This is a genomic window from Cohnella massiliensis, from assembly GCF_900169535.1.
Lineage (GTDB): Bacteria > Bacillota > Bacilli > Paenibacillales > Paenibacillaceae > Cohnella > Cohnella algarum.
Map to the genome: position 1 here is coordinate 976,017 of NZ_LT821258.1, position 41,216 is coordinate 1,017,232.

Below are 41,216 nucleotides of genomic sequence, written 5' to 3' on the forward strand. Positions count from 1 at the left end.
TTACGACAATCCGAGTCCCGCTGAGAATTCCTCATTCGCTGCTCATTCGGACGTACGATACAAGTCTTAAAGACGACGACGATACCACTTCGGCCGAACAACTTACCCGCTCCGACTTCTTACCGGTCATTCCCGGCACCTCCTGGGCCGGCGCATTCCGATCCTACACCGAGGAACTGCGGAATCTGGAGCAGTTGAACGCTCTTGAGATCGACGATCTATTCGGACGGATCGCAAAGAACACCGGAGCAGAGGCGTTGGCGTCGCCGCTCGTATTTGAAGAGTCTGTCATCTATGGAGGCGAACTGGTCCGGCATGTAAGGGCGGCGATTGACCGGTTTCGGGGTGGAGCTGCAGACGGAGCTTTATTAACCGTTCGGCCTTTGTTGAACACATCCGGTTCAGCGCATACCGAGCTAACAATCCGTGTCGAGCACCGAAACGGTAATAACGACTACATAATCGGACTTGTTCTATTATGTATTGACGAACTGGCACGAGGGATGATTACGGTCGGTGGAGAAACGGCGATCGGCCGGGGAATTTTTACGGTAGATGGCGTTGATCCCGACGAGGAAGAACATCTCTCGGAGCAGGTAAATCATGCGGTCCGAATTGATGGAGGCCATCTGCCGGCAGATGCCTACCGGCAGGCGTTTATCGAGAAAATCCCGGTATGGAGGAGCGTGACGAAAGCTTGACCACGTTTAATATCCGAAAGCTTGAAGAAGCCGTTGATAACTTTCTCCAAAAAAAGACCAATCGCCGCCTATTTGCACTGGACTATCGGGACAACGGCGTCTTTTTCGGCAAGAACCGCGAATACCGTCTTCTCTTCCATGACGGCCAACCTTCCGACTGGAACGCAACCACAATGCTACGAATTTTTGACACGGAAAACGAGTTTTATGCGCTAAAAGTAGATTATGATTCGTTCATCGTTCGGGTGATAGAAGATGAAAACGAAACAAAACTACCACGGCTAAACGACATAGATGACAGTTTGTTGCATACGTTGCCGGATGGAATGGTTGTATTCGATGAATGCCATGAACTGTGGGGTACTTTTGCTGAAGATTCATCATTGGGCCAAGAGTGGCAACGATATACGGAAGCTCGAGGCAATTCCATTATGCTCCCGGTCAAACTGGACCGGAGCAGTCTCCCTGTTTATTCCAAAGTCCGGAATTATATCGAAGCTCGGAATGGCAGCATTAACGTGATCGATTCCCGTCTGTGCGGACTATATTACGTAGAAAACGGCGAAGAAAAGGCGGTGTAGTAACATGTCCCGATTCTCCAAAAAAGAAATTGCTAATTTCGCTCAAAATGATTCGCAATGGAAGATCGATCTCAACGAGTCGTTCGTCAATCCTTACACATTCATTCCGCTCGGGGACGAATGCACGCGGATGAATCCGGAACATGGTACTTTAAGCGGGTATATCGAATGCGAGTTGACACCTCATACCCCGTTGATCATCCCAAACACTTCCGGCCCTAAATCGGAAACTAATCCTTTTTATAATTTTTATGGATACCGAAACTTGGAGGCAGGACAAGACAAAGAAGAATACTACCCGCCTGTCGTCCCCGGCTCCGAAATTCGTGGCGCCATCCGCTCCGTTCACGAAGCCGCCACGAACTCCTGTATGAGTGTGGTCAATACTGACCCGGAAGATTATTTATTCCGCCGCTCAGGGATCCCTCGGAACAAGTTCGGGATATTGAAATTCATCGACGGGGATTGGGTATTGTTTAAAGCTGAAAAGAAGAAAGTTCGAAGTCACAAAAATCTATGGAATCGTTACTCGCAAGGTTCTCGAGTTGTCTTAAATAAAGAACAGGTAGAAGTAATCGGCTTGTTCGATAACTTGGGAACGAACCAACCGGAGTACTATTTGCATATTTCCAAATATATGCCCAAGAAAAAAAATGAATCCGTCTTTAAATTGACAAATCAAATTATTAGACGATTTTCGGACGATGACCTGTCCATTCGGAAACTTCATGAGCTGTTGAAGAACTATGAAGACAATGAGAAAAATGCGTCCGAACCAAGTTATCGTATTTACCTTGAGCGGCTAAAGGCTAAAGATGGGCAAGCTATTTGCGTTTACTATTATGATCCGAATGACTACAACGGTACGTATCTATTTGCCCCGTCATCGATTTCTAAAGATATGTTTTTGAACCAACCTTATCACATTCTGAAGGATAACGGCGGCTATCAACCTTGTGAGGACCCAGATTGCCTATGCCCATCCTGCTCTCTGTTCGGCATGGTCGGCAAAAAGGGATCAATGGGATCTCGCCTTCGGTTTACCGACGCCACAATTGTGAACCCGTTATTGAAACCCCAAGAATACTATAGGCCCGAACTTGAACTCACTTTAGCATCTCCCAAGCCCTCGGCAGCGGAGTTTTATCTGGAACGGCCGAATATGAAACACGACAAACGTCCAGCCGATCATTGGAATTACGATTACGCTGTGAGGTATGACCGCAAACTTAAAAATAAGGAAGTGATTCAATACGGAACAGCCATCCTAAGAGGGCGAAAATTTTACTGGCATGGTGTTCCAATAAAAAATGATAACAAGCAGGGCAAGAATTCGAAACTCACACATACGGTTCGCCCCGTAAAACCCGGAATCACATTTGCGTTTAAGGTATATTTTCACCACCTGACCGAACAGGAGTTGGCGAATTTGAAGTGGGTGTTGGAGTTGCGTAGCTCCGATAACGGAAATCATATGCATAAATTAGGCTACGCCAAACCGTTGGGCATGGGAAGCGTCAAAATTGCAGTCAAGCAAATCAAAACTCGCGATTCGCGAGAACTGCAGAGAAGAGGGAGCTTTGTATACCGGGCCTATGAACCGGGAAACCACTCTATCGAACCTAAAGTTCTCGAACGATTGCTCAAGGTGACCGATTTTAATTTTCCCGATAAACCTCTGGTCAGCTATCCAAAAGTACATGGGAGAAGAAATGAGGAAATTTACCAATGGTTTGCGGCTAATCAATCCTTGCGGATTCAAAACGGAAAAATCAAACATTCCTCGTTTCCTCCTGTCATTTTGGAGCAACTGCCGCATATCGATTCCGCTGATCAGAAATTGCACAAGTATATTCAAATCAATCCAAAGTAATATTTGGGAGTGCGAACCCCAAGCGCACATGATTTTCCCGGGAGATTCGCACCCCTTGATATGAATGGGATTTCGGCATTTTAGTATGAAAATCCACCTGTTTTCAGGTATAATAAAATGAGATTCGCACTGAAGCGCTTGCAAACCCTTGCCGCTCAAGGGCTCCGTATCGTCGCTGTCGCATCCCATACGGATGCGTGGATTGAAACAAGCCTGGGCCGAAGCTCGTGCCCCGAAGGCTCCGCGTCGCATCCCATACGGATGCGTGGATTGAAACGATATACCATACCACTCATCGCGAGCGGTCACATGTCGCATCCCATACGGATGCGTGGATTGAAACCCATCTTGTCTTTATTATATACGTGCGCACGTATAGTCGCATCCCATACGGATGCGTGGATTGAAACCAAACTAGCCATGATTTCGCCGAACATGTCCAGCGTCGCATCCCATACGGATGCGTGGATTGAAACCCCCTAAAACAAAAACAGCCGCATAAGCGACTGGTCGCATCCCATACGGATGCGTGGATTGAAACGAACGTCCGGAGGCTGTCACTAAACCAATCTCGACGTCGCATCCCATACGGATGCGTGGATTGAAACCTTTGGTTCTCTTTCCATTGGATCAAATCGTCGCGTCGCATCCCATACGGATGCGTGGATTGAAACGGAACGCTTGATACTATCCCTCAAGAGTACAAGGACAGTCGCATCCCATACGGATGCGTGGATTGAAACCAGTTCCTTACGGTAATCGTCCCGTTCTGCCTTAGTCGCATCCCATACGGATGCGTGGATTGAAACTCCAATTACCCTGGTAGCTATGTCTACGACTCCTGGTCGCATCCCATACGGATGCGTGGATTGAAACTCTTGCTTGCCGGAATTCTTCCAGCGTCATTGCGTTGTCGCATCCCATACGGATGCGTGGATTGAAACAGGTTGTGACCGATCTTGGCGAGACGATCGACATTTCGCATCCCATACGGATGCGTGGATTGAAACGTCATCCGGCTCTTTCTCTTTTGCTGACGCCGGCTGCGGTCGCATTCCATACGGGGTGCGTGGATTGAAATCGGAAGCGTTTCCGGTTTGGCGTTGATGTCGTCGGCGTCGCATCCATGCGAATGCGTGAATTGAAACAACAAGCATCAGTAAGATGTAGTTCCGTCGTTAAATCGAATGAATCCTATATGATTTAAATTAATCTACATCTACGCCCCAAAATAAAAAATGGAACGAAGCAGAATCACCCTCTGCCCATCCCATTGTTTTTTCCTCCCTATACCTTATGCCCCGTCCGGCTCCGAACTTTTTGCCATGTATACCCGGATCCTGTCCGCAAACGCCGGAAAGTCGTTCAAATGCTTCTCAATGATCGCCTGAACAATTCTGACCTCAATGTTGCGAAAACCGACCATCGCTTTCAGGTTGTTGCACAGTTCTTCCGAGATCACTTGCTCCCGCAGCAAAAAATCAAATGCCTCCTTGCTCGTTTGAGGCAATCCGAGCTTTTTTTCCGCCACCGTGTGCATGGCCAGATCGATACATGCCTCGCAGGCTCGTTGCAAATTCAGAATGATCGAGTCCTGCTTGGTCATATTCCCGAGGTTGGCCGGGTCTCCTGCATATTCTTCTTGAATTCGGGCGATGCACCGGTTAATGGTAGTCCACATCCCGCCCCATGCGCTGTCCCCCGTTCCGTTTTCAATTTGAGCCAAAATTTCAGAACGTTCTTCATTCAACAAAGCGTACGATTTTAACGCCACCATAAAAGCTTCCTGCCGGACAAAAGGCTCCCCATCGTACAGCATTTTCCCGGTCGTCACCACTTGTGCCTGAAAAACCGTGCTTGCCCTATAAAAATCAATCAGATCCACATCGCGTTTCAGCACATCTGCAAGCCGTTGGGCCATCATAAAACGTTCGTAGTCCGAACTTCTCCGGTGCGACAAATACGCGATGTCCACGTCACTATCGACGCGCATCCGCTCCTTTGCCGCCGATCCGAATAAAATGACCGCAAACGCTTCGCAATTTTCAACGAGAAACTGAACGATCTCCTGCGTTTGTTTCTTCGTCAGTTCCGTTTTCATCTTGCCTCCTATTGAACTTTGAACTTTTTTGGGGAAAATAGGATTGTCACCGCAAAAGCGAGTAATCGTCAGAACCTATAGAGCTTTTTTTCTATCATAACCTCTTTTTTGGCGGAAATATACGGCATCACAAGTGCGAACCCCAAGCGCACATGATTTTCCCGGGAGATTCGCACCCCTTGATATGACTGGGATTTCGGCATTTTATTATGAAAAACTACCCGTTTTCAAGTATAATAAAATGAGATTCGCACTGAAGCGCTTGCAAACCCTTGCCACTCAAGGGCTCCGCAGCCGCGCTGTCGCATCCCGTACGGGGTGCGTGGATTGAAACGGGGATTGCTCAGTTCGAGAACGTCGCAGACATCCGTCGCATCCCGTACGGGGTGCGTGGATTGAAACAATTATCATGCGGACGTTACAGGTCTATCCCAAGGTCGCATCCCGTACGGGGTGCGTGGATTGAAACTTTAATCGTGTCTTCTCCCGGCAATTCGCCGTGCAGTCGCATCCCGTACGGGGTGCGTGGATTGAAACGGGACCGGATCGCATTAGGTACGGACTGTGCCGGTGTCGCATCCCGTACGGGGTGCGTGGATTGAAACCGTCCCCGATGTAGCGACTAATCAGCTCATCCCGGTCGCATCCCGTACGGGGTGCGTGGATTGAAACGCATTTACGGTATACCGGATGATTACGGCATGGACGTCGCATCCCGTACGGGGTGCGTGGATTGAAACTTTGAGTACGCCGACATCAACGATAAAACGGGGCAAGTCGCATCCCGTACGGGGTGCGTGGATTGAAACGGAAATACCGGGTACTGATGAAAGGGGTGAATCGGGGTCGCATCCCGTACGGGGTGCGTGGATTGAAACGAAAGCTCGAGAAGCTCGGAGGCGATCGGTCGGCTCGTCGCATCCCGTACGGGGTGCGTGGATTGAAACCGAAGATTACGGACACCCTGACCAATCAGACCGAGTCGCATCCCGTACGGGGTGCGTGGATTGAAACTCGATTCCCAAGATCATCACGGTTTTCTTTGGCGTCGCATCCCGTACGGGGTGCGTGGATTGAAACCCTCCGGTCGTCTCGTTAGCCCGCTGTGTGCGCTCGTCGCATCCCGTACGGGGTGCGTGGATTGAAACTGTGACGTCCCTAAACGGCCCTACAGGCTTCGATCGTCGCATCCCGTACGGGGTGCGTGGATTGAAACATAGCCAATAAATTGGGAATGTCGTTGCAAGGTTGTCGCATCCCGTACGGGGTGCGTGGATTGAAACGGCTGGGCACGGGCCTGTTCGGCCGAGTACCGGGTCGCATCCCGTACGGGGTGCGTGGATTGAAACATCGCCTCTTTGATGATGTTGTACTGCTTCGGCGTGTCGCATCCCGTACGGGGTGCGTGGATTGAAACGTGCCCGCCGTCAGCGTCGGAGCCGTTACGCGGTAGTCGCATCCCGTACGGGGTGCGTGGATTGAAACGTGTCCATTGCGGCCAGCGCGTTCTCGCCGCCCGTCGCATCCCGTACGGGGTGCGTGGATTGAAACGTTATGGCGTATCACGAGGACGACGAGAATCGAGTCGCATCCCGTACGGGGTGCGTGGATTGAAACACATAGGGAGAGGCCAAGGACATGAGGCATACCGCGTCGCATCCCGTACGGGGTGCGTGGATTGAAACTGCTCTGCAGAATGCTTCCAGAGAGCTGCCGCAGTCGAATCCCGTACGGGGTGCGTGGATTGAAACATAATCCGTGGACCGGGGCACAGGGTGACGCTAAGGTCGCATCCCGTACGGGGTGCGTGGATTGAAACTGGTATGCCTCGTAACTTGCGGCCCCTTCGACCGGTCGCATCCCGTATGGGGGGCGTGGATTAAAACACGTTGAAGGTTAGGGATCTGTCTCATAAAGCTGTCGCATCCCGTATGGGATGCGTGGATTGAAACGTACCCGTGTCGTCCTCCACTTGCTTTTGCCATGTAGCATCCCGCATGGGATGTGTGGATTGAAACGTAACGAATACGCAGGTCAGAAGGTAACGGGGATGCCCCGGAGCGATGCCAGCGCACGCTGTACCGTCAAATCTGGGAAGACCTGTCTGAACGAGAAGTACAGGTCGATCCAGCGGATGAGGCGATTGTCCTGGCGGGTGGCGCTATCCACCCGAATTCCAGATTGTGCATCGCCGTCTTCAATCGTTCGAATACCGCCTCTTGCGGTGCATAATCCAGAGTAATAGCCGCGGCTAACGATATCAGCAATGGTCAGTGCATCTTTCGGATCGTTCTTGGATGGACTGTTGTTACGATTTTCCTTAGAAAAAGGCTATTTCTCAGTCCCCTGCAGGAATGTTTAACCTTCGGAGAGCGATTCTTATTTCCGAAAAGCTTGAGCCGAGTTCTTAAGTTTTCTCTTTACTCATGATCGCGAAGAACCGCAAGGATGCAGGCAGTTTGATGCAGAAGCAACAAGTCTTCGAATACAGATTACTTGTTGCTTTTTACATCTGTTACGCGCTAGTTACGCGTTTAATCGGAAGTTCAGGCAGAAGCCGTATGGGGCAGAAAATACTGCGCGGAAATCGAGCAATGTGAACTCGGCTTGATAAACGGCGACCGTTATGCAACCAAGCCGACTATACTTTAAAAACCGCCAGCCTGTCCCGCATCCTCTCCGCTAGTTCGGCAAAAGATTTGGCCGAGCTTGCGACATCTGCCATGACGGCCAGTTGCTGTTCGCTTGCCGCAGACGTCTCCTGACTGGAAGCCGCTCCCTTCCGGGCGACTTCGGTTACGGCGTCCATCGCTTCGGCGATTTTCCGACCTCCGGCGGCAATTCCGGATATCGCCTCCGCCACTTCCCGGACTCGATCCCTCATCTCCGCGACGGAACCGTCGATCCAGGCGAACTCCCTGTTTACGCGCTCGGCCAAAACGACGCCCTTTTGCACGCTTTCGTTACCTGCGGCCATCGACTCCGACGCTTCCGAGACCCGGTTCCGGATTTTCCCGATCAGCTTGCCGATTTGCGAGGCGGAGGAAGCCGAATCTACGGCAAGCTTGCGAATTTCCGCAGCCACCACCGAGAAGCTCTTGCCGCTCTCCCCCGCGCGCGCCGCTTCGATTGCCGCATTGAGCGCCAGCAAATTCGTTTGTACCGCAAATTCATTGACCATGCCGATGATTTTGCCGATTTTCTGCGAGTCGGCCTCCAATTCGGCAAGCGTTCGGCCCGTCCGCTCGACAAAGACGGCAATTTCCCGCATCTGGCCGGCTGCCTGCCGCACCGATTCCGAACCGCTACGGGAGGAATCGGCCGCATTTCCGGCGCTTCGGATCATTTCCATCGCCTGGTTGTCGATTTCCCGAATATGTTCGTTGATGCGAACGATCTCCTCGTTTGCCCGCGTTACGCTGCGCACCTGCTCCTCCGATCCTTCGCTTAATTCGAGGGTCGCGGCGGCAATGACCTCGGACGCTCGGGAGGTCTGTTCGGCCCCGTCCTTCAACCGTTCGGCGTTCACGGAAAGCGTAATCGCATGGGCGTTGACTTCGGCCGCCAGCCTGCGAATGGAATTCGTCATGGCATTGAACCCGGATGTCATCCGGCCAAGCTCGTCCCGGGATTGGTAAGTTCCAATGACGGTCAAGTCGCCTCTCGAAGCTTGCATCATCCGTTGTCCGATTTCGGCAAGCGGACGAGTGATCATAGCGCTAATGATCCAGCTAAGCAACCCGAACAGCAGAATTGACAAAGCGACGGAGCCAAGGATGATCGATTGCGCCCGATCATTGCTTCGTTCGTTTTCCCGGATTAGCTGCTCGGCCATTTGCTCGTTCGCTTCGGCTATTTCCGCCAAAATCCGGTTGATATCGTTTTGTAGCGGCTGGACCGATGCGATATAGAACTGATAGGCTTCCTGATTCCGGTTCTGCGAGGAAAGAAACCGCACGTCGCCCTGTTTGGTCATATATGCGAGCCGGACTTTGTTGAAGCTTTCCAGCCGTTCGACGAGATCCGCCGACCGTCCCTGTTCCCGCAAGCGATTGTACAATTCCGTCACCTGTGCCGTTCGGTCCCGAATTATGCTCTCCAGTTCCGTTCTGCGGTCTGCCTCGGTTGAGAGGATGATATCAAACGTATAAGCCTGAATTTCAAAGGTCAGCTTTTGAATTTTCTCCACCCATCCTGCGGGCTGCATGACATCCGAGTACATGTGATCGGCGTTGCGGTGAACCGAATTCATGTACGTAAACCCGACGGATCCGACGACGATCAGGAAGAACAGGGACTGACCGAACAGAACCGTCATTTTTTTTCGAACCGACAAGTTGCGCAGAAGCCGCATGCTCTATCCTCTCTTTTCCGTCACATACTTTGGTCGTCGAACCGGGACCGCCCCGAATCTTCCCTATCAGCCGTTCAAAAAGTTTAAGGCAGCGGCGGCGTAAATTTTGGCCGTCTCCACCAGCTCGTCGATCTCGACGTATTCGTCCACATGATGGGGAATTTCGCGATCGCCCGCTCCCGTCGTCACAATCGGAATGCCCTCCAAATGGAGGAATGTTCCGTCGGTTGCGCCCGGTACGCCGTTGTATTCCGGCTCTTTGCCAGTGATCGTGCGGTACGCATCCGCAATCGCCACGACGACGGGGTCGTTCCGGTCGGTTAGCGTCCAGGGACGTTCTTCGATCACTTCCAGCGTTGCCTTGAAATCCTTGTCCTCGGCTTCGAGCCTTTGCAGGATCACTTCCATTTGCTTCTTCAGTTCCGCATGCTCCTGCCCCGGAACGGTCCGGATGTCGAGCGCGGTCATGCAGGTCTCGGGAACGACGTTGATTTGCGGCTCTCCCTTGACCGGGCCCATCAGAATGGTCGGCGTAATGCTGGGCCAACCGAGCATCGGATGCTTGCCCAGCCGCCGCTTCTCCGCTTCCTCCAGCTTCTCCAGTTCGACGATGATGCGAGCCATTCTCGTATTGGGGTTGATGCCCGTCAACGGCATCGCTCCGTGCGCCATTTTGCCGAATGTCTTGATAATGACCCTTATTGCGCCTTTCTGGGTAATGCACAGCTGGTTTTCCTCCGGCTCGCAAATAATGGCGCCGTCTACGCCCTTTGCCCAACCGCGCTTGATGAAATCCTTAATTCCGATCATCAACCCTTCTTCATCGCAGGGAATGCAGAGCAGAAGCTTTCCCTTGAATGGCAAGCCCGACCTCTTGACGGCAAGTACAGCCGCAATTGCGGCGGCCAGGTTTCCTTTCGTATCGCAGGAGCCTCGGCCGTACAGCTTGCCATCCTCGATTTGGGCTCCGAACGGTTCATAGGTCCAAGCATCCAGATCTCCTTCGGTGACGACGTCGGTATGCCCTTCGAACAACAGCGTTTTGCCGGGAACGCCCGAATCCAGAAAGGCGATGACATTCGGACGGCCGGGAACGACTTCTTCGTAATGCACGGTGAGCCCATTTTGGGTTAAATACTTCCGGACGAACGCCGCCACCTTCTCCTCGTTGCCGTCTGCCGTACCGGGCCGGTATACGCTGTCGATTCGTACTAAAGATTGCGTCAACGCCACCAATTCCCCGGCATCCACAAATTCCGCGACCCGTACGGCCGGCGATTTCGTCTCTTTCACAGTTACGTCACCCTTTATAAATGGATTTAATATAAGTGGCAGGCTACCAGATGATTCGGTGCTTTCTCCTCAAGCGCGGGACGTTCGGCTTTGCATCGCTCCGTCGCGAAAGGACAGCGGGTGTGGAACACGCAGCCGGACGGAGGGTGCAAAGGCGAAGGAATGCTTCCTTTCAGTACGATTCTTTCCTTTTTGGCAGCGGGATTCGGGATCGGGACGGCCGACAGCAACGCCCTCGTATAGGGGTGCTGCGGCCGGGCAAACAGCTCGTTCGTCGGCGCCTTCTCCATCATTTGCCCCAAATACATCACCCCGACGCGATCCGAGATGTGCCGGACGACGCTCAAATCGTGAGCGATGAAAATATAAGATAGTTCGTAGGCTTCCTGCAGTTCCTGGAGCAAATTGATGACTTGGGATTGAATGGACACGTCGAGCGCCGAGACGGGTTCGTCGCAGATGACGATTTTCGGCTGTACCGCAAGCGCGCGGGCGATGCCGATCCGTTGCCGCTGGCCTCCGGAAAATTCGTGAGGATACCGGAAATACTGATCCTCGCGCAAGCCCACCCGATGCAGCAGTTCCATCGCCATCTCCATCCGCTCTCGCTTCGTTCCGATGGCGTGAATGCTCATCGTCTCCTCCACCGCGCGTCCTACGATTTGCTTCGGGTCGAGCGAGGAGTGCGGGTCCTGGAACACCATCTGGATGTCCTTGCGCGCAGACTGAAGCTCCCTTCCCTTTAGTCGAAACAGATCCTTTCCCTTGTACAGCGCCTGTCCGCCCGTCGGTTCGGTTAGCCGAACGATCGTCCGGCCGGTTGTGCTTTTGCCGCAACCCGATTCTCCTACCAGGCCGAGCGTCTCACGCTCGTTGAGCGTAAACCCGACATCGTCGACGGCCTTGACGAAGCCTTTGGCACGCCTGAAAGTTCCGCCGATCGGATAATATTTTTTGACGTTCTTGACCTCGAGCAGAGGGGGAGCGCCCACCGTTTCAAGTTGCGGCATGCCGTCCGACCTCCTCCGGTACAATGGATTCGTAGTTCCAGCAGCGCACCTTATGCGCCGACCCGGTCAGTTCGGGAGCCGATTCCCGGCAACGATCGGTGGCATATTCGCACCTAGGCGCAAACCGGCAGCCGGACGGAACCTGGGTTAGCGGGGGGACCGTCCCCCGGATCACATACAACTTCTGGGAACGGTCGCCCTCAAGGCTCGGTACGGACTTCAGCAAGCCTTTCGTATAGGGATGAAGCGGATTCGCGAACAGATCGGCTACCGTTGCCTCCTCCACGATTTCCCCCAAATACATGACGATCACTCGCGTACATACTTCGGCCACAACGCCAAGATCGTGCGTGATGAGGATGACGCTCATGTTGATCTCCCGCTTCAATTCCTGGATCAGCTCAAGAATTTGCGACTGGATCGTGACGTCCAGCGCCGTCGTTGGCTCATCCGCGATCAGCAGGCTTGGCTTGCAGGCGAGCGCGATTGCAATCATCGCCCGTTGCCGCATTCCTCCGGACAATTCGTGGGGATATTCGCGTATCCGTTTTTCCGGCGATGGAATTCCCGTCAGGCGCAGCATCTCGACCGCCTTTTCCATCGCTTCTCTTTTACCGAGCTTCTGGTGAATGACGATCGACTCGGCGATCTGATCGCCGATCGTATACACCGGATTGAGCGAAGTCATCGGGTCCTGAAAAATCATCGAAATTTCGTTTCCCCGAATGTCCCTCATTTCCTCGTCGGAGAGCGCCAGAAGGTTTCGTTTTTTATACCGGATTTCGCCCCCGTAGCGAGTAGTCTTCTCATCCAGCAGCCGCATGATGGACTCGGATGTGACGCTTTTGCCGCACCCGGATTCTCCGACCACGCCGAGTGTTTCCCCGGGCATCACCTTGAAGGAAACGCCGCTTACGACCGTGACAGGCCCGCTCTCCGTCGAGAACGTCGTTTTCAGATCCTTAAGTTCCAACAGCGGTTCAGTCAAGTTTGGATTCCCTCCAATCGCTAAGAGCTTGCCAACGCACGCTACTTTCGCGTCTTGTTCGAATAGGGGTCAAGCAGATCCCGAAGCCCGTCCCCAAAAAGGTTCAGCCCTAAAACGGACAACAAAATTAACAATCCCGGAAATACCGTCATCCACCAGGCGGTGTAAATGACAACCTTGCCGTCGTATAAAATGTTGCCAAGGCTTGGGCTCGGCGGAGCGATTCCCGCCCCGAGAAAGCTGAGCACTGCTTCGATCAGCACCGAGACGGCAAACGTATACGTAATCTGGATAATGAGAGGCGATACCGTATTGGGCGCCATATGAAGCCATAGGATCCGCCAGGAGCCGGCTCCCTGCGCTTTGAGGGCTTCAATATAAACCTGTTCCTTTACCACCAGGGCGGCGGATCGGACCACCCGGGCGACGGTCGGTATGCTGATAATCGACAGGGCGATGACAACATTGACAAGGCTTGAGCCCAAGGCGGCCGTTAGCGCAATCGCCAGCAAAATGCCGGGAAATGCCATCAATCCGTCGCAAATCCGCATTAGAATATGATCCAGCATTTTATAGTAAGCCGAGTATAGCCCGATCACGGTGCCAACGATCGTCGTGACGAGCGCAACGGAAAAGCCGACGACGATTGAAACCCGGGTGCCGAAGACGACCCTGCTGAACACGTCTCTGCCGAAATTGTCCGTGCCGAAAATGTGCTTCGCGCTTGGCGGCTGCAAACGCTGCGCAGCGTCCATTTCATAGGGGCTGAACGGCGCCAGCGCCGGAGCAAACAATGCGACGAGCAGCAACGAAGATATAACCAATCCTCCGATGACAAGAAGCCGGTTCGACCAAAATCGCCCGAAAATCAATGACCGCCTTTCCCGATGGAGCCGCTTCCTCGCATCGGCAAACGACTTCCGATCCAAAGCTGTTTCCGTCTGCAGCGTTTCTGCATTCATATAAGTCACCTCTCTTCCGCAGGGAATTCAAGCCTTTCGGTTTACCCGCACTCTCGGGTCGATGACTCCGTAGAGCAAATCGACCGTAAGGTTAATCAGCACATAGGAGGCGGCGATCATGAGCACGACCCCTTGCAGAACGGAATAATCCCGCTGGTTGATCGAATTGACGAGCAGCGATCCGAGACCGGGAATGTTGAACACCGTTTCGGTGACGACCGCGCCGGCAACCAGCGTGCCGAAAGATTGTCCGATGACGGTCAAGATTGGAATAAAAGCGTTGCGCAGCGCATGCTTATAAACGATCAGAATGTCCTTGACACCCTTTGCCCGCGCCGTCTTGATGTAATTCATGCTAAGCACGTCCAACATGGACGAGCGGGTCATCCGGGCAATCAGGGCCGCCTGAATGAAGCCCAGCGACAGCGCCGGGAGAATGAGGTAACGCAGATGCAGCCACAAGCCATCACCCGGTTGCCGATATCCGGCAACGGGAAGCCAGCCGAGCTGGACTCCGAAAAACAGGGAAAGCAGCAGGGCGAGAAGGAAGCCCGGAAGGGAAATCCCAAGCAAGGATACCGCCATCACCGTCTGGTCGACGACGGTCCCCCGCCTTCTGGCCGCTACAATGCCTGCCGGAACGGCGATCAGCACAGATATGCCTTGGGCCAGAATCGACAGGGAAAGCGTCGGGCCGAGATGATCGAGGAACAGTGTGAGGACCGGTCGCTTGTAAAAAACAGAAGTGCCCAAATCGCCTTGAAACACGCCGGCAATCCAATCGGCAAATTGCAGGGTCAGCGGCTGATCCAGCCCCAGCTCGTGCTCAAGCCGGGCGACATCTTCGGGGCTTGCTTGCGGCCCCAGCATGACGGCAGCGGGATTGCCCGGGGTCAGATGAATGATAAAAAAGACAACAACTGCAACAACCAGCATAACCGGAATCATGGAAAAGAGGCGTTTTGCCAGGTAAAGGACCAATCGAATCCTCCTTTCGCTTGTCCGATTGATACCGAAGGGCCGGCATCAATCGAACGCTTGTCGTTACTTCACGAGATAGGTGTTCCAGAAAAGCGGGCCATTAAAGTCCTTAAAGCCCTGCACCTGCGACGATGTAGCCGTTACCTGCAGATAGTGGCCGAGAACCAGCACCGGATTTTCCTTCCAAAATTGGGCTTGCAATTCGGCGAATGCGGATTTAGCCTCGTCCTGGTTCGCTGCCGCCTTGATTTCCCCGATCAACATGTCCAGCTCCGAACTGTTCGTCCAGCCCGGCCAATTCGTTTTCGAGTCGAGGAAAGGGAAATTAAGCGGCGTTCCACTTGCCGGAAATCCGGTAAAGAACATATCCCACTGATCCGGTTTTGTCCGGCGATCGAGCAGCGTCGACCAATCCATGACGTCAAGGACGGCGTTCATGCCGATTTCCTGCAATTGCTGCTGTGCCGCGACGGCCGAATTGTACAACGTGGAGTAATCCCTGGTCGTAATGATGCGGACCTCTTTCCCGTCGTATCCGGCTTCTTCAAGCAACTGACGGGCAAGAGCCGTGTCGTGCTTCCCGTAATCCTCCTTGCCAGCGTCCGTGTACCAGGCGGTTTGCTCCTCCAGCATCAGTCCGGGATCGAGACGGTAATAATCGGGTCCGGTGAAAGAGGAAGTCATAATCGCATTTTTGTCCAATGCCGCGTTTACCGCTTGCCTCGCTTTTTCGTTCGAAAAAAGTCCTTCCTTCTTGTTGAACACAAGCGTCTGCAAGCCAAAGGGATACAAAATTTGCGTTACGTCGGGGTTGCCGTTGATCTGAGGCAGCGCGTCAAGCGATACCTGCGGAACGAAATCGTATTCTCCGCTAAGCAGTCCGTTGATTTGCGTGGATGGATCCGGGACGTAATAAAAATACAAGTCGTCGAGAAGCGCCTCTTTCTTGCCCGTCAATCCGTCCGGGGGCGTCTGGAGCGGCTCGTAATCTTCGAATCTCGTGAGGCGAAGGTATTGATTCGGCACCAATTCAGCGAATTTATAGGGCCCCGTTCCGACGAATTCGGTAACCCCCGAAGCGTCGGCCGCCTCCACGATTTCTTTCGGCATAATTGCGGGGAACTGCTGCATTTCCGCAAGAGCGTACATCAGGACATACGAAGGAGTTTCGACATTCAGAATCACAGTATAGTCGTCAGAGGCAACCCACGTCGAATCGCCGAGATTCGCTTTGGCAGTGGAACCTTGCTGCCACTTCTCCATAGAAGCAATTACGTCCTCCGCCTTCATCTCCTTGCCGTTGTGGAACTTCACTCCCTGTCTCAACTTGAAGGTAACCGTTTTGCGGTCGTCGCTGATTACGTACGACTCCGCGAGAACAGGGACGACTTCGTATTGCGAATTGAGCGCCACGAGCGGCTCGTATATTTGCCGTGCCGGATGCGTCGTGGCGTTGGCCGTCGTCGTGTGCGGGTCTAGCGTTTGCGGCAAGGAGCCGTAGGCAATCCGAAGCATACCTCCGGATTGGGGGGAGGATGATGCCGGGGACGTCTCACCCGAGGATGCTGCGCCGCCATCGGCGTTCGGGGAATCCGAGGAACTGCATCCGGCCAACGCGAGGGAGATCAGCAAAACAAGCGCAATCCAAAACGACCATTTCTTTTTCATAGTCCCACTCCTTGTTTTGTCTTTTTTGCCTGAGCCGACGAACGGTTGCGCATAGCGAAGGGCAAAGTTTCAGCTTTCTCGCGTCAAATGAACCTCACATTTCCATTCGGCCTTCGACCCCTTTTATGTTATAAAATATGACTTAAAATAATCGGAACGGAAGGAATCCAAAATCCATTCCAATCATATGTAAAGTATATTAACAACAAAAAAGGTCGTGAAGTTACTAAGTATACGATGTTGTGCCGGATTTTTGTTACATTATGTCGACTGCGATCCCGGCTTCAAAAACATCAAAAAACTCCGTACCGGAAAAGCGGTCTTTTCCGGTACGGAGTTGCAACGTTGGTTAAGTTCCCGGCGACGAATGCTGCGTCCGAATCCCGTGCGGCGCCATCGTCGTCAACCCGACTCCGGCTAGCGCCAGAGCAACGCCAAAGAATTGGCTGTAATGAATGGTTTCTCCCGCCAGCGCCGAAAATGCCATCGTCGAAATCGGGACTAAATTGAAGAAAACGGAGGTACGATTGGCCCCTAAACGCTCTATCCCCTTGTTCCACCATAAATAAGCCAGAAATGTGCCGAATACCGCCATGACTCCGACCGCCCCCCATACCTGAGCCAATTCGCCTGGCGCCTTCACCGACGACGGGGGAGACGCGAACGGAAGAAAGCACAGCGCTCCGAACAGCATCGTCATAGCTGAGGTGGCGATAGGCGAACTGCCGTGCAAATATTTTCGCCCCAGCACCCCGTACAATGCCCAGCAGGCATTCCCCGCGAGCACAAGAAGGTCTCCCGCCGAGACGGAGCCAAGCTCGCGAAACGATCCGCCCGTGATCACGAAGCTTACGCCGGCAAACGCCGTTCCGATGCCGAGCGCCTGCCTTGGCCGGATCCGCTCCCGCAGCAGCAGGGCCGACAATAGCACCGTAACGGCGGGATTGGTTGCCGTAATGAGGGAAGCGTTGATTTCGGAGGTCTGTCGAAGACCCGAGAACACGAGAAAGTTTGTGCAAAATATGCCGGTAAGACCGATGACGGCATACCTGGGCCAGTAGGCCCGAACCTGCGATAAAGCATTTTTCTCCAATGTGAAGAAATAGACGACGATGCAAGCCGACGCCAGCAAAAAGCGCCAGGACGCTAACTGAACCGGTTCCATCAATCCGATATTCCATTTGGCCAAATTGAAGTTCAGTCCCCAGAATACGGCAGAACCGGCAAGCAACGCATAAATATAACCGTTTCTTTTCATGCGGAAGCCCGCTTATCCGGGGACCGAATCGCCGGCTGCCCGTTCGTACGCTTCGTTCAAGGAGACATAATGAAGTCCGTGGGCTTTGGCCACATTTTCATTGGTTACGAATCCGGCAGCCGTATTGAAGCCCCTAGCGAGCGCGGAATTGCGGGACGCCGCCGCCCGGCAGCCCGCTTCGGCGATTTGCAAGGCGTACGGAAGGGTAACGTTTGTCAGAGCGAGCGTCGACGTTCTTGCGACCGATCCGGGGATGTTGGCGACCGCGTAATGGATGACGCCGTGCTTGACGTAGGTCGGATTGGCGTGGGTCGTAATCCGGTCGATCGTTTCCACGGACCCCCCTTGATCGATGGCCACATCGATGATTACCGAGCCCGGTTTCATCAGTCGCACCATCTCCTCCGTCACTAACCGCGGCGCGCGCGCGCCGGGAATGAGGACCGCTCCGATGAGCAGATCCGCCTTGGCCGAGGCTTCGGCAAGATTGTAAGGATTGGAAATCAACGTTTTCAATCTGCCATCGAACCGTTCGTCCAACTGGCGGAGGCGTTCCGGATTAATATCGAGCACGGTCGTGTCGGCTCCCATGCCGACGGCCATTCTGGCCGCGTTCAGACCGACGATACCTCCCCCTACAATGACCACTTCAGCCGGCTGTACGCCCGGAACGCCGCCGAGAAGAATACCCTTTCCTCCATGCGAATTTTCAAGATATTGCGCTCCAAGCTGGATGGACATTCTACCGGCCACCTCGCTCATAGGTGCAAGCAACGGAAGCGAACCGTTGTCCAGTTGGATCGTTTCATAGGCGATGGCGGTTGTCCCGCTATCGACCAACGCCCGAGTCAGTTCCGGCTCCGGAGCAAGATGCAAATACGCAAACAAAATCAGATCCTTGCGGAAATAGTCGTACTCCTCGCGCAGCGGCTCCTTCACCTTCATGACCATCTCGGCCCCCCACGCCTCTTTCGAGCTCACCATCTCCGCGCCAGCCTTCAGGTAATCCTCGTCGGCAAAGCCGCTTCCCGCCCCGGCATTCTTCTCGACGAGCACCCGGTGTCCTCCGGCCCTTAACATTTCCGTTCCGGCCGGTGTCAAGGCTACACGATTCTCATTGTTCTTGATTTCCTTCGGAATTCCGATAATCATCGTCCGCCCGTCCTTTCGTCTCCCTTATGTCTGTTACCATCGGGCCGTCAGCATTTTCTTTCTCGTATAAAATTCGACGCCGTCGGAACCGTTGGCGTGAAGATCGCCGTAAAACGATTTTTTCCACCCCGAGAACGGGAAAAACGCCATCGGAGCCGGCACTCCCAGATTAACGCCAAGCATGCCGGCATCGATCGTTTCCCGAAAGACTCGAACATGGCTTCCGTTCTGAGTGAACAGGCAAGCGCCATTGGCATACTCCGACCGGTTCGCGATCGCAATCGCCTCCTCCAGACTTTCGGCACGCATGAAGGACAGGACAGGAGCGAAAATTTCTTCCTTCCAGATCGACATGTCCGTCGTCACCCCGTCGAACAGGGTCGGACCGACGAAATAACCCTCGCCTTTAAAAGCGGCATCCTGCCGTCCGTCCCGAACGAGGGTCGCTCCTTCGAGCTCTCCCTTTCCGATATAGCCGACCGTCCGCTCCTTGTGCGCTTCCCGAATGACCGGTCCGAGAAAAACATTCCGGTCCATCCCGTTTCCGATCTCGATCCGGTCGGCCGCCTCCTTTAGCCTGGCCAGCAGCTCGCCCGCCACATTTCCAACCGCAACGACGACCGATGCGGCCATGCAACGTTCTCCGGCCGAACCGTAGGCGGCATTGATAATTTGCTGCACCGCCAGATTCAGATCCGCATCCGGCATAACGATCGTGTGGTTTTTGGCCCCGGCCAGAGCTTGCACCCGTTTTCCGTTCGCCGAGCCCGCCGTATAGACGTACTTGGCTACCGGTTCGGATCCGACGAAGGTGATCGCTTTAACGTCCGGATGGGCAAGCATCGCGTTCACTGTCTCGTGCCCCCCATGCACGACATTAAGCACGCCGTCCGGCAGCCCGGCCTCCGACAGCAGCTCCGCCAGCCGGTTAGCCAGCAGCGGCGTTCGTTCGGAAGGTTTCAGTACGAACGTATTTCCGCAGGCGATTGCCAACGGGAACATCCAACAAGGCACCATCATGGGAAAATTAAACGGCGTTATGCCCCCGACGACGCCGATCGGATAGCGATACATTCCCGATTCAATGCCTCCTGCGATGTCCGGAAGCTGCTTACCCATCATCAGCGTCGGAGCCCCTGCGGCGAATTCCACGCATTCGATTCCCCGTTGCACCTCTCCATATGCTTCCTGATAGCTCTTGCCGTTTTCCAGCGTAATGATTCTTGCAAGCTCTTCCCAATTGTCGACTAGCAGCTGTTGATACTTGAAGAGAAGGCGCGCCCTGCGCGGTACCGGCGTTCCGGACCAGTCCGCGAAAGCCGATTTGGCCGTTTCTACAGCCCGGTCCAGTTCCCCTGCATCCGAAAGTGGTACGTAGGCGATCGTTTCCCCTGTGGCTGGATTAAACACCGGCTCATGCCGACCCGTACTGGCTTCCGCCCAATGACCGCCGATCAGGTTTTTAAGCACTTGCACTTCCGTCCTCGACATCCTTATCCTCTCCATTCCTTCCGATTGTCAATTCTAAGCAAGCAGCGCCAACGATTGCCCAAGCGCCTCGACGACATGCTCAAGTTCCTCATCCGTCGTCACAAACGGGGGACACAGCGTTAGCACATTGTTAAAGCCCGGAACGGTATCGCTGTTTTTTCCGATCAACACCCCTCTTTCCTTGCAGCCGGCGATGACCTTCGCCAGTTTCTCGGGGGCAGCAGGTTCCTTGCTCTCCTTGTCCTCCACCAACTCGATGCCCGCTATAAAGCCGAATACCCGAATGTCTCCTACATTCGGATGGAGTCGGAGGCCCTCCAGCAAAACCGCAAGCTTTCGGCCCATCTCCGCAGCACGCTCAACCAGCCGTTCGTTCTCGATAATCTCCAGATTTTTAAGTGCCACGGCGCATGATACGGGATTTCCACCAAACGTATTGACGTGGCGAAAATGCCCGTTATGGCCGCTCGCTTTAAACGCTTCATATATTTCGTCCCTGACCGCAGTTGCCGACAAAGGCGAATAGGCGCTGGTTATCCCTTTCGCCATCGTGACGATGTCCGGACGAACGTCAAAATTCTGGTGGCCGAAACGTTCTCCGGAGCGACCGAAGCCGCATATAACTTCGTCCACAATCAGCAGCACACCGTATTTGTCGCAAATTTCGCGGACCTTCCGCAAATAATCGGAATGAGGGACGAGAACGCCTCCGCCCGTAATGACCGGTTCCATAATGACACCCGCCACCGTTTCGACGCCTTCCCAGACAATCGCTTCCTCGATTGCCTTGGCGCATTGTAACTCGCACTGTCCGAGCTGTTGGCCAAAAGGGCAGCGATAGCAATACGGGGGCTGAACATGCTTGAATCCTTCTCCAAGCGGTTCATACTTTGTCTTGCGATGAGCTTGTCCGGTGGCTCCCAGGGCCCCCATCGAATTGCCATGATACGCCCGGTGTCGCGATATAAACTTGTAGCGCGTGCCCTGACCGTTCTGCTGGTGGTATTGACGAGCGATTTTAAACGCAACTTCATTAGCGTCGGATCCGGAATTGGAAAAGAAAATCCGGAAGCCCCCGCCTAGCCAGCGACTCACCTTCTCCGCAAGCCGAATCGCCGGAATGTGGCTATGACTTAACGGGACGTAGGCCAGCCGGGTCATTTGCTCGGCGGCTGCCCGGGCAATGTCCTCCCGCCCGTGGCCGACATTCACACACCATAAACCTGACATCCCATCAAAATAGCGGTTGCCGTCGATATCTTCGATCCATGAATCTTTGCCGGTGACGGCGATCATCGGATTCGCCTGATGAGGGGACAGGTGGTGCCATAAATAATGGGAGTCCATTTCCAGCAGCCGCTCTTTCCCCCATTCGTCCGAAATAGCTGCGTCCGGCCGGACCGTACGTTCTCTCATGCGTTCTCTAACCTCTTTTCATTTTCGTCTGACTTCTCGCGGAATGTTAATTGACGCGAGCGACACCTAACAACTTGGATCGTAAAGATATTCAAATCTTAACTCCACAACTCCGGAAGGGCATCATACATAATGGTTGATCTTCACGAGAAATGTCGTTACAATGTGTATGCTAAATGTCATATATTCTGTCATTAACATCTATGCTCTCAGATTTTAGAGGAGGGAGACTTCATGGAGACAGGAAAAACGCTTACCGTCGCGCAATTGCTGAAACGCCCCTTGTTCCAGCATGCTCGGCTTGTCGCCGGGTGCAAGGGGGTCGATCGGAAGGTCGGATGGATTCATATTCTGGAAATTTCAACCCCGAATCCTTCGACGAACCAGGACGACTTTATTCTGACGACGGGTCTCGGTTTCAATCATTTTGCCGATAATCGGCTCACGTATATGCAACAGCTGATCGATCAAAACGCTTCTGGATTATGCATCGAGATGGGGCCCTATTTCCCCGAAGTCCCTTCGGATATGCTGGAACTCGCCAACAGCTGCCAATTCCCGATCGTGATTTTTGAAACCCCCGTCCGGTTCGTCGATATTACCCAGGACGTGCATAGCCTATTGATTAATAAGCAGTACCAAATATTGAAGGAGCTGGAGCTCTATTCGACCAAACTTCAGCATCTGTCGTTGGAATCGACCAATATTCAATCCATTCTGCGTCTTTGCCATGAATACACCTCTTCACGGGTCGTCTATTATTCGCTCATCGAAAACCATCTATTCTTTCCGCCCGTACGCTCGGGAGAGGCGGAACGCCTAATCGGCCGCTATCGCGGCGAACTTGAAAAAAAAACGACCTATTCCCTAAGCAGTTCGCTTATTCCAGTGAACGACACCACCCGGGTCCTCTCTCAGCCTGTCGTCTGTCTGGGCCAGATCTTATCGTATATTGGCATCGTCATCGACGACGAGCCCCCGAACGATTTTACCGTACTGCTGCTTGACCATACCTGCAAAGCGATCGCTCATTTACTGCTGCGAAAGCTCTTTATCGAACAGAAAATGGCCGAAAGCCAGTCCCGGCTCATCAAGGACATTCTGGAGAACAGGGGCGGCAACGAAGAACATTTGCTCGCAAGAATCGGTTTGCAATCATACAAAAACGGAGGTTATCTCGTACTCGGGGGAATTATCGAAATAGAGCCCGATCCGACAAGCCTTGAGACGGGAGAAACGGAAGGAATCAATCAGGATATTCTGGTTATTCTTCGTTCGCTGTTATCAAAAAACGGGATTTATCATCTGTTGTTTGAGCAAAACAATCAAATCTTCATTCTTTGCATTAAAGATGCGTTTAAGAACGCAGCCTCCGTGCGTACTTTTTACCATACGATCCGGCAGACACTGGACCAGTTCAAGCACTCTATCCGATCCGGCAAGCCTGGTCAGATGAGAATTTACTGCGGATTCGGGAGTGCGGTACGCCGAGTGATCGACTCTCCCCAGAGCTTTCAGGAAGCGTTCAATGTCCTGTCGGTTGCCCGTGCGATTCCGAACAACGACATCAACCCCTTCTACGACGATTTGGGCATTTACCGTTTGATTAAAGGAATCTCCGACGAGAAGACGCTGTCCGCCTTTATTGACTATTACCTGGGGGCAATCATTACCCACGATCAAGCCAACAATACGGACCTTCTGCACACGCTGGAGCAATATTTGATGTGCATGGGGTCCAAACAGGAGACGGCGGAACGTCTGTTCATCCACAGGCAAACGCTGTACAACCGTTTAGATAAACTCAAAGAGCTGCTCGGGGACGATTTTCTTCAACCGGAAAAGCGAATCTGCTACGAAGTCGCGCTTCGGGCTTATGCTTTGGCTTAAATTATCTCGCCAAAAATAAAGAAATGGCGGCACTCGAAAGCTTTACCTTGTGTCGCCATTTCTTTCTTCGAAAGGCGTACGGTTTTAAAAAAATCAACCAGATCCACGTCGCGTTTTAGCATATCTGCAAGCCGTTGGGCCATCATAAAGCATTCATAGTCCGAAATTCTCCGGTTCGACAGATACGCTTTTCTTGGAAAAATAGGATTGTCATTGCAAAAGCGTGTAATCGTCTGAACCGAAGAGCCTCCTCTCTACCATAATCTCATTTTTGGCGGAATACGGCATCGCAAGTGCGAACCACCCTAAGCGCACATGATTTTCCCGGGAGATTCGCACCCCTTGATATGACTGGGATTTCGGCATTTTAGTATGAAAATCCACCTGTTTTTAAGGTATAATAAAGTGAGCTTCGCACTGAAGCGCTTGCAAACTCTTGCCGCTCAGGGGCTCCGCGGCCGCGCTGTCGCATCCCGTACGGGGTGCGTGGATTGAAACACTTGTTTATGCTGGCGATGATTATATGTGGTGGTCGCATCCCGTACGGGGTGCGTGGATTGAAACGCAAGATCAAGACGATCGTCGACGCGCTGAAGCAAGAGTCGCATCCCGTACGGGGTGCGTGGATTGAAACCTTCGACGCCGGCGTACGGCGCAGGGGCCGCTCCGTCGCATCCCGTACGGGGTGCGTGGATTGAAACATGAACGCTTCCGCCAAGGAGAAGGCTGGCATCCTGCGTCGCATCCCGTACGGGGTGCGTGGATTGAAACGATCTTGGCAGCGTGTTTGGTTGGGTGCATAAAGACGTCGCATCCCGTACGGGGTGCGTGGATTGAAACGTCCCGGGGATCAATTTCCTCCCAGTCAAGCGTCGTCGCATCCCGTACGGGGTGCGTGGATTGAAACGTGCAATGATTGGGGCCCATTTTGGGCCAAGAAGGCCGCATCCCGTACGAGAGACGCAAATTGAAACCCTGTCGCCCATCCGGTATTATCGGGAGTAGAATTAATTTTCTCCCCAAAGTGTAGGGAAGAGGAGGAAAATGATGTTTAAACATGAAATCGGAAAGTAACCTCGTCAAAAAGTGAAAGATCCAGGCCGTGACAGGTTTTTTCCGTCATAAGAAGTTGCTAATTTTTTCGCAAAATAAACAGGACACTGCATGCCTCTTGTCAAAGGTTAAACCACCACAGAATAACCGACGAGAGGGAGTGTCCTTAGCAACATGGTACCACAAGCAACGAACCATGCGCCAGAACAAAAAACACGCCGCGAACGCCGAATGGAAATTCTTGCGGAGCGTCGCCGAATCAAACAGATCGTGAAGAAGTTGAGACCGGTCACGTTCGACAACAACACCGTCACGGAAGCCGGTAACTTCCAGTTCCTCGCTCGATTCAAGGAACTCATCGGTCTGGATGCCCTGATTGAAGATCACTTCCATCTGGAGCAGAAAGCCAACTGTGTCTACCCGGCCTCTAAGCTTGTCGATCATTTGCTGGACTGCGCGCTGCTCGGCCTCACTCGGTGTGCGCATGTGAACGCGCTGCAGTCGGACCCAGGTTACCAGATCGTTACCGGTATCGAGCGCTTTCCTGACGGTAGGACCTGCCGGGGCTTCTGGAGCAAGCTCGCCTGGGGCCACTTGAGGCAGCTTGTCGGCGTAAACCGGGATGTGCTGGCTCGCCATGCTCGGATGGGTGAAAAGCGTCTGGTCTGGATCGACATCGACGATACAGTCATCACGCTATTCGGTGAACAAGAAGGCGCAACAAACGGCTACAATCCGCGTTACCACGGACGCCCCTCGTACAAAATCCGGGTTGCCTTCATCGCCGGAAGCGGCGAGCTCATCCACTTGCAAGTGAATCCCGGCAACACGAACGGCATGAAGGATCTGCTCTCGTTCGTTAAAGAAATCGAGGCGATGCTGCCGCCGGAATGGATCATCGAAGGCATCCGGGCCGACTGCGGCTTTGCCGATGACACTGTCATGGCGTACGCTGAAGAACGTGGGTGGCAGTACATCTTCAAACTGCCGAAGAAGGCCACTGTGAAGAAGGCCATTTCTTACCTTCAGCAGCATCCTGCGTTCTGGGAAACGCTGGCGGAAAAACAAGAGGACATCACGTTTGCGACCGAAGACGATCGTTGGGCTGCTGCCGACATCCCGATTCTCCTCACCAACTGGGAGAAAGCACGGCGCTGCGTCATCTACCGGGAAGCCCACGAAACCGAGCGTACGACCGATGACCAATTGACGATGGCGCTTACGACCTATTCCTTCCAAGCCATCGTCACGAATGCCGAACTCAAGCCTTTGCCGCTGCTTCGCTCGTACAACAAGCGGGCCAACATCGAGAATCGCATCGATGAATTGAAAGAAGGTTATGCGGTGGAGCAGAACAGCCAGCATTCCCTGCTCCGGAACTTGCTGTTCAGCTGGATCAAAGCCATCGCCTACAACGTGATGGTCTGGTTCAAACAGACGCTGATGCCGGAATCGCTCAACCGGTGCGAAGTCCAAACGATTCGCCGGACGGTGATCCGGGTGCCCGCCAATGTGGTCGGTTCCGGCCGATACCAGCATATCCGGCTTGCGCCGAATCCGACGCTCGCTGGCATCGTCGACACCATGCAACACAAGCTTAGAGCGTTGGCTGAACGGTTCATACTCGTTCAGCCAGTGGCATGACGGATCGATTCATCGCCTCAACATGACGAAATTGGAACCTGTAAAATCAGGGTCTTCTTTGGGTTTGCCCAAAAGCGATTAGCACTCCCGTCTGAAAGCAAGAAGATTCGAAATCCAGTCCCAAAACCCGCATCGAAACGGGGATTCCGCGGACAATGACGGGTTATCCACAGGCTTGAGTTATCCACATTCCGATTTCATGTTAAAACAATCGACCAAAAAAAACAAAAACTCGATTCCAAACGCCCCCTTCCCGTGCATACGCTTAACAGTATCCGAGAGCATTTAATTGTAAATTGGACCTATAATTCAAATGCAATCGAAGGCAACACTTTGACTTTATCCGAAACCAAGGTCGCTCTTGAGGGTATAACGGTCGGCGGAAAAACGATCAAAGAGCACCTCGAGGCCATCAACCACAAAGAAGCGATTGTCTATGTTGAAGAACTGGTCAAAAGCAACGAACCTTTCTCGGAATGGCAAATCAAAAGCATTCACGGCTTAATTCTAAAAGGCATCATGGATGATCAGGCCGGCACTTATCGGAAACAAAATGTACTGATCAGTGGCGCAAAGCACATTCCGCCGGACTTTAGTCATGTCCCTTTTTTGATGGAGCAGTTGGTTCATTGGATGGTTTCGCAAAGCAAGTCCTTGCACGCTATTGAAAGAGCGGCCAGACTTCATAGTGAGTTTGTAAAAATTCATCCTATTGTTGACGGGAACGGGAGAACGGCACGGCTGCTTTTAAATTTTGAACTGATGAAAAACGGATATCCCCCAATTGTCATTGAAAAGGAAAATCGTTTGGAGTACTATTCCGCTCTCGATGAAGCCCATACATCCGGAAATCCGGAAAATTTTGTCGCATTCATTTCGCAAAAAGTCGATCAAACCTTTGATTGGTACCTAAATCTACTCTGACTCCCCCAAAATGAAGTTAGGTATACCTTAGCATTGGTGCGAACCCCAAGCGCACATGTTTTTCCCGGGAGATTCGCACCCCTTGATATGCCTGGGTTTTCGGCTTTTTATCATGAAATTCCTCCTGTTTTGAAGTATAATAAAATGAGATTCGCACTAAAGCGCTTGCAAACCCTTGCTGCATAAGGGCTCTATTGCCGTGCTGTCGCATCCCATGTGGATGCGTGGATTGAAACCAAGCTCCAAACGGTCATGTTCGGAGATGTTAAGTCGCATCCCATGTGGATGCGTGGATTGAAACCTCGAATAGGACGACCGCGTCCGCGCTGCGCGCCTGTCGCATCCCATGTGGATGCGTGGATTGAAACGATGACCATCGGGAAGCTGAGACGCTTGATCACCCCGGTCGCATCCCATGTGGATGCGTGGATTGAAACATTGGACGGCGGACGCCGAACTATAAGGGAGGGGTGTCGCATCCCATGTGGATGCGTGGATTGAAACTACCCCGCTAGTAATAATAAACGGCGCCAAACTCCCGGTCGCATCCCATGTGGATGCGTGGATTGAAACAGGAGAATTGACGAAAAACTTCACTTTCCTATGGGTCGCATCCCATGTGGATGCGTGGATTGAAACCGCGACCGCCTTTTTGGCGCTCATCCAGGTTTCGTCGCATCCCATGTGGATGCGTGGATTGAAACATATTTGGGCATCCTCCGCCCCTCCTCTCCTAAAGTCGCATCCCATGTGGATGCGTGGATTGAAACGCTGCCGGGAAAGCATCTGAAACCGTAACGCCGGGGGTCGCATCCCATGTGGATGCGTGGATTGAAACTCAATTTGCAAAACGCTACCCAGCGCGTCGAGAGTCGCATCCCATGTGGATGCGTGGATTGAAACTCTTCCGCGACTGTTTATTATGGTTGGAATACGGGTCGCATCCCATGTGGATGCGTGGATTGAAACGAAAATGTGCGTGTAGGAAAGACGTACTTTACCCGTCGCATCCATGTGGATGCGTGGATTGAAACGACTCTAAGGGATCGGCCGATCGAAAACCAAGGGATAGTCGCATCCCATGTGGATGCGTGGATTGAAACCATTGCATCCTTGCCCTGGATGGAGCTGTTTGCCAGTCGCATCCCATACGGATGCGTGGATTGGGCGGAAGAGTCCTTTGTTGGCCTGGTCTCCGAAAATTCACCCGGACGGAACGGACAACGCGCAGCGGAACTCGCTGGGTGAGACGCCGACTGTTTTTTTGAATACCCGGCTGAAATAATTCGGGTCCCGGTAGCCGACCCGGAGGCTGATGTCCTTCAAAATCTGCTTCGGATCGGCCAGCAGTTCCTTCGCCTTCTCGATGCGCAGCCCGGTCAAATAGTCGATAAACGTCACGCCACAGCTTTCATGGAACAGTTTGCTGAAATAATGCGGATTCAGGCCAACGAATTCCGCCGTCTCTTCGAGCGACAGCTCCCGGTCGAAGCGTTCGGCCAGATACGCTTTAGCTCTTTCGATGCTGCCCCTGTGCTCGTCCGCGTACCATTCGCGCAGCCGCTCGGTCAGCATCCGCAGTTGACTGGCGGCATGACGGCGCAGCTCGTGCTCGTCTCGCAAGGCCGGCAACGCGTTCGGCCAGCGCGCCTCCAGGCCGTGCTCCCTCAGCAGCCGCACCGGCTCGGCAAACAGCTTTTGCAGATCGTATTTGACCCGCTCCAGATCGTACCGCGTCATCGACAGAAGTTCGTCCATATACCGCTCGAACGCCGCCGCCGCTTCCTCCGCGTCGCCTCGGCGCACGGCGCGCAGCAGCTGCTCCTCGCTCTCCCGCGGATAAGGGTAGACGTCGTCGGGCAAGACCGGCATATCCTCGAAAAAACCGTACCCCGAAGCATGCGGCACCTGCGACGCCGCGAGCGCCTCGTAATAGGATTGGACGAGTTCCCGGTCGGCCGCCCCTGCCCGCCCGATGCCGACGGCCAGCTTCCGGTCCGGGAGTTCGCGTTCGCCAAGCAGCAAAAAGGCCCGAACCGAACGGACCAGGCGAGACCGCATCGAAAGCCCGCCGCCGGCTCCGTCCGGAACGGTCTCGTCCGGAAACGCCAGCACCGGTACGTGCAGCCCGGTCATCGGTCCGACCAGGCTGCGAATTTGCCGCTTGATCCGGCTGCGGATCCACTCGTACGCGCGGCGCCGGTCCGCCTCCGTCCAGCCGGCGCCGTTTCCGGCGACCGATACGACGATCGCCGCGCCCTCCCGCGCGTCCGTAATCCCGGCCAGGCGCCGCCAGTGTCCGGGCTCTCCGACCGGCATCCGGTCCGCAAGCAGGGCGGCGACGTGCTCCGCCTCCAGCACCGCGTCCGCCTGTTCCGCCTGACGCCTGAGTTCGCCGATCCGGTTTCGTTCCCGCTGCTCCGAATCGATATCGGACACGACGCTGCGAACGGCGTTCACAATGTGCTCTTTTTTGCAAGGCTTGACGAGATATTCCCGAACCCCGTATTTCATGACGCGGCGGGCATACTCGAACTCGTCGAAGGCGGACACCATAATGAACTTCACCGCGGGCAACCGCTCATGCAACAGGCTTACCGCCTCGATTCCGTCGCACCCCGGCATTTTGATATCCATCGTCATCAAATCCGGCTGCAGCTCCATCGCCAATTCGACGGCCAGCCGGCCGTTTTCCGCCTCGCCTACGACGCTCACTTCCGGCACGTAGCGCTCGATCATCATCCGCAGCGCCCGGCGTTCGATTTCCTCATCGTCCACGATCATCATTTTAAGCATAAGCCGCAAGCCCCCTTTCTCCCGCGACCGGCAGCTTCAGCCGGACTGTCGTCCCCTTGCCGCGTTCCGTTTCAATCTCCATGACGTCTTCGCATTGATAATACAGCTCCAGCCGGCGCAGCACATTGCGGAGTCCGATGCCGCCGGCCTCCCCGGCGGACGGCTCGAATTCGGCCGGATCGCCGCGCCGGTCCAGCAGCGCGCGGACCTCCTCCTCGTCCATGCCGACGCCGTTGTCGCGGATCTCCACGATAATTTTTCCGTCCCGCCCGTACACGGCCAGCGTCAGTTCGGCTCCCCGCTCGTACGACTCGATGCCGTGCGCGAACGCGTTTTCCACCAGCGGCTGAATCGTCAGCGACGGGACGATCGTCTCCAGGCACGACTCGTCGATTCGCTCCGAGAACGCGATTCGGCTGCCGAATCTCATTTTCTGAATAAAAAAATACTCCCGTACGATCGCGATTTCCTCGCGCAACACGACGTCGCGGTGAAGCTTTTTCAGGTTGTACCGGAGCAGCGCGGAGATAGAGCCGACGAGATCGCTCGTCTTTTCCGCCCCTTCCACATACGCCATCTTGGACACCATATTCAGCGTGTTGAACAAAAAATGGGGATTGATCTGGTTTTGCAGGCTTTTCAGCTCCATTTTTTTGACGAGGGCGTCCAGCTCCGATTTTTGCTTGATTTCGCGTACGAGCCGCCGGATGTTGGCGCACATGCCGTTGAACGTTTCCGCAAGAAAACGCAGCTCGTCCCGGCTTCTCACCGTCACGTCGCCCACGTCGAAGTTGCCTCTGGAAATTTGCCTGGCCGCCGCCGTCAACTGCCGGATCGGGTCGGTAATCCCTTCGGAAAACCAGAACGCGAAAAGGCTGCACAAAATCGCCGCGGCCGCGAAAGCGTACAGCGCCATTTGGCGGTAGTTTTCGTTTTTCAGGTTCATGCTGGCGTAAAAGCTTTGGTAATTGGACAACTCCTCGTTGATCAGCTTCAGCGTGGATTCCTGGATAAACGCGGCAATGCGCGAGGTTTGCGTCAAATGCTCGTAATATCCCTCCAGATCGGACGAGGAGATGCTCGCGATCGTCAAATCCCCTTGCTCCAGAAAACTCTCGATCATATTGCGGTAATTGCTCACCAGCATGTAGTTGTTCCCGTTCTCGATTTCGGTTCCCAGCAGCCCGTTCAACCGCTTCAGTTCCCGAACCTGTTTGTCGTAATCGGCCAGCAGCGCGGCGACCTCGTCCGAATCGAGCACGAACGTCTGGATCAGGCCGTTCACTTCGCTTGTTTTCCGATTGATTTCGTTCAGCAGAAAAAAACGGTTCAAAATCCGGTCGTACTGCTCGATGGATCGGCTATTGTTCTGAAAAAGCAGGAAGGCGAGCGCGCTGATCAGCAGAATGAGAAAGGTGAAAAAGACGATCAGCTTCGTTTTCAGATGGATCATCTTAGCCTAACCTCCTCCGTCCTCCGGCAAATCGGATTTGCGCAGCACCCGGGCATCCGTGTTGTATACGGTAACGATTCGGTTTCCTTTCAAATAGTCGAGCATCAGCTCGACCCCGACCGTCCCCATCTGGTACGGCTGCTGAACGACGGTTGCGTCGATAACGCCCTTGTCGACGAGCTCGATCGTTTCCGGCAAATCGTCGAAGCCGATAATACGCGGCTTGCGGAGCGGTTCGGCGTCGTTTTTTTTGGCGTCCTCCAGCATTTGCGCGATGCCGAGCGCATCGAGCGCGCTCGTGCCGAAAAACGTATCCAGCTTGGGGTGCTCGTTCATCATCGCATAGGCCACGGCGGCCGATTGGATGCGGCTGATGTTGGAGTCCTGCATGTCGAGAATCCGGATATTCGACTCGCGCTTCACCGCGTCCATAAACCCGCGGACTCTTTCCTTCAGGTTCGCCGCCTTCAGGCTGCCGGTGACGATGCCGACGTTCGCCTCGCCGCGAGACAACTCGATCAGCGCCTTGCCGGCCTGAAAGCCCGCCGCGTAATTGTCCGTGCCGACATACGCGATGCGGTTGCTGCCCGGAGAATCCGAGTCGATCGTAATGACGGGGATGCCCATCTCGATCGCCTTGTCGATCGCCGGAGCGAATTCCTCGTCGTTCAGTCCCTGCGTCAAAATGCCGTCGATCTTGGAGGCGACCGCCATCTCGATCAGCTTGATCTGCTCGGTCATGTTCGCCTGCACGGGTCCGACATACTCCAGCGTCGTGCCGTGCTTCTCGGCGGCGCTCCGGGCGCCCCGCTCGACTTGCCGCCAGTACGGGTTGTCGAGCTCCTGGGAGATCAGGATCAAATGCGGGTTCTCGTCGCGCTCGCCTAGGGGAGCGGCCATGGCGGACTCATTTTGAAGCGCTTTCATGAAATGAAAAAGCGAGATCGTCACCGTCGCAGCCAGAAGCGCCAGCATGATCAGGTAAAAAGGGCGGAACAGAATCTTGAACAACCGACTCCCTCCCTTGCGCCTAAAATGATCGCTTTCCGTGTTCCCATTATAGCTCAGTGCCTTGAAGGAAAACAGCCTCCGGGCGGCGTTCCGTTTGCCGCCGCGGCCTTTTTTTGACTCCTTATCCCTTCACCGATCCGGCCAGCAATCCACGAATAAAATAACGCCCGAGCAAAACGTAGACGAGAAGCGTCGGCAGCGCCGCCAACACCGCCCCGGCCATCTGGATGTTCCAGTGCACGACCTGGCTTCCGGACAAATTTTGCAGCGCGACCATGATCGGCTGCTGGCTCTGCGTCGTCAGCGTTACCGCGAACAAAAACTCGTTCCAGATGTTCGTGAACTGCCAGATCCCCACCACAACGAAGCCGGTAATCGAGAGCGGCAGCACGATGTAGCGGTAAATGCCGAAAAATCCGGTGCCGTCGATTTTGGCGGATTCGAGAATTTCATTCGGAATGCCGACATAAAAGTTGCGGAAAATGAGCGTCGTAATCGGCAGGCCGTACACGACATGAACGAGCACAAGCCCGGGAATCGAATTGTACAGCCGGATTTCCTGCATGAACCGGATAAGCGGGATGAGAACGCTCTGATACGGGATGAACATGCCGAACAGGATCAGCGTAAACAGCGTTTCCGAGCCTTTGAACCGCCATTTGGCGAACACGTAGCCGTTCAGCGAGCCGAACAGCGCCGACAGCAGCGTGGCCGGAACGACCAGCAGCAGGCTGTTCCACAGGTTCGGGGCAAGCCGGGAATAAGCTTCTCTGAAGCCGGAAAAATCGAGCCGTTCGGGCAGCTTCCACATCTGGTCCAGCGTGATCGCGCCGAGCGATTTGAAGCTGGTTGCAAGCACGACGTATACGGGCACGAGGAACAGCGCCGCCAGCACGGCCAACAGCATGTAGACGGAAAAACGCGAAAGCTTCGATCGGGCCATCGGCTAGTTCCCCCTTCGACTGGAAATCAGATACGGAACGATCAGCAGCGAGACGAACAGCAGGAGCAGCACCGCAATCGCCGAGCCGTATCCGTAGTGGTTGCCGCGAAATGTCGTTTCAAACATGTACACCCCGGGCATATCCGTCACGAACATCGCGCCCGGGCCGGTCATCGCGTAGATCAGGTCGAAAATTTTCAGCGAAATGTGCCCCAAAATGATGATCGCGCTCAGCAGCACCGGACGGATCAGCGGCAGCGTAATGACAGCAAAAATCCGGCTCTCCGAAGCTCCGTCCACGCGCGCCGCCTCGTAAATCTCCTCGTCGATCGCCCGCAGCCCGGCCAGAATCATCGCCATCGTGTAGCCGGACATTTGCCAGACGGCGGCGACGGCAACCGCGATCAGCGCGACGGGCAGGCCGAATTCGATCTGGCCGAGCTTGATCGAGGGCACGATCTGCGTGCTGACGTACCATTTCGGCACCTGCTCGATGCCGAGATTTTTCAGCAGCAGGTTGACGCCGGACGTCGGATTCAGCAGCCATTGCCAGATGACGCCGGTGACGACGAACGAAACCGCCATCGGAAAAATGAAAATATTGCGGAACAGTCCCTCCGCCCGAATTCGCTGGTTAACCAGCAGCGCGAGCAGCAGGCCGATTGCCAGACACGCGATGATAAACAGCACCGTGAACATCACCGTATTGCGCAAATCGGACTGGAACCGGAAGTCCCGGAACAAAAAACGGAAATTGTCCAAGCCCGCAAAGGACAGATCGGTCACGAGACTGTTCCAGTTGCTCATCGAAACATATCCCGTCCATCCGATGAAACCGTATACAAAAATCGCAATCGCCGCCAGCGACGGCAACAGCATCAGAAAGGCCCGCAGCGAATCCGAATTTCTTTTGCGGGGAAGCGCGCTCGCTCGGTTTGACATGGCTCTTTCTCTCCTTCTGGGCGTATGTGTATGTGACGGTTGGTCTGCCGCCTCCTCGCCTTCATTATAAAATCGCGCGCCGCGGCGAAGGACTGGATTATGTTGCGGTGATCTGGATATTTCTCTGTAAAAAAGCCTCCCGCGTTCGCGGGAGGCATGGCCGTGCCGGGATAGCGTCACTCCATCTCCGATTCGATATGGTCGAGGACGCGCTTCAGGATGACCGCCGCCTCCGCCCGGCTCGTCATCGCCTTCGGATCGAACCGGCCGTCGGAGCGCCCTTGGACAATGTCTGCCGCCTCAAGCGCATGAACCGCTTCTATCGCGTAGGCGGCGATTCGGCCGTCATCCGAGAATCCGCCTGCTCCGGCTTCCGGCAGCGCGACGTTTACGGCCTTAAGCGCGCGATAAATCATAACGCCAAGGTCCTGCCTGGCAATCGCGAGTTCCGGGCCAAATCGGTTGCCGCCTATTCCTTGAACGACCCCGTTGGAGGCCGCGATATCGACAACCGACTTGAACCAGGCGTTCGGCTTGACGTCGTCGAAGGCAAGCGGGTCGCCGCGTAAGCCGAGGCCGAGTCCGCGCACGAGCACAGCCGCGAACTCCGCGCGCGTAACCGCTCCGGCCGGATCGATCCGCCCGTCCCCTTTGCCTTGCAGGATCCCCCTGTCCGCCAGCATGGCCATCGCTTTGAGCGCCCAGGCGGGGACGTCATCCGCGTCGGAGAACCGGGCGCTCAGCCATTCCCTGGCCTGCTGTTCGGTCCAGCCGCTTTCGCCTTGTTCCGGCGGTTCCGGAGACGGTTCCGGGCTTGGCGCCGGACTCGGGACCGGAGTCCCGGGGACCGGAATGCCCGGGGTCGCCTCGCTGATCCACTTCGCCGCAAGCACGAGATGGTCCGTCACCGGGGCGGAAAAATCGAACCCTTGACCCCCGTTCATCCATCCGCCGAACGAGTACCCTTCCCGTTCCGGCGCCTCGAGAGGGGTAACCGTCGAGCCTTTGTTTACAATCTTGGTGACTTTGGCGTTCTCCTTGTCGCCTTCCGATTTCTTGTACCCAAAGTCGAATTTGACCTTCATCCGGTTCTCGATCCGATACGGGCTTGCCAAGTTCGTTCCCTTGTTGTTCGGGAGCGTCATCGGTTCGGCGTTTTCGGCCACGTAAGGAACAAAGCCCGGATTCACCGTTTCGTCGACTTTGCCGACGCTTCCGTTTTTCCACGTGAGGCCGAATCCGAAGTCGTACGCATTTCCCTCGCTGTCCGTATAGCTGGCCATATCGCGGGGCACGTCTTCGTACTGGCGTTCTACTTCGTCCATATTTTTCGGCAGCTGCATCGGGAGCATGGCCGTAGGATAAACGGCTGCCTGCGGGCCTCCTTGCTTGCCGTAGCGAGTCGAGCCCGTCAGCATGTCGAGGACGGCCGACTTCTGCGCGCCGAAGTTGACGAGGATCGCATCCGCATTCGGTTCGATTTCCTCCATCACTATCGGATTCGACATATTGACGGACACGACGACGGGCTTGCCGCTCGCCTTCGCGCTGGCGATTTGCTCGTTGATCGCCGCGGCCGCCGGCGCGATGTCGGTCGTCTTTCCCTTGTAGGAGCGGTTTTCCATGCCGACTACCGGCGAGCCGGCGTTGCCGGGCTGTTCTCTGAGCGGATTGCCCGCGATGCTGGTCGCGCGCGCGTTCGCCGCCGTATACGCCTTGAAGTCGAGATTGATCGGCGTGTAGGCGTTGACGCGTTCATCCGCGTTTCGGGCCCCCCCGCCCGCCGTAACCGAGTTCATGAAGACGATCGCAACATCCGCACTGCCGGCGGAGGCGGTATCCGTGATGACGTTCGACTCGCCGAAGTAAGCTTTCAGCAGCGTTACCGTATTGGCGTCCGCGCCGGGCGCGTACACTTTGCGGTCCTTCGAAAGAGGCAGCAACCCATTTTTATCCTTTAGCAGCACCATGGACTCCAATTGCGCCTTATAGCCCGCTTCCATGAACTCGTCTTTGCCGACCGTTTTCTTGCTTTCTTCCGGGTCGAGATAAGGATCTTCGAACAATCCCGTTCGGAAAATGTTCATGAGCAGACGATAAGCGGAAACTTCAAGCTGTTTGAGCAGCTTCGCCTGATCCTCGCCCGACGCGTTGTTATATGCCGTTACGATCGGAGCGATGGTGTTGAGGCCGCCGAACTGATCCACGCCGGCATCCAGCAGAAGACGCGCTCTTTGGGCCATCTCGTCCATGGAAAAGCCCGAAAGGCCGTAGTGGTCGTCCACTCCCCATACCATCCCCGGGAGGTCGCGGTCGAAACCGCCGCCGGGCGCCGTTTTCGGTCCGACAACGTTCCAGTCCGTCGTGATGACGCCTTCGAATCGATACGCGTCACGCAGCACGCCGTTCAGCATATAATCGCTGTATGCATTGCCCACGTTCAGCTTCGCGCCCGGAAGGTTGGCACCGTTCGGTTCGCTGCCGGGCGTCTGCATGTAAGAAATCGTATAGTAGGGCATCACGGCCGTCGCCATGCCGGTGCCGTCCTCCAGACTTAACGAACCGTCGACAAAAGGAATCAGATGCGCTTCGAAGTTGTCGCCCGGATACACGGCATATTTTCCGTATTCATAGTGCGCGTCCCGGCCGCCCTCGCCGGAGCCGCCGCCCGGCCAATGCTTGATCATCGCGTTGACGCTGTGCTTGCCCCAGCCGCCCTCCGCCGGCGTGTCGGACGTCCCGTCCTTGTACGTCGTTTGGAATCCGTCCACATACGCTTTGGCCATCGCCGAGGCGAGCTTCGGATCTTCGCCGAACGTTCCGTTGAACCGGCTCCATCTGGGGTCCGTCGCGATATCGATTTGCGGCGAAAGCGCCGTGGAAATGCCGAGCGCCCGATATTCGATCGAAGCGATTTTGCCGAATTGCTTCATCGTGTTCGGGTTAAATGTCGCCGCGAGGCCGAGCGAAGTCGGCCAAGCGGATACACCCGCGTTTTCCACGTAAAATTCGACGCCGGACGTCGTGTTGGCCGCATGCCGCGGATCCGAGGAGTTGTTGGCCGGTATGCCGAACGACGTTCCTTCCGCGAACGCCTGGACGTTGTTGTTCCATTTGGCGTTGATTTCCGGCGATGCGCTTCTTGTCACAAGAATGTGCCGCACATGGTCCTCTTTCAAATACTTCGCCTGCGCTTCCGCCGGAATCGGAGAATTTACCGCATAGTGCGCGCTGTACAGCATCAGGCCGGCGATTTGCGGCACGCCGTCATATACGGCGGCCATGATCGACGAGAGGTTCGAAGCGCGTTCTTCCGCCGGTCTGCGCCAATCCTCGTACGGATCGAGCGCGCCGTTTTTATTCAAGTCCTTGAATACGGGAAACGACTTGTCGTAAGCGGCAATCTCCTCCGGGGAAAGCGCCCGGCCCGATTCGTCGATCAGCCTGACTCCCGACGAAGGGGCATAGCCGAGAACGACCTCCTTCTCGCCGTCCGCGGTCGAGATTTTGGCATATTCGGCTTGCCAGATCGCATACAAGGTCGTATTTTCGCCGAACCGGCTTTCCGCCGTCGCCGCCGTATCCGCAAGCTCCGGATTTTTGACCTTGTACCAGCCCTCAAGCGAATAGCCCTCTCTTTCCGCCTCCGGAATGTAAGGAAGAATGCCTTCCGTCGACGCAACCTTTGCGGGCTCCGGCGCTCCTTCGTAATTGTAGTCGAACGTGACGACGATGTCCGAAGCGTTCGTTCCGGCCGGCGCCCCCTCTTCCGCGCTGGCGCGAATGCCGCCGCTCCCTACCCCCAGCGTCATGCACAAAGCGAGGGTTAAGCCGACGGTCTTGCGGAGTTGCGTTCCCAGTCGCATTCGATACCCTCCATTTTCTTTTCGTTTTCGGGAAACTCGTTTGAATCCGCTTTCATTTGATTTCGTAAGGCTGGATGAGCCGGGGGGACTCATCCATCGGAGCTATTAGTTCAATTCGGCGCTTGCCGCTTGCTTAAAGCCTTGAACCGCCTGATTGACGTCTCCGTTCGTGACGAAAATGTTGATGACCTGGTTCGCCTGTGTCAGGAAGCCTTCCGATGCCGCGGAACCGTGCGCCAGGCTCGGCGTCAGCGCGGCGGACTTGAAGTCCTCCATCGTCTCCTTGCCGTAGACGTCATACTTGGAAACGTCGGCGTCCGTGCGCGCCGGAATCGAGCCTTTGAGCGGATTAAACGCGTCCTGGCCTTCGACCGAGCCGAGCACCTTCAGGAAAGCCTTGACCGAATCCGGGTCCGAAATGCCCTTCGGCAGTCCGAACGTGTCCGTGATGACCATGAACATGCCTTCCGTTCCCGGCGTCGGGGCGTAACCGAAATCGACGTTCGCCTCCAGCTGCAAATCGCCGGAAAAATACCCCTTCGCCCAGTCCCCCATTACGTTCATCGCCGCTTCGCCGTTGGCGACGAGCTGCGAGGCGTCCTGCCAGTTGCGGGCCGCATGATCCTCGTTGACGTAGCCCATCATTTTTTTGAACGTTTCCAGAGCTTCCGTCACTTTGGCATCTTCGAACGACAGCTCCCCGGTCCAAAGTTGGCGATAGCCGTCCGCGCCGAGCGTACCGAGCAGCACCGTTTCGAACAAATGCGTGGCCGCCCACGGCTCCTTGTCGCCGAGCGCCAGCGGGGTGACGCCTTTCGCCTTCAACGCCTCGGCGACCTCGAAAAACTCGTCGAACGTCGTCGGGGCCTTCAAGCCGTTCTCATCGAACACCTTCTTGTTGTACCAGAGAACGTTGCCGCGGTGTATATTGACGGGAACGGACCAAATGCTGCCGTCGCTGCTGACCATGTCGATCAAATCCTGTGGAAATTTGTCCGTCCAGCCTTCCGCCTCGTACAGGTCATTGATCGGCTCCATTTTGCCCGCGGCGACCCAGCCCGCGTTCAGTTCCGCGCCTCCGTGCACCTGGAACGTTCCGGGCGGGTCCCCGCCCTGCATGCGGCTGGCGAGCACCGCCTTGGCGTTCGTTCCCGCTCCGCCCGCAACAGCCGCGTTGATCACCTCGATATCCGGCTCCTTCTCTTTAAACAGTTGAATGAGCGCCTTCAGTCCGGCCTCCTCCCCCGCCCCCGTCCACCAGCTGAAAATCTCGACCTGCTTGTTCCCGGCGGGCGGCGCGGACGAAGCCTCCTGCGAAGAGGCCGGCGGCGAACTCGCGCTCTCGCTCGGACTTGCGCCGGCTTGACCGTTTGAATTCCCGCCTCCGCAGGCCGACAGCGCCAATGACCCGATCAACGTCAGTGAGAGCATCCATCCACGAAACCTGTTCACGCCAACACATCCCTTTTCATTTTTTATTTGATGCGCAAACCGAACCAAGAGCATAAACCTGCCGTCAAGCAAAAATGACGCAGCCGGTTCCGGTTCCTTTCGGTCGTCAGCCGATTGCCATGCAAACGGCATGAACCGGCGGCGCGACCGGCTTATCTTTGGTGCAACGCGCCTGCTGCCCGAACGTAAAAACCTGTTCGCCCCCCTCCCTTTCCTTGCTTTATTGAAGACAATCCCATTATAGGTTGCGAAATGTAAGCGCTGTACTGGATTATTTTCAGATGATCTGGACATTGTTTCGCTTTTTATACGATCTAATCGGTAACTTCCGTGTCCCGACGCAAATATCCCCCCGATAAGTCGTCGGAGGGATCCGCCTGAAACTTTTTTGGATCTTAACCGGCAGACTCTTGCCCGTAACGGCAAGGAAATGAAGATCCGGCGTCGAATTAGAACGTAATTCATCCGTCTCATTCTCGCTGTGCCGGGCGACCTGTAACTTTTGGCACCTTCATGATCGGCGAACGGCGGAACGACGGAGCAAGGAGATGCGCTCATGGCAGCTACCGAAAAAACGTTAAAAACCTGCGAAAAAGGCCATGCCTACTATAAAAGCAGCGATTGTCCCACCTGCCCCGTCTGCGAGCAGGAACGCAAACCCGAGTCCGGATTTCTCTCCCTTCTTTCCTCGCCTGCAAGACGGGCTTTGGAGCACGAGGGGATCGTTTCGCTGAAGCAACTGGCGAATTACAGCGAGAAGGAGATTTTGAAGCTTCACGGCATGGGCCCGGCTTCCTTGCCCAAGCTTCGAGCCGCTCTAGGCGAACACGGGTTATCGTTCAAAAACTGAGGAACGCCCAATCCCGCTGTCGCAAGTTAAGCTCATCAAAATCCAAGTGTTTCGACATCATCGGACGGTAAGACTATTTCAACTAACAAAAATGGAGAGCCATTACCACTGGCAGGCCATGATCCGAACGAGCCGCCAAACCGTCGAATTAGTCGCTCATGTATCACCCTAACCTCGGTGCGAACCCCAAGCGCACATGATTTTCCTGGGAGAATCGCACCAAAGCGCTTGCAAACCCTTGCTGCACAAGGGCTCTGTTGCAAGGCTGTCGCATCCCCTACGGGATGCGTGGATTGAAACGTCCAAACGATAAGCCTCTGATCACTCCACAACCAATCATTATTCATAAGGTCTTTCGTAAGCCGGCAGCCAGGGCTGACTTCCGTAACTCTATCTTTCCCCGGATGGCATGCGGTGAGCAGCCAGTCTTCCTTAAAAGTCCGGTGATTTAGGTCAGTTGTAACCGTCTCTTCGGCATAAAAAAAGAGGAAAACAACCCAACCAGCGCCGAAATGAGCAGGTCCGACACTGCCTCCATCATCACGGATTTCGGTTTTGGACAT

The 41,216-nt window shown here is 54.7% G+C and carries 27 protein-coding genes, 1 pseudogene and 3 CRISPR repeat arrays (1 of these 31 only partly in view); of the genes and pseudogenes, 7 read left to right on the top strand and 21 right to left on the bottom strand.

Going from position 1 to position 41,216, the window contains the following annotated elements; translation table 11 throughout:
* The 3 genes in view from B7E11_RS13930 to B7E11_RS13940 are tightly spaced (at most 4 nt apart) and all read left to right on the top strand, a layout consistent with a single transcriptional unit that may run on beyond the window.
* Positions 1–701, top strand: partial view of an RAMP superfamily CRISPR-associated protein gene (locus B7E11_RS13930; RefSeq protein WP_080835329.1) — the 3' portion only. 697 nt of this gene lie to the left of the window's left edge; 701 of the gene's 1,398 nt are visible here — the last part of the coding sequence; the start codon falls outside the window, past its left edge; it ends in the stop codon at positions 699–701.
* Positions 698–1,282, top strand: coding sequence for a type III-D CRISPR-associated protein Csx19 (gene csx19, locus B7E11_RS13935; RefSeq protein ID WP_080835331.1), 585 nt, complete (start codon positions 698–700; stop codon positions 1,280–1,282). The genes B7E11_RS13930 and csx19 overlap by 4 nt, the downstream gene beginning before the upstream one ends.
* Positions 1,283–1,286: 4 nt before the next feature.
* Positions 1,287–3,155 carry a TIGR03986 family type III CRISPR-associated RAMP protein gene (locus B7E11_RS13940; protein ID WP_080835334.1) on the top strand — a complete coding sequence of 623 codons (1,869 nt, stop codon included), beginning with the start codon at positions 1,287–1,289 and terminating at the stop codon, positions 3,153–3,155.
* A 1,294-nt stretch (positions 3,156–4,449) separates the two neighbouring features.
* Here B7E11_RS13940 and hepT read toward each other — a convergent pair.
* The 13 genes and pseudogenes from hepT to B7E11_RS14005 form a co-directional block, all read right to left on the bottom strand.
* Positions 4,450–4,836, bottom strand: coding sequence for a type VII toxin-antitoxin system HepT family RNase toxin (hepT, locus tag B7E11_RS13945; RefSeq protein ID WP_080835626.1), 387 nt, complete (start codon positions 4,834–4,836; stop codon positions 4,450–4,452).
* A gap of 66 nt (positions 4,837–4,902) precedes the next feature.
* Positions 4,903–5,256 (bottom strand): annotated as a pseudogene (gene mntA / locus B7E11_RS30280) (type VII toxin-antitoxin system MntA family adenylyltransferase antitoxin); the annotation flags it as partial.
* 301 nt (positions 5,257–5,557) lie between these two features.
* Positions 5,558–7,274: a CRISPR direct-repeat array (repeat unit 33 nt; unit sequence GTCGCATCCCGTACGGGGTGCGTGGATTGAAAC).
* Positions 7,275–7,897: 623 nt separating this feature from the next.
* Positions 7,898–9,610 (bottom strand): methyl-accepting chemotaxis protein, encoded by a 1,713-nt coding sequence (locus tag B7E11_RS13955; protein WP_080835336.1) that lies wholly within the window; start codon positions 9,608–9,610, stop codon positions 7,898–7,900.
* A gap of 66 nt (positions 9,611–9,676) precedes the next feature.
* On the bottom strand, positions 9,677–10,903 hold the full coding sequence (locus B7E11_RS13960) for a M20 family metallopeptidase (protein ID WP_080835339.1): 1,227 nt from the start codon (positions 10,901–10,903) through the stop codon (positions 9,677–9,679).
* A gap of 26 nt (positions 10,904–10,929) precedes the next feature.
* Positions 10,930–11,913: an ABC transporter ATP-binding protein gene (locus B7E11_RS13965; RefSeq protein WP_080835341.1), complete on the bottom strand. Its 984-nt coding sequence runs from the start codon at positions 11,911–11,913 to the stop codon at positions 10,930–10,932.
* Positions 11,900–12,901, bottom strand: coding sequence for an ABC transporter ATP-binding protein (locus tag B7E11_RS13970; RefSeq protein ID WP_080835342.1), 1,002 nt, complete (start codon positions 12,899–12,901; stop codon positions 11,900–11,902). The genes B7E11_RS13965 and B7E11_RS13970 overlap by 14 nt, the downstream gene beginning before the upstream one ends.
* Positions 12,902–12,942: 41 nt before the next feature.
* The gene (locus B7E11_RS13975) at positions 12,943–13,863 is read right to left on the bottom strand and encodes an ABC transporter permease (protein ID WP_080835345.1); all 921 of its coding nucleotides are present in this window, start codon (positions 13,861–13,863) and stop codon (positions 12,943–12,945) included.
* A 27-nt stretch (positions 13,864–13,890) separates the two neighbouring features.
* The gene (locus B7E11_RS13980) at positions 13,891–14,844 is read right to left on the bottom strand and encodes an ABC transporter permease (RefSeq protein WP_139787184.1); all 954 of its coding nucleotides are present in this window, start codon (positions 14,842–14,844) and stop codon (positions 13,891–13,893) included.
* A gap of 63 nt (positions 14,845–14,907) precedes the next feature.
* Positions 14,908–16,359, bottom strand: coding sequence for an ABC transporter substrate-binding protein (locus tag B7E11_RS13985; RefSeq protein WP_245809715.1), 1,452 nt, complete (start codon positions 16,357–16,359; stop codon positions 14,908–14,910).
* 502 nt (positions 16,360–16,861) lie between these two features.
* On the bottom strand, positions 16,862–17,770 hold the full coding sequence (locus B7E11_RS13990; RefSeq protein ID WP_080835351.1) for a DMT family transporter: 909 nt from the start codon (positions 17,768–17,770) through the stop codon (positions 16,862–16,864).
* Positions 17,771–17,782: 12 nt separating this feature from the next.
* On the bottom strand, positions 17,783–18,922 hold the full coding sequence (gene ald, locus B7E11_RS13995) for an alanine dehydrogenase (protein ID WP_080835356.1): 1,140 nt from the start codon (positions 18,920–18,922) through the stop codon (positions 17,783–17,785).
* A 33-nt stretch (positions 18,923–18,955) separates the two neighbouring features.
* Positions 18,956–20,413, bottom strand: a complete 1,458-nt coding sequence (locus B7E11_RS14000) for a CoA-acylating methylmalonate-semialdehyde dehydrogenase (RefSeq protein ID WP_080835359.1) — start codon at positions 20,411–20,413, stop codon at positions 18,956–18,958.
* A gap of 33 nt (positions 20,414–20,446) precedes the next feature.
* Entirely contained in the window at positions 20,447–21,829 is a 1,383-nt protein-coding gene (locus tag B7E11_RS14005; protein ID WP_080835362.1) for an aspartate aminotransferase family protein, read from the bottom strand.
* Between the two features lie 234 nt (positions 21,830–22,063).
* On the opposite strand from B7E11_RS14005, the gene B7E11_RS14010 reads away from it, so the two are divergent.
* From B7E11_RS14010 to B7E11_RS14020, 3 genes are all read left to right on the top strand, one after another.
* Positions 22,064–23,719 (top strand): PucR family transcriptional regulator, encoded by a 1,656-nt coding sequence (locus tag B7E11_RS14010; protein WP_080835367.1) that lies wholly within the window; start codon positions 22,064–22,066, stop codon positions 23,717–23,719.
* A 465-nt stretch (positions 23,720–24,184) separates the two neighbouring features.
* A CRISPR array of direct repeats spans positions 24,185–24,626; the repeat unit is 33 nt; unit sequence GTCGCATCCCGTACGGGGTGCGTGGATTGAAAC.
* A gap of 320 nt (positions 24,627–24,946) precedes the next feature.
* Positions 24,947–26,416: an IS1380 family transposase gene (locus B7E11_RS14015; protein WP_080835370.1), complete on the top strand. Its 1,470-nt coding sequence runs from the start codon at positions 24,947–24,949 to the stop codon at positions 26,414–26,416.
* 210 nt (positions 26,417–26,626) lie between these two features.
* Complete coding sequence (locus B7E11_RS14020; protein ID WP_425430068.1) at positions 26,627–27,340, top strand: Fic family protein; 714 nt, start codon at positions 26,627–26,629, stop codon at positions 27,338–27,340.
* Between the two features lie 204 nt (positions 27,341–27,544).
* A CRISPR array of direct repeats spans positions 27,545–28,310; the repeat unit is 32 nt; unit sequence GTCGCATCCCATGTGGATGCGTGGATTGAAAC.
* A gap of 233 nt (positions 28,311–28,543) precedes the next feature.
* On the opposite strand, the gene B7E11_RS14025 is transcribed toward B7E11_RS14020, so the two are convergent.
* The 7 genes from B7E11_RS14025 to B7E11_RS14055 form a co-directional block, all read right to left on the bottom strand.
* The gene (locus B7E11_RS14025) at positions 28,544–30,136 is read right to left on the bottom strand and encodes a response regulator (RefSeq protein WP_080835376.1); all 1,593 of its coding nucleotides are present in this window, start codon (positions 30,134–30,136) and stop codon (positions 28,544–28,546) included.
* The gene (locus B7E11_RS14030; protein WP_080835379.1) at positions 30,129–31,589 is read right to left on the bottom strand and encodes a sensor histidine kinase; all 1,461 of its coding nucleotides are present in this window, start codon (positions 31,587–31,589) and stop codon (positions 30,129–30,131) included. The genes B7E11_RS14025 and B7E11_RS14030 overlap by 8 nt, the downstream gene beginning before the upstream one ends.
* A 6-nt stretch (positions 31,590–31,595) precedes the next feature.
* Complete coding sequence (locus tag B7E11_RS14035; RefSeq protein ID WP_245809717.1) at positions 31,596–32,600, bottom strand: sugar-binding protein; 1,005 nt, start codon at positions 32,598–32,600, stop codon at positions 31,596–31,598.
* A gap of 121 nt (positions 32,601–32,721) precedes the next feature.
* Complete coding sequence (locus B7E11_RS14040) at positions 32,722–33,543, bottom strand: carbohydrate ABC transporter permease (protein WP_080835381.1); 822 nt, start codon at positions 33,541–33,543, stop codon at positions 32,722–32,724.
* A 3-nt stretch (positions 33,544–33,546) separates the two neighbouring features.
* Positions 33,547–34,485 (bottom strand): carbohydrate ABC transporter permease, encoded by a 939-nt coding sequence (locus B7E11_RS14045; RefSeq protein ID WP_080835384.1) that lies wholly within the window; start codon positions 34,483–34,485, stop codon positions 33,547–33,549.
* A 176-nt stretch (positions 34,486–34,661) separates the two neighbouring features.
* Positions 34,662–38,351, bottom strand: coding sequence for an S-layer homology domain-containing protein (locus B7E11_RS14050; RefSeq protein WP_176220736.1), 3,690 nt, complete (start codon positions 38,349–38,351; stop codon positions 34,662–34,664).
* A gap of 105 nt (positions 38,352–38,456) precedes the next feature.
* Positions 38,457–39,803, bottom strand: coding sequence for an ABC transporter substrate-binding protein (locus B7E11_RS14055; RefSeq protein WP_425430066.1), 1,347 nt, complete (start codon positions 39,801–39,803; stop codon positions 38,457–38,459).
* A 556-nt stretch (positions 39,804–40,359) separates the two neighbouring features.
* Here B7E11_RS14055 and B7E11_RS14060 point away from each other — a divergent pair.
* Positions 40,360–40,653, top strand: a complete 294-nt coding sequence (locus tag B7E11_RS14060; protein ID WP_080835393.1) for an RNA polymerase alpha subunit C-terminal domain-containing protein — start codon at positions 40,360–40,362, stop codon at positions 40,651–40,653.
* 35 nt (positions 40,654–40,688) lie between these two features.
* Here the strand turns inward: B7E11_RS14060 and B7E11_RS29985 are convergent.
* On the bottom strand, positions 40,689–41,216 hold a 528-nt coding region (locus B7E11_RS29985), incomplete at its 5' end, for a hypothetical protein (protein WP_213084140.1).

Excerpts from the sequence above, each read along its gene's own strand:
- B7E11_RS13940 (WP_080835334.1), top strand. The coding sequence starts at position 1,287 with ATGTCCCGATTCTCCAAAAAAGAAATTGCTAATTTCGCTCAAAATGAT.
- hepT (WP_080835626.1), bottom strand. The coding sequence starts at position 4,836 with ATGTGGACTACCATTAACCGGTGCATCGCCCGAATTCAAGAAGAATAT.
- B7E11_RS13955 (WP_080835336.1), bottom strand. The coding sequence starts at position 9,610 with ATGCGGCTTCTGCGCAACTTGTCGGTTCGAAAAAAAATGACGGTTCTG.
- B7E11_RS13965 (WP_080835341.1), bottom strand. The coding sequence starts at position 11,913 with ATGCCGCAACTTGAAACGGTGGGCGCTCCCCCTCTGCTCGAGGTCAAG.
- B7E11_RS13975 (WP_080835345.1), bottom strand. The coding sequence starts at position 13,863 with ATGAATGCAGAAACGCTGCAGACGGAAACAGCTTTGGATCGGAAGTCG.
- B7E11_RS13985 (WP_245809715.1), bottom strand. The coding sequence starts at position 16,359 with ATGCTTCGGATTGCCTACGGCTCCTTGCCGCAAACGCTAGACCCGCAC.
- B7E11_RS13990 (WP_080835351.1), bottom strand. The coding sequence starts at position 17,770 with ATGAAAAGAAACGGTTATATTTATGCGTTGCTTGCCGGTTCTGCCGTA.
- ald (WP_080835356.1), bottom strand. The coding sequence starts at position 18,922 with ATGATTATCGGAATTCCGAAGGAAATCAAGAACAATGAGAATCGTGTA.
- B7E11_RS14000 (WP_080835359.1), bottom strand. The coding sequence starts at position 20,413 with ATGTCGAGGACGGAAGTGCAAGTGCTTAAAAACCTGATCGGCGGTCAT.
- B7E11_RS14005 (WP_080835362.1), bottom strand. The coding sequence starts at position 21,829 with ATGAGAGAACGTACGGTCCGGCCGGACGCAGCTATTTCGGACGAATGG.
- B7E11_RS14010 (WP_080835367.1), top strand. The coding sequence starts at position 22,064 with ATGGAGACAGGAAAAACGCTTACCGTCGCGCAATTGCTGAAACGCCCC.
- B7E11_RS14015 (WP_080835370.1), top strand. The coding sequence starts at position 24,947 with ATGGTACCACAAGCAACGAACCATGCGCCAGAACAAAAAACACGCCGC.
- B7E11_RS14025 (WP_080835376.1), bottom strand. The coding sequence starts at position 30,136 with ATGCTTAAAATGATGATCGTGGACGATGAGGAAATCGAACGCCGGGCG.
- B7E11_RS14030 (WP_080835379.1), bottom strand. The coding sequence starts at position 31,589 with ATGATCCATCTGAAAACGAAGCTGATCGTCTTTTTCACCTTTCTCATT.
- B7E11_RS14040 (WP_080835381.1), bottom strand. The coding sequence starts at position 33,543 with ATGGCCCGATCGAAGCTTTCGCGTTTTTCCGTCTACATGCTGTTGGCC.
- B7E11_RS14045 (WP_080835384.1), bottom strand. The coding sequence starts at position 34,485 with ATGTCAAACCGAGCGAGCGCGCTTCCCCGCAAAAGAAATTCGGATTCG.
- B7E11_RS14050 (WP_176220736.1), bottom strand. The coding sequence starts at position 38,351 with ATGCGACTGGGAACGCAACTCCGCAAGACCGTCGGCTTAACCCTCGCT.
- B7E11_RS14060 (WP_080835393.1), top strand. The coding sequence starts at position 40,360 with ATGGCAGCTACCGAAAAAACGTTAAAAACCTGCGAAAAAGGCCATGCC.